Source organism: Shimazuella sp. NTD248, assembly GCF_059510395.1.
In genome coordinates, this window is record NZ_JCAJZT010000006.1 from 115,344 (window position 1) to 173,014 (window position 57,671).

The 57,671-nt window shown below is 37.9% G+C and carries 58 protein-coding genes (1 of these 58 only partly in view); 21 read left to right on the top strand and 37 right to left on the bottom strand.

The window, feature by feature from the left end; genetic code table 11:
• Together AC5WOE_RS14905 and AC5WOE_RS14910 are read right to left on the bottom strand one after the other, a co-directional pair.
• Positions 1 to 1,001 carry the 5' portion of a FecCD family ABC transporter permease gene (locus AC5WOE_RS14905; RefSeq protein ID WP_496050803.1) on the bottom strand. 4 nt of this gene lie to the left of the window's left edge, so only the first 1,001 of its 1,005 coding nucleotides appear in the window; its start codon is at positions 999 to 1,001; the stop codon falls past the left edge of the window.
• Complete coding sequence (locus AC5WOE_RS14910; protein WP_496052912.1) at positions 998 to 1,972, bottom strand: FecCD family ABC transporter permease; 975 nt, start codon at positions 1,970 to 1,972, stop codon at positions 998 to 1,000. The genes AC5WOE_RS14905 and AC5WOE_RS14910 overlap by 4 nt, the downstream gene beginning before the upstream one ends.
• A 209-nt stretch (positions 1,973 to 2,181) precedes the next feature.
• Here AC5WOE_RS14910 and AC5WOE_RS14915 point away from each other — a divergent pair, with 209 nt between their 5' ends.
• The 3 genes from AC5WOE_RS14915 to AC5WOE_RS14925 all read left to right on the top strand — a co-directional run bounded on the left by AC5WOE_RS14915 (position 2,182) and on the right by AC5WOE_RS14925 (position 5,324).
• Positions 2,182 to 3,156: an ABC transporter substrate-binding protein gene (locus AC5WOE_RS14915; RefSeq protein ID WP_496052938.1), complete on the top strand. Its 975-nt coding sequence runs from the start codon at positions 2,182 to 2,184 to the stop codon at positions 3,154 to 3,156.
• A 263-nt stretch (positions 3,157 to 3,419) separates the two neighbouring features.
• Complete coding sequence (locus AC5WOE_RS14920) at positions 3,420 to 4,211, top strand: YjgB family protein (protein WP_496050801.1); 792 nt, start codon at positions 3,420 to 3,422, stop codon at positions 4,209 to 4,211.
• Positions 4,212 to 4,373: 162 nt separating this feature from the next.
• On the top strand, positions 4,374 to 5,324 hold the full coding sequence (locus tag AC5WOE_RS14925; RefSeq protein ID WP_496050800.1) for a M23 family metallopeptidase: 951 nt from the start codon (positions 4,374 to 4,376) through the stop codon (positions 5,322 to 5,324).
• Between the two features lie 402 nt (positions 5,325 to 5,726).
• On the opposite strand, the gene bcaP is transcribed toward AC5WOE_RS14925, so the two are convergent.
• Both bcaP and AC5WOE_RS14935 read right to left on the bottom strand, forming a co-directional pair.
• Positions 5,727 to 7,136, bottom strand: coding sequence for a branched-chain amino acid transporter BcaP (gene bcaP, locus AC5WOE_RS14930; protein ID WP_496052913.1), 1,410 nt, complete (start codon positions 7,134 to 7,136; stop codon positions 5,727 to 5,729).
• A gap of 195 nt (positions 7,137 to 7,331) precedes the next feature.
• A complete protein-coding gene (locus tag AC5WOE_RS14935; protein ID WP_496050798.1) occupies positions 7,332 to 7,559 on the bottom strand; it encodes a glutaredoxin family protein in 228 nt (75 codons plus the stop codon).
• Positions 7,560 to 7,631: 72 nt separating this feature from the next.
• Between AC5WOE_RS14935 and AC5WOE_RS14940 the strand changes: the two genes are divergently transcribed.
• Complete coding sequence (locus AC5WOE_RS14940; protein ID WP_496052914.1) at positions 7,632 to 9,443, top strand: menaquinone biosynthesis decarboxylase; 1,812 nt, start codon at positions 7,632 to 7,634, stop codon at positions 9,441 to 9,443.
• A 106-nt stretch (positions 9,444 to 9,549) separates the two neighbouring features.
• Here the strand turns inward: AC5WOE_RS14940 and yunB are convergent, their stop codons facing one another.
• A complete protein-coding gene (gene yunB, locus AC5WOE_RS14945; protein WP_496052915.1) occupies positions 9,550 to 10,218 on the bottom strand; it encodes a sporulation protein YunB in 669 nt (222 codons plus the stop codon).
• A 147-nt stretch (positions 10,219 to 10,365) separates the two neighbouring features.
• Here yunB and AC5WOE_RS14950 point away from each other — a divergent pair, with 147 nt between their 5' ends.
• Together AC5WOE_RS14950 and AC5WOE_RS14955 are read left to right on the top strand one after the other, a co-directional pair.
• Positions 10,366 to 11,160 carry a thymidylate synthase gene (locus tag AC5WOE_RS14950; RefSeq protein WP_496050795.1) on the top strand — a complete coding sequence of 265 codons (795 nt, stop codon included), beginning with the start codon at positions 10,366 to 10,368 and terminating at the stop codon, positions 11,158 to 11,160.
• A complete protein-coding gene (locus tag AC5WOE_RS14955) occupies positions 11,157 to 11,636 on the top strand; it encodes a dihydrofolate reductase (RefSeq protein WP_496050794.1) in 480 nt (159 codons plus the stop codon). Before AC5WOE_RS14950 ends, AC5WOE_RS14955 begins: the two co-directional genes overlap by 4 nt.
• On the opposite strand, the gene AC5WOE_RS14960 is transcribed toward AC5WOE_RS14955, so the two are convergent.
• From AC5WOE_RS14960 to AC5WOE_RS15045, 18 genes are all read right to left on the bottom strand, one after another.
• A complete protein-coding gene (locus AC5WOE_RS14960) occupies positions 11,633 to 12,211 on the bottom strand; it encodes an isoprenylcysteine carboxyl methyltransferase family protein (RefSeq protein WP_496050793.1) in 579 nt (192 codons plus the stop codon). The genes AC5WOE_RS14955 and AC5WOE_RS14960 overlap by 4 nt on opposite strands.
• Positions 12,208 to 13,278: a type III polyketide synthase gene (locus AC5WOE_RS14965; protein WP_496050792.1), complete on the bottom strand. Its 1,071-nt coding sequence runs from the start codon at positions 13,276 to 13,278 to the stop codon at positions 12,208 to 12,210. Before AC5WOE_RS14965 ends, AC5WOE_RS14960 begins: the two co-directional genes overlap by 4 nt.
• A gap of 111 nt (positions 13,279 to 13,389) precedes the next feature.
• On the bottom strand, positions 13,390 to 13,689 hold the full coding sequence (locus tag AC5WOE_RS14970) for a hypothetical protein (protein WP_496050791.1): 300 nt from the start codon (positions 13,687 to 13,689) through the stop codon (positions 13,390 to 13,392).
• 43 nt (positions 13,690 to 13,732) lie between these two features.
• Positions 13,733 to 16,330: a putative type IV secretion/conjugal transfer ATPase gene (locus AC5WOE_RS14975; RefSeq protein ID WP_496052916.1), complete on the bottom strand. Its 2,598-nt coding sequence runs from the start codon at positions 16,328 to 16,330 to the stop codon at positions 13,733 to 13,735.
• A gap of 11 nt (positions 16,331 to 16,341) precedes the next feature.
• A complete protein-coding gene (locus AC5WOE_RS14980; protein WP_496052917.1) occupies positions 16,342 to 17,877 on the bottom strand; it encodes a CD3337/EF1877 family mobilome membrane protein in 1,536 nt (511 codons plus the stop codon).
• A gap of 118 nt (positions 17,878 to 17,995) precedes the next feature.
• Entirely contained in the window at positions 17,996 to 20,476 is a 2,481-nt protein-coding gene (locus AC5WOE_RS14985) for an ATP-binding protein (RefSeq protein ID WP_496052918.1), read from the bottom strand.
• Positions 20,473 to 20,874: a TcpE family conjugal transfer membrane protein gene (locus tag AC5WOE_RS14990; protein ID WP_496050787.1), complete on the bottom strand. Its 402-nt coding sequence runs from the start codon at positions 20,872 to 20,874 to the stop codon at positions 20,473 to 20,475. The genes AC5WOE_RS14985 and AC5WOE_RS14990 overlap by 4 nt, the downstream gene beginning before the upstream one ends.
• Entirely contained in the window at positions 20,871 to 21,140 is a 270-nt protein-coding gene (locus AC5WOE_RS14995; protein WP_496050786.1) for a hypothetical protein, read from the bottom strand. Before AC5WOE_RS14995 ends, AC5WOE_RS14990 begins: the two co-directional genes overlap by 4 nt.
• Position 21,141: 1 nt before the next feature.
• Positions 21,142 to 22,026, bottom strand: a complete 885-nt coding sequence (locus AC5WOE_RS15000) for a conjugal transfer protein (protein WP_496050785.1) — start codon at positions 22,024 to 22,026, stop codon at positions 21,142 to 21,144.
• A gap of 21 nt (positions 22,027 to 22,047) precedes the next feature.
• The gene (srtD, locus tag AC5WOE_RS15005) at positions 22,048 to 22,641 is read right to left on the bottom strand and encodes a class D sortase, LPxTATN-specific (RefSeq protein WP_496050784.1); all 594 of its coding nucleotides are present in this window, start codon (positions 22,639 to 22,641) and stop codon (positions 22,048 to 22,050) included.
• Positions 22,638 to 23,474 carry an LPXTG cell wall anchor domain-containing protein gene (locus AC5WOE_RS15010; RefSeq protein WP_496050783.1) on the bottom strand — a complete coding sequence of 279 codons (837 nt, stop codon included), beginning with the start codon at positions 23,472 to 23,474 and terminating at the stop codon, positions 22,638 to 22,640. Before AC5WOE_RS15010 ends, srtD begins: the two co-directional genes overlap by 4 nt.
• Before the next feature lie 298 nt (positions 23,475 to 23,772).
• Positions 23,773 to 24,243, bottom strand: a complete 471-nt coding sequence (locus AC5WOE_RS15015; RefSeq protein ID WP_496052919.1) for an SRPBCC family protein — start codon at positions 24,241 to 24,243, stop codon at positions 23,773 to 23,775.
• Between the two features lie 14 nt (positions 24,244 to 24,257).
• On the bottom strand, positions 24,258 to 24,743 hold the full coding sequence (locus AC5WOE_RS15020; RefSeq protein ID WP_496050781.1) for a TspO/MBR family protein: 486 nt from the start codon (positions 24,741 to 24,743) through the stop codon (positions 24,258 to 24,260).
• Between the two features lie 14 nt (positions 24,744 to 24,757).
• Positions 24,758 to 25,660 carry a TIGR01777 family oxidoreductase gene (locus tag AC5WOE_RS15025; protein WP_496050780.1) on the bottom strand — a complete coding sequence of 301 codons (903 nt, stop codon included), beginning with the start codon at positions 25,658 to 25,660 and terminating at the stop codon, positions 24,758 to 24,760.
• Positions 25,661 to 25,981: 321 nt separating this feature from the next.
• A complete protein-coding gene (locus AC5WOE_RS15030; protein WP_496050779.1) occupies positions 25,982 to 26,191 on the bottom strand; it encodes a hypothetical protein in 210 nt (69 codons plus the stop codon).
• A gap of 84 nt (positions 26,192 to 26,275) precedes the next feature.
• Complete coding sequence (gene yfkAB, locus AC5WOE_RS15035; RefSeq protein ID WP_496050778.1) at positions 26,276 to 27,382, bottom strand: radical SAM/CxCxxxxC motif protein YfkAB; 1,107 nt, start codon at positions 27,380 to 27,382, stop codon at positions 26,276 to 26,278.
• Between the two features lie 78 nt (positions 27,383 to 27,460).
• Positions 27,461 to 29,056, bottom strand: a complete 1,596-nt coding sequence (locus AC5WOE_RS15040) for an ABC-F family ATP-binding cassette domain-containing protein (RefSeq protein ID WP_496050777.1) — start codon at positions 29,054 to 29,056, stop codon at positions 27,461 to 27,463.
• Positions 29,057 to 29,435: 379 nt separating this feature from the next.
• The gene (locus AC5WOE_RS15045) at positions 29,436 to 30,086 is read right to left on the bottom strand and encodes a hypothetical protein (protein ID WP_496050776.1); all 651 of its coding nucleotides are present in this window, start codon (positions 30,084 to 30,086) and stop codon (positions 29,436 to 29,438) included.
• A gap of 253 nt (positions 30,087 to 30,339) precedes the next feature.
• Between AC5WOE_RS15045 and AC5WOE_RS15050 the strand changes: the two genes are divergently transcribed.
• Positions 30,340 to 30,765, top strand: coding sequence for a DUF2621 family protein (locus AC5WOE_RS15050; protein WP_496050926.1), 426 nt, complete (start codon positions 30,340 to 30,342; stop codon positions 30,763 to 30,765).
• 136 nt (positions 30,766 to 30,901) lie between these two features.
• Positions 30,902 to 31,105, top strand: a complete 204-nt coding sequence (locus AC5WOE_RS15055) for a cold shock domain-containing protein (protein ID WP_028776793.1) — start codon at positions 30,902 to 30,904, stop codon at positions 31,103 to 31,105.
• Between the two features lie 186 nt (positions 31,106 to 31,291).
• Here AC5WOE_RS15055 and AC5WOE_RS15060 read toward each other — a convergent pair whose 3' ends face one another.
• On the bottom strand, positions 31,292 to 31,600 hold the full coding sequence (locus tag AC5WOE_RS15060; protein WP_496050775.1) for a YunC family protein: 309 nt from the start codon (positions 31,598 to 31,600) through the stop codon (positions 31,292 to 31,294).
• A gap of 56 nt (positions 31,601 to 31,656) precedes the next feature.
• Positions 31,657 to 31,914, bottom strand: coding sequence for a DUF6154 family protein (locus tag AC5WOE_RS15065; RefSeq protein ID WP_496050774.1), 258 nt, complete (start codon positions 31,912 to 31,914; stop codon positions 31,657 to 31,659).
• A gap of 50 nt (positions 31,915 to 31,964) precedes the next feature.
• Between AC5WOE_RS15065 and AC5WOE_RS15070 the strand changes: the two genes are divergently transcribed.
• Positions 31,965 to 32,441 carry a QueT transporter family protein gene (locus AC5WOE_RS15070; protein WP_496050773.1) on the top strand — a complete coding sequence of 159 codons (477 nt, stop codon included), beginning with the start codon at positions 31,965 to 31,967 and terminating at the stop codon, positions 32,439 to 32,441.
• Here AC5WOE_RS15070 and AC5WOE_RS15075 read toward each other — a convergent pair.
• The 3 genes from AC5WOE_RS15075 to AC5WOE_RS15085 are packed head-to-tail and all read right to left on the bottom strand — an operon-like array spanning position 32,389 to position 35,541.
• Entirely contained in the window at positions 32,389 to 33,831 is a 1,443-nt protein-coding gene (locus tag AC5WOE_RS15075) for a bifunctional metallophosphatase/5'-nucleotidase (RefSeq protein ID WP_496050772.1), read from the bottom strand. The two genes, AC5WOE_RS15070 and AC5WOE_RS15075, sit on opposite strands and share 53 nt — an antisense overlap.
• Positions 33,832 to 33,844: 13 nt before the next feature.
• A complete protein-coding gene (locus tag AC5WOE_RS15080; protein ID WP_496052939.1) occupies positions 33,845 to 34,666 on the bottom strand; it encodes a sulfite exporter TauE/SafE family protein in 822 nt (273 codons plus the stop codon).
• A gap of 23 nt (positions 34,667 to 34,689) precedes the next feature.
• A complete protein-coding gene (locus tag AC5WOE_RS15085) occupies positions 34,690 to 35,541 on the bottom strand; it encodes a DUF72 domain-containing protein (protein ID WP_496052920.1) in 852 nt (283 codons plus the stop codon).
• A gap of 67 nt (positions 35,542 to 35,608) precedes the next feature.
• Here AC5WOE_RS15085 and AC5WOE_RS15090 point away from each other — a divergent pair, with 67 nt between their 5' ends.
• The 4 genes from AC5WOE_RS15090 (at position 35,609) to AC5WOE_RS15105 (ending at position 39,794) form a co-directional block, all read left to right on the top strand.
• The gene (locus AC5WOE_RS15090; RefSeq protein WP_496050770.1) at positions 35,609 to 36,022 is read left to right on the top strand and encodes a M67 family metallopeptidase; all 414 of its coding nucleotides are present in this window, start codon (positions 35,609 to 35,611) and stop codon (positions 36,020 to 36,022) included.
• Positions 36,023 to 36,032: 10 nt separating this feature from the next.
• The gene (locus AC5WOE_RS15095; RefSeq protein WP_496050769.1) at positions 36,033 to 37,487 is read left to right on the top strand and encodes a nicotinate phosphoribosyltransferase; all 1,455 of its coding nucleotides are present in this window, start codon (positions 36,033 to 36,035) and stop codon (positions 37,485 to 37,487) included.
• Between the two features lie 209 nt (positions 37,488 to 37,696).
• Positions 37,697 to 38,263: a hypothetical protein gene (locus AC5WOE_RS15100; RefSeq protein ID WP_496052921.1), complete on the top strand. Its 567-nt coding sequence runs from the start codon at positions 37,697 to 37,699 to the stop codon at positions 38,261 to 38,263.
• Entirely contained in the window at positions 38,244 to 39,794 is a 1,551-nt protein-coding gene (locus AC5WOE_RS15105; protein ID WP_496050767.1) for a bifunctional lytic transglycosylase/C40 family peptidase, read from the top strand. Before AC5WOE_RS15100 ends, AC5WOE_RS15105 begins: the two co-directional genes overlap by 20 nt.
• Before the next feature lie 162 nt (positions 39,795 to 39,956).
• Here AC5WOE_RS15105 and AC5WOE_RS15110 read toward each other — a convergent pair whose 3' ends face one another.
• Positions 39,957 to 41,048 (bottom strand): AI-2E family transporter, encoded by a 1,092-nt coding sequence (locus AC5WOE_RS15110; RefSeq protein WP_496052922.1) that lies wholly within the window; start codon positions 41,046 to 41,048, stop codon positions 39,957 to 39,959.
• Positions 41,049 to 41,204: 156 nt separating this feature from the next.
• Positions 41,205 to 42,014, bottom strand: coding sequence for a YihY/virulence factor BrkB family protein (locus AC5WOE_RS15115; RefSeq protein ID WP_496052923.1), 810 nt, complete (start codon positions 42,012 to 42,014; stop codon positions 41,205 to 41,207).
• A 155-nt stretch (positions 42,015 to 42,169) separates the two neighbouring features.
• Here AC5WOE_RS15115 and AC5WOE_RS15120 point away from each other — a divergent pair, with 155 nt between their 5' ends.
• From AC5WOE_RS15120 to AC5WOE_RS15150, 7 genes are all read left to right on the top strand, one after another.
• Positions 42,170 to 43,498 (top strand): helix-turn-helix domain-containing protein, encoded by a 1,329-nt coding sequence (locus tag AC5WOE_RS15120; protein ID WP_496052924.1) that lies wholly within the window; start codon positions 42,170 to 42,172, stop codon positions 43,496 to 43,498.
• A 386-nt stretch (positions 43,499 to 43,884) separates the two neighbouring features.
• Entirely contained in the window at positions 43,885 to 44,595 is a 711-nt protein-coding gene (gene dapD, locus AC5WOE_RS15125) for a 2,3,4,5-tetrahydropyridine-2,6-dicarboxylate N-acetyltransferase (RefSeq protein ID WP_496050763.1), read from the top strand.
• 15 nt (positions 44,596 to 44,610) lie between these two features.
• Positions 44,611 to 45,813: an aspartate aminotransferase family protein gene (locus AC5WOE_RS15130; RefSeq protein ID WP_496052925.1), complete on the top strand. Its 1,203-nt coding sequence runs from the start codon at positions 44,611 to 44,613 to the stop codon at positions 45,811 to 45,813.
• A 7-nt stretch (positions 45,814 to 45,820) separates the two neighbouring features.
• Entirely contained in the window at positions 45,821 to 46,945 is a 1,125-nt protein-coding gene (locus tag AC5WOE_RS15135) for an N-acetyldiaminopimelate deacetylase (RefSeq protein ID WP_496052926.1), read from the top strand.
• 21 nt (positions 46,946 to 46,966) lie between these two features.
• Positions 46,967 to 47,905 carry a primosomal protein DnaI gene (dnaI, locus tag AC5WOE_RS15140; RefSeq protein ID WP_496052927.1) on the top strand — a complete coding sequence of 313 codons (939 nt, stop codon included), beginning with the start codon at positions 46,967 to 46,969 and terminating at the stop codon, positions 47,903 to 47,905.
• A gap of 210 nt (positions 47,906 to 48,115) precedes the next feature.
• Positions 48,116 to 48,481 carry an SH3 domain-containing protein gene (locus tag AC5WOE_RS15145; RefSeq protein WP_496050759.1) on the top strand — a complete coding sequence of 122 codons (366 nt, stop codon included), beginning with the start codon at positions 48,116 to 48,118 and terminating at the stop codon, positions 48,479 to 48,481.
• Between the two features lie 284 nt (positions 48,482 to 48,765).
• Complete coding sequence (locus tag AC5WOE_RS15150) at positions 48,766 to 50,205, top strand: erythromycin esterase family protein (protein ID WP_496052928.1); 1,440 nt, start codon at positions 48,766 to 48,768, stop codon at positions 50,203 to 50,205.
• 115 nt (positions 50,206 to 50,320) lie between these two features.
• On the opposite strand, the gene AC5WOE_RS15155 is transcribed toward AC5WOE_RS15150, so the two are convergent.
• The 6 genes from AC5WOE_RS15155 to sufC form a co-directional block, all read right to left on the bottom strand.
• Complete coding sequence (locus AC5WOE_RS15155; protein ID WP_496052929.1) at positions 50,321 to 50,572, bottom strand: hypothetical protein; 252 nt, start codon at positions 50,570 to 50,572, stop codon at positions 50,321 to 50,323.
• Between the two features lie 139 nt (positions 50,573 to 50,711).
• On the bottom strand, positions 50,712 to 52,133 hold the full coding sequence (gene sufB / locus AC5WOE_RS15160) for a Fe-S cluster assembly protein SufB (protein ID WP_496050756.1): 1,422 nt from the start codon (positions 52,131 to 52,133) through the stop codon (positions 50,712 to 50,714).
• Between the two features lie 24 nt (positions 52,134 to 52,157).
• The gene (gene sufU, locus AC5WOE_RS15165; protein WP_496050755.1) at positions 52,158 to 52,583 is read right to left on the bottom strand and encodes a Fe-S cluster assembly sulfur transfer protein SufU; all 426 of its coding nucleotides are present in this window, start codon (positions 52,581 to 52,583) and stop codon (positions 52,158 to 52,160) included.
• Positions 52,567 to 53,790, bottom strand: a complete 1,224-nt coding sequence (locus tag AC5WOE_RS15170; protein ID WP_496052930.1) for a cysteine desulfurase — start codon at positions 53,788 to 53,790, stop codon at positions 52,567 to 52,569. Before AC5WOE_RS15170 ends, sufU begins: the two co-directional genes overlap by 17 nt.
• Positions 53,787 to 55,055, bottom strand: a complete 1,269-nt coding sequence (gene sufD, locus AC5WOE_RS15175; RefSeq protein ID WP_496052931.1) for a Fe-S cluster assembly protein SufD — start codon at positions 55,053 to 55,055, stop codon at positions 53,787 to 53,789. The genes AC5WOE_RS15170 and sufD overlap by 4 nt, the downstream gene beginning before the upstream one ends.
• A 14-nt stretch (positions 55,056 to 55,069) precedes the next feature.
• Positions 55,070 to 55,855, bottom strand: coding sequence for a Fe-S cluster assembly ATPase SufC (gene sufC / locus AC5WOE_RS15180; protein WP_496050752.1), 786 nt, complete (start codon positions 55,853 to 55,855; stop codon positions 55,070 to 55,072).
• A 420-nt stretch (positions 55,856 to 56,275) separates the two neighbouring features.
• On the opposite strand from sufC, the gene AC5WOE_RS15185 reads away from it, so the two are divergent.
• Positions 56,276 to 56,767, top strand: a complete 492-nt coding sequence (locus AC5WOE_RS15185) for a hypothetical protein (RefSeq protein ID WP_496052932.1) — start codon at positions 56,276 to 56,278, stop codon at positions 56,765 to 56,767.
• Positions 56,768 to 57,084: 317 nt separating this feature from the next.
• Here AC5WOE_RS15185 and AC5WOE_RS15190 read toward each other — a convergent pair whose 3' ends face one another.
• Complete coding sequence (locus AC5WOE_RS15190) at positions 57,085 to 57,555, bottom strand: CBS domain-containing protein (RefSeq protein WP_496050750.1); 471 nt, start codon at positions 57,553 to 57,555, stop codon at positions 57,085 to 57,087.
• Between the last annotated feature and the right edge of the window lie 116 nt (positions 57,556 to 57,671).

Below are 57,671 nucleotides of genomic sequence, written 5' to 3' on the forward strand. Positions count from 1 at the left end.
GAAGATACCTGTCCCTTACTGCGATAAATCAAATAGAGAAAATAAGGTACACCAATTAGAGCTGTGAAAACGCCAGCGGGTATCTCTTTTGGAGCTAATAACGTGTGTCCAATCAAGTCTGCCCCTACTACCATTATTGCCCCAATTAAAGCCGCCACGGGTAAAATGAACCGATAATTATTTCCTACCAATCTTCTGGCCAAATGTGGGCCGATCAATCCGATAAAAGTTATTCCTCCCACAAATGCAACCGCTGCACCAGTAAGACTCGTACAGAGGATCAAAAGAAAAAACCTTTCCATTTTCACCTTCATTCCAAGTCCAATCGCTGTATTTTCCCCTAATTCATGAATTGTTAAACTGCGGCTGAATAAATAAGCAATGGGAAGCAACACTGCAAGCCAAGGTAATAATACCATAACTTCTTTCCATGTTGTTCCATAAATGCTGCCAGTCAACCAAGTTTTCGCCTGCATAGCACGAAATAAAGGCCCCATTAAAACAATCAGATTAACAAGTGCATTCATTGAAATATAAAATCCTATCCCAACAAGCACAAGCCGAAGAGAAGAAACACCTTTCTTCCAAGCAACTAGATAGATAAGAAGTGCTACAAGCGTAGCACCTAAAAAAGCGAATAAAGGCAGAAAATTTAAACCGATCGATAACGCATCATCTGGTCTACTAAATATCATGATGACCGAAACTGCTGCTACGGAAGCTCCTCCGCTTATTCCCATCATTTCAGGAGTTGCCATTGGATTTCGAGTAATCGCTTGTAAGATACAACCTGCTACAGCAAAAGCCATTCCTGCTAGAATTGCTAACACAATACGAGGTAAACGAAGTTGGAAAATAATTAGCGAATCAAATGAATTACCAAATCCTAAAAATGATTTTATCACATTTATAGGAGAAACATATGCTTCCCCTACCCCAACACTAATGACAACGAGACAAAAAAGAATAAGGCATAATATCACCCAAACGTATTTCTTCATATGTTCTGACCCCACCTTCTAACCAAATACAAAAAGACGGGCGCCCCAAGAACAGCTGTCATAACTCCTACTGGAATGACTTGTCCCATCATGATAGCTCGTCCTAACATATCTGCACTTAACAACAAAATAGCTCCCAATAGACCAGCAAATGGAATAATTACCCGGTGATCTTGTCCAACCCAAATTTTTGCTAGATGAGGAACCAACAAACCGATAAATAAGATAGGTCCTGATATTGCCACAGAACTTCCTGCAAGCAGCACCACTGCAACACCAGCCAGAAATTTATAGATAGAGACCGACAACCCTAAGCTTTTTGAAACTTCTTCTCCTAAAGCCATCAGGTTAAGAGACCGTGATAGAAAAATTGCTAAAATAATTCCAACTAATAGATAGGGAAGGACAGGTGTTATATCTCCTAATTTTCGCCCTTCTACTGATCCAGTTAGCCAATACAACATCTGTTCCAAGCTTCTATCATTCATGACCAGAAATCCTTGGGTTAAAGAAGAAAAAAGAGCAGCAATACTCGTTCCTGCTAATGTAAGCTGTAAAGGAGAATGAGCTCGTCCTATCGCAAAAACAATAAAAAAAGTCAATCCTGATCCTATAAAACTGACCCAAATTAACTGACTCAGTGACCATCCTGTAAATAACGTAACACTGAGTACCATGAAAAAACTAGCACCGCCATTAATTCCAAGTGTTGTCTCTGATGCTAATGGATTGCGAAAAATTACTTGAGTTATACATCCTGCAATCGCTAAGCTGGCTCCCACTAATACTGCAATAATCGTTCGAGGTAAACGATCTGTAAGAATAATTAATTCATTTACTGTAGCATGATAGTTGGTAAATGTATCTAAAACTGTCTGAATGGGAATGTCCCTTGTACCAACCAGTAAACTAGATGCCATCAAGCCAACTAATAAAATAAAACCACCGACAAAACTTACAAATTTTACCATCTATCTCAACCTTTGTTGTTTTCTTTTCTTATCCAGTTTAAAAAAAGGAAAGTGTATCGTCAATGATTTTCATTCTCAATAGAGTTGCAAAAAATATTCATTTCATCCTAATATGTTTCTTTTTCGAATATTTTCGTTTTAAAATAATATAAATTTCTGTCACAAATATGTTGACGTCCAAATCAATATTGGATACATTTGTTATGAGAATGATTATCACTATTGAGAAGGGAATTACCAACCACATGCGTAAATGGTTATCTAGCTTCGTTGTTTTGGCTTTACTTCTTTTTGCACTGACAGGTTGTACGCCAGAAAAATCGGAAAATGCAAATAATACGATTTCAATCAAACATGCAATGGGAACGACAAAAGTTCCAGCAAATCCAAAACGCATTGTTGTTTTGACAAGTGAAGGAACAGAAGCCCTGCTGGCCTTGGGAATTAAACCTGTAGGTGCTGTTCAACCATACAATGGAAATCCTTGGTACGACTATACGAAGGACAAGCTTCAAGGTGTAAAGCTCTTAGGAATTGAAAGTGCGCCTAATTTAGAGGCAATCGCCAGCTTAAAACCTGATTTGATCATCGGAAATAAAATGCGCCAAGAAAAAGTTTATACCCAACTTTCTGCAATTGCCCCTACTGTCTTTTCAGAGGAATTGCGGGGGGATTGGAAAATAAACTTCCAACTATATGCGAAAGCTGTAAACAAAGAGGCAGAAGGGAAAAAAGTACTAGCTGCCTACGAACAACACATCCAACAAACGAAAAAAGAATTAGGGGATCTCGTCCATAAAAAAGTTTCAGTTGTACGTTTTATGGCGGGTCAGACTCGAATTTATCAACTTAACAGCTTTACAGGTGCGATCTTTAAAGAGCTCGGTTTTCAAAGACCTGCCAATCAAAACAAAAATGACTTAGCTATACAAGTTACTCGTGAACAAATTCCTGAAATGGATGCTGATATCTTATTCTACTTCACCTACGATAAAGGAAAAGATAACGGCGGTACTAAATTAGAACAAGAGTTTACCAATGATCCTCTTTGGAAAGCATTAAATGCTGTTCAGCAGAAACATGCATTTAAAGTTGATGATATTGTTTGGAATACTGCTGGAGGCATTTTGGCTGCAAATAAGATGTTGGATCAATTAGTAGAATACACTAAACAAATGAAGTAAATAACAAAACAAATAAAACCGTCGGTTTTCAAACCGACGGTTTTATTTGTTTTGAAGTTTATTAAAGAAATGACATGATCAAACTGCTTTTTTACTCTTTCATTCACTGATCACAAAAACTGTTTTCCTTCTGTTTCTTATCCATCATTTATTGTTAACATTTTTAAACTAACATTCTTTCATCCTTTGTGTTATCTTTTAGAATTAGAAACGTTATGAAAATTATATAAAATCATAATTTGAGTAGTAGGGAGATGTTATCCTTGGAAGAAAAAGAGACTCTTGTATATAAAAAGAGTAGTACCGATAAAAAAACAAGTGTAGACGAACAAAGCTCCTCTGATACAAAAACAAAGGTTAAATCAACCCCCTTTGATAAACAAACCACGCTAGAGAAAATAAGTCCTTCTGACAAAAAAGAGAATAGCAAAAAAAAATTACAAATGGGACTTAAATTTGCAGGTATTCTCCTTACCACCATTCTCATTCCCATTATCCTATCTGCTTACCAAGATACGACTGACAAATGGATACAAAATTTATTTGGTACAGAAGAAACAAAACAACAAGCCTCAGCCGATTCTAAACAAGTCAACGTAAAAACTCCTGTTAATTCCCAATTAAAATCTGATGAAGTGACCTTGATCAAACTAAACCAATTAGCTAATAATGGAAAAACGATAAATTGCCAAATCCCTATAGGAACTACCAAAGAAATCTTGCTCCAAAACTGGGGAGAACCAGATTCTCGATCCAAATTAGGATTAATCGAATACTGGGAATACAAAAAACACCATATCACAATTGGTGTTTACAAAAATCGAATGATTGATATACGTTCTTTTGATCCATCTCTACAAAAATTAACTTTGGAGCAACTAAAAGAAACTGGAAAACCGGATAAAGAGTATGATCATATAAATTTAAATCAACATATTCTCGTGTATCAAATGGGCAAATACAAACTGCGGATGGTTTTTCCTAAACCGACCGAAGATAAGCCTTCCCCAAAGCTGATTAACATCTCTTTAGTAGATATAAATTATTCCAATTAAAATATCTCCAACTCCTGAGATGATTTTTTCATTCTCCTTCTATTTGGACAGCTTACATAAGCTGTCCATCGTCACCTTACTCCCACTGCTCTACTTTCATGTGACATGTAATGTATACTTACTATTCTTCTTTTGCAAACTAACAGCGAAAGGAGTGGACATATGCGTTACTTGTTTTTACTTATTTTCTTTTTCATCCATTTTCCTCCACATTCTGTCTTTGCAGCAACTGAAAAAAGCGAAACACAACAACTTTTCGAGTCCATGGAAACTTTAACAGGTGTTCCGTGGGAATATTTAGCAGCAATAGACCAGTTCGAATCTAATATTCATAAAGAAAAATTAAAAAATCGACTTACACATATACACATACCAAATTATTTATGGGCTGGTGTCAGTAATCCATCTCCTGATGATGCTTCCCTGATGACCATCCATTACTTTGGAGGCATGGGATTAGATGGTGATGGTGATGGGCGTGCAAACGCCTCTAGCGATCGTGATGTGCTCTATACCCTTTCACGTTACCTTTCTTCATATGGACCAACTATCTCCCATATTCGTGAACAGATTTGGAATTACTACAAGCAGCCAATGGCAGTTGATGTCATTACCCATCTAGCAAAAATTTATGAAAAATATCAAACAACAAAACTGGAAGGAACTGCATTTCCCATTCCTCGAGGATATATCTACACATATCGCAATACATGGGGGGATCGTCGTGGTTGGGGAGGACTCCGCATTCATGAAGGAACAGACATTTTTGCTCACTACGGTACTCCTGTCCGCAGCACTTGTTATGGATACATTGAATTAAAAGGGTGGAATCAGTACGGAGGATGGCGTTTAGGTATTCGTGATGTTAATAATCGCTATCATTATTTTGGCCATCTCAACAAATTTGAAAAAAACATGAAAAAAGGAATGATTGTTCACCCTGGTCAAGTCATCGGCTATGTAGGGTCATCCGGTTATGGTCCCCCTGGAACATCAGGAAAGTTCCCTCCACACTTGCACTATGGCATTTATAAATTCAATGGAAAAAAGACGTACTCTTATGATCCTTACCCTCTTTTAAAATCATGGGAACAGAAAGAGCGAAAAAAATAGAACCTCCTAATGAACAGACAAAAGAACATTTTACAAAAATTAACCCAGTTGTATTTAAAACAACTGGGTTTCATTCTTTGAGTAATAGTTTAATTTTTTCCGTTCGTATATAATGAAATCACAGAGTGCTCATCCAGAGCCTCTCGTTCGAAGGGAAAAAATATATGGCCATCGAAAGGCATGATGACGGTTCCAAGACCGTCACAACAAGCACCGGTGCCAAGTACGAATATCCCGCAGGAGAGGGTCGTCCGACGTCCATCACTGGTGCGGACGGAACCCCGAGGGATGTACCTCCGCCTCCAGCGACGGACACAGAAGCGTAAGGACCACTAGGCATCCTTATATCTTCGGGCCAGTGTTACGAAATGTAACACTGGCCCACTGAATTTATTTGAAGTCTTACTTATTATTTTCTTTACTCAACAACGAATGTTTTCTTGAATAAGAAAAATAGACAATAACACCTAACAAAATCCATATCACAAAGAAAATCCAAGTCATAGCACCCAATAATAACATCAAGTATCCACAGCTTAAAATTGCTAAAATCGGAACTAGTGGTACAAAAGGTGTTTTAAATTTCCTAGGTAAATCTGGCTCTGTTTTCCGAAGCACTAAAACTGCGATGGAAACCGTTACAAAAGCAGCTAAAGTACCTATATTTACTAATGTTGCAATCTTTGATAAAGGAACTAGTCCTCCTATTAAACCCGCAATAATTCCGCAAACCCATATTACCCTTGTAGGAACTTGTCTTTTTTTATTCATTTTGGCTAATGATTTTGGAAACAAACCATCTCTTGAAATAGATAAAATAATCCGAGTTAAACCATAAAGCATTACTAAAATAACGGTCATCATGCCAAGTACCGTACCGATTGTGACCAAAATAATCAACCAATTTTGTCCTAATGCTTCTAATGCAAATGCTACTGGACGATCCTCATGTCCTACAAAACTCTCAGATGGAACCAGCCCAGTAATGATTAAAGTAACAAGAATATATAAAACCGTGCAAATTAATAGAGAATATATGATTCCTCTTGGTAGATCTCTAGCAGGATCTTTGGTTTCTTCTGCCGCTGTACTGACTGCATCAAATCCGAGAAATGCAAAAAATACAAGCGCAGCTGCACTGAATACTTTGGACCAACCATGTGGAATAAATGGTTTCCAGTTAGCTGGATCCATATGAAATATCCCTACCCCGATAATGAGTACAATAACAAGAATTTTAATTGTTACCATCACATTGTTTAAACGTTTCGATTCTTTTACACCCAAAGAAAGCATCAAAGTTATTACCATAACGATAAAGAATGCAGGAAAATTAAAAATAGTATTTTGTCCTGGTACTGAGCCAGGAGCACCGGTCAAAACAGCAGGAATATGGATGCCAATACTCTCTAAAAACGCCTGTGCATATCCTGACCATCCCGCAGATACAGCGCTTACAGCTAGCAAATACTCAGAAATCAAATCCCAACCAATAAGAAACGCAAAAAATTCACCGATGGTTGCATAAGCATAGGTGTAGGCAGATCCAGAGACTGGTACAGTAGATGCAAATTCAGCATACGTTAAGGCTGCAAATAGACAAGCCAACCCTGCAATAATAAATGAAATGATTACGCCAGGACCTGCCATGATGGCACCTGTTCCAGACAAAACGAAAATACCTGTTCCAACCACTGCCCCTACACCAAGTAAGGTTAAATCCCATGTTCCTAGATCTCTTTTCAATCCAGAATGGGATTGCTTTGCTATTAATGCATGTACATCTTTCTTTTGAAATAAACTCATCATCATCCTCCAGTTTTATTGACAGAATAGTATTACGATTCCTTTTTAAAGGTATTGTTATTATAACGAAATCAGACAGGCAATTGGAAGTGTTATACTAAATAAACTAAAATAATGAAGTTTAACTCAATTCAAAATAAAATTATATTACAAATAAAAAAGTTCCCCAAACTCACAAGGGAACTTTTTGCAACTAGTTGTTTATCGATTAAGAGCTTCTAAAATTTCATCTGGTTTTAACCCTTGTATTTTTTTATCTCCTATAATAGTTACAGGAACACCAAGAAAACCCATCGCTTTGACTTCTGCTATACGTTCTTCATTATGACCACAATCTCGTACTTCATACGTAATCTGGTGATCATCAAGAAATTGTTTCAATATATTGCATTCGATGCAATGTGGTTTGGTATAAACAATGACTTCCATAGCAACTCCCCCCATTCTTCCTATATAATAAACCATAGTTCACAAAAACTATCTATAGGAGAATAGATATACATGCATCTTAATTTGCGTTCTTTTTTGAAACAGCTCCGTCGTGAAGGCGAATTACATACTATTGAAACACAGGTTGATCCCTATTTGGAATTAGCAGAAATTCACCGCAGAGTGATTGAACAAGGTGGACCAGCACTTTTATTTACGAACGTTGCTGGAAGTCCTTTTCCTGTAGTTACAAATCTATTTGGTACAACAAGACGGGTAGAACTAGCTTTTGGCCCGAGACCTGAGCAGTTGACGAAGGAAGCTGTTCAACTCACACATCGTCTCATGCCGCCATCAATCAGTGCTCTATGGAAAGAAAAAAAATGGCTAAAAGAATTATTAAAGGTAGGATTCCGTTCTATACCAGCTGAGAAGGCCCCTGTATTAGAAGTATCTCCATCAATCGTGGATTTAAAAAAATTGCCTGTACTCACTTCCTGGCAAGAAGACGGAGGGCCTTTTGTCACTCTCCCTCTTGTATATACACAACATCCAACAACTCATCAGCATAACTTAGGGATGTACCGGATGCAGATTTTCGATGCTACCACAACAGGAATGCATTGGCAGATTCACAAAGGCGGCGGTTTTCACTATCATGAAGCCGAAAGAGCGAATCAATCCCTTCCTGTACATGTTTTTTTAGGTGGCCCACCCGCACTGATTGCGTCTGCTATTGCACCAGTACCTGAATTTTTACCAGAACTTCTCCTCACATCTTTGATTCTTGGTGAAAAATTACCAGTGGTAAAAGATGAACAAACTGGATATCATATCGTTTCTGAAGCCGAGTTTTTACTTAAAGGTTCTGTTGCACCTCATGAGCGTAAGCTGGAAGGGCCTTTTGGTGATCACTACGGTTACTATTCATTAGCCCATCCGTTCCCAGTTTTCCAAGTTAATAAAGCATATCATCGGAAAGATGCCATCTACCCTGCTACTATAGTAGGAAAACCAAGACAAGAAGACTATTTCCTTGGAGAATTTTTACAAAAGCTACTCTCCCCTGCCTTTCCTATGGTGATGTCAGGAGTGAAAGACCTGTGGACGTATGCAGAAACTGGTTTTCATCCATTAGCAGCTGCGCGTGTACGAGAAAGCTATAAACGAGAAGCACTAGCTCATGCTTTTCGTATACTCGGAGAAGGACAACTGACCCTTACTAAGTTTTTAATGCTTACAGATCAAGAAGTATCGTTAGCAGATTTTTCAGCTTTATTCACTCGTATACTTGAACGTTTTGATCCTGCTAGCGACTTGATCATCTTAGAAAATACATCCATGGATACATTGGACTACACCGGTCGACGGCTCAATCACGGAAGTAAAGCCATTCTCCTTGGAGTTGGTGAACAAAAACGAGATCTACCAAGAGGTTATGAAGGTTCTGCGCTTAGTGGCATCAAGCATATTGTCACTTATATACCAGGTGTTCTCGTATTAGAAGCAAAAGATAGTTTTGCTATTCACCCAAACTTAGCAGGAGAATTATTAGATAATTTCCATGATCAGCTCCAAGACTGGCCATTTGTTTTTATCGTTGATGACCGGAAAACAGTTGAAAATCAAACATCATTTCTATGGACGATCTTCACCCGTTTTGATCCAGCTTATGACATCTATGCACGTGCAACACTGGAACGGCATAAGCCTAGATATCAATTACCAATTATCGTTGATGCTAGGATGAAACCAAATTATCCTGCTGAATTAGAAGTGGACCCAAAAATAAAAAATGTCGTTGATTCCAAGTGGAGAGAATATCAAATTCCTAAAGAAAACTTGCCGATTGACAAGCCTTTCAAGGCGCAGACAGAGTCTTAGTTGCACTTATGCACCTCAGACAAGGGCACAAGTCTCGCTTTGTAGATAAGATAAAATTTATACTCTCTTATCTATTAAGAAATAGAAACGTTCTTTAAGAGCGTTTTTATTTTACTGGAGGAACTGGCATCTGTTTTACAGTTCCTTGGTCATTATAAAAATAATAATTGGGTACTTTTCCGACTACAAGCGCTTGAGCAATCGGATAGTTCACTTCCACTGGTAACAATTCTTCTTTAAAGGGAATAATCAAATCCATTTCCGTTTGTATTTTTAAATTCATCGTAACCATTACCATGTTGATCCCCTGTGATTCCAACTTGGGTACTAGACTCACTTTTACTGTCCCTTTTGGCCAAAGCTGTATGGAAAGAGGAGGGCCGTAATTTGCAAATATATTGCTGTCAAGGGCTTGACCGAGGCGAATATCGATAGGCTTATCTCTCAGATGTTTCAATACATCTTGAATTTTAGAGGTTGTATTTTGGTAAATTTTTGCTTGTACTTGTTGATTCATCTGTATATAAGATATGTTACCTTCCTGATCCTTTTGAACGTTCATCACTGCATTTAACTCATGACCCAGCTTAACTTGTTCTCCGATTCCCTCCACAATCGCTTCTTGTGCTAACCGTTTTGCTTCTGTTTTAGCAATTTGAACAAGTATTGGATGAACATTTCGGTCAACCAACCAAACTAATGCAAAAAGCACGAAAAAGGTAAAGATACTCCAGAGTATTATCTTTTGTTTTCGACGCATCCGTTTCCGAAACAAGCTGATACACCCCATTTTTCCCAGAGAAAGGAATTGACACAGATCCAATTAAAGCTGAAACTAGAAAAGGAGTTTGAAGACAAAATCTATTTTCTTTTCACAGCTTATTCAACTAAGGACAAAAGTATGGCAAGTAGGGAGATAATAATGAAACAATACTTGAATCTATTAGAAAACATTTTGGAAAATGGGGAGAAACGAAAAGATCGCACTGGTACTGGTACCATCAGTTTATTTGGACATCAGATGCGCTTTCCCTTGCAAGAAGGATTTCCACTCATTACTACTAAAAAAGTACATCTTCGCTCGATTATTTATGAATTATTGTGGTTTTTACGAGGAGACACGAACATCCAATATCTAGTGGATAATAAAGTGTCAATCTGGAATGAATGGGCAGATGAAAACGGCGAACTCGGTCCAGTTTATGGAAAACAATGGCGTTCTTTTCCTAGTCCTGATGGAAAAACAGTAGACCAAATTAGCTGGGTTATCGAAGAAATAAAAAAGAATCCTGATTCAAGAAGACTAATCGTTAGTGCATGGAATCCAGGAGAAATAGAGAAAATGGCACTCCCCCCTTGTCATTTGTTATTTCAATTTTATGTGTCAAATGGGAAACTTTCTTGTCAGTTATACCAACGCAGTGCTGATACTTTTTTAGGTGTTCCCTTTAATATTGCCAGCTACGCCCTCCTGACTCATATGGTGGCTCAAGTAACTGGACTTGGTGTAGGCGATTTTATTCATACTATTGGGGATGCACACATTTATCTCAATCATCTTGAGCAAGTGAAGGAACAGCTGACAAGAAAACCATTTCCTCTGCCACAATTGCAGTTGAATCCAGATGTAAAATCTATTTTTGATTTTTGTTATGAAGATATCGCTATTGATCATTATGTTGCTCATCCTCACATCAAAGGGGAAGTGTCAGTATGATATCCATTGTGGTGGCTTATGATGAAAATCGAGTGATTGGTCATCAAAATCAATTACCTTGGCATTTGCCTAATGATCTAAGACATTTTAAAGAACTAACTGTTGGAAAAACCATAGTGATGGGAAGATCAACGTATGAATCTATTGGAAAGGCCCTTCCTAGTCGGAGAAATATTGTCCTTACACGCTCAACCTCCTTTCAAGCAGATGGTATTGAAGTGGTTCACCAAATAGAAAATATTCTCACTTTGGGTGACATCATGATTATTGGTGGGGCATCTATCTACAAACAATTTCTTCCTTATATTCATCAACTTTACATCACAAAAATTCATCATTCCTTTCCAGGAGATACCTATTTCCCTAACTGGAATAAAGAAGACTTCCAGCTTGTTTCCAAAGAAAAAGGGATAGAAGATGAAAAAAATATCTATCCCCATACCTTTTATCATTTTTCAAAAAAAGATCAGACCTAGTCTGTACTTGATCGATTCCAATTTGGGAGAAAACGCCGTTTTTCTCCCATTTCTTCTTCATAGTTGGTGACATCTTTCAAGGCATATTCTTCCATTGGAATACGAATCAATACCATTGTGAGAGTGTTGATAAATGTTACTATCGCAGCAGTTAAATACGCTCCAAAGATGACCGGAAAAACGAGCAGCTCTATTGCTACCACCACATAATTAGGGTGACGCATATATTTATAAGGGCCAGCCACACTCGGTTTATGACCCGGAACTACCCAAATTCTCGTATTCCAGTACTTACCCAAAGATCGAATACACCAGTATCGCAAGACTTGAGTACATGCAAAAATTAACAAGGGTACATAGGCCCATGATGGAGGTTTCGCGCGAAAAAACAAGACCTCCCCCCATATTCCGATAAAAAACAATAGGTGAATAAAGACAATTAATTTATAATGCTCTCGACCAACCTCATAGCCACCTTGGCTAGCCATCCAAGTACTGTTTTTCTTTGAAATAGCTAACTCTCCAATTCGTTGGACTACTACAATCCACCACAGCAAAATCATCCAAGATGTCATATTGAAACACTCCTATTCCAATCTAACAATAGTAACTCAGAACTAAATCCTGGCCCCAAAGCAGTCATCAAACCGTAACCAGAAGTAGGATTTGTTTGTAAAACTTGTTGTAGAACAAATAACACGGTTACAGATGACATATTGCCAAAGCACTTTAGTACGTCATATGCATAATTAAATTTATCTTTGGACAACCTCAGAGCTGATTCGTATGCCTCCAATACTTTTTTCCCACCAGGGTGAGAAATCATATAGGCAATATCTTCTATCGTAATTTCAGATTTTGCTAAAAACGTATCTACAACTGGTTTTACTTGTTCGTGGACGATTGATGGAATATCTCTAGAAAAAATGACTTTCAAACCATCATCCACTACTTCCCACCCCATTACATCTAAAGAATCAGGCCAAATTGTACTCATGCTATCTACTACAGCAGGCCCACTACTATTTGCTAAAACATTTTCACCGACTACTAAAACAGCTGCTGCCCCATCCCCAAATAATGAAGTTGCAACAAAATTGCTTTTACTATTATCTTGTGGCCGATAAGTTAAACTGCATAGTTCTACTGCCACAAAAAGCACCCGAGAATCTGGGTAACTTTTAGTAAATTCATAGGCTCTTGATAAACCGGATACCCCACCAGCACAACCGAGTCCCCAAATAGGCGTACGTTTAATGTGTGTCGATAATCCCAACTGATTGATAAGATGAGCGTCTATACTAGGAGTAGCTATTCCTGTTGTAGATACAAAAAAAATGTGGTCAATTTGTTTTGGATGCGTACCAGATTGCTCTAAACATTGACGGATCGCATCTTCGGCTAATTGACATGTCATCTGATTATATTTTTCATTTCTTTCGGGAAAAGTATGTCGTCTGCTAAACCACTCAGGAGGACAACTGATATAACGTTTCTCGATTGCAGTATTTTCAAATATCGTCATCATTTTATCCATTTGTTCCAATGAACCACCAAACAACTCTTTAGCAAATGCTTTAGCGTCCGATTGGGATAATTCGTATGGTGGTACTGCCGTTCCCACGGCGACAATTTTCGACAATACGATAAACCCCTTTAGCATTTTTTCCTAGCTTAACCATTTATATATAAAAAAATAGCCTATCATTTGACAGGCTATTTTTAGATGATTTATTTGTATACAGAAGAAACTCTATAGTCTATGTCTTATCTTTAATATCAAATAACGTAATCCACCAACGACTACACCCATAATAACTTGAAAAATAATCGATTGATTAGGAATCAAATTTGCCAGAATTAATATAGTAGCAATTGCCCAACCAAACGATAATACTAAAGATGACCAAAAATAAACCGTCACAATCATAAACAAGAAAGCAACAATTGCCGTTGCCGAAGATCTAAGAGCAATCCCTAATACAAAACTGAGGAGAATTACTTCAAAAAAGGGTAAGACAGAACGACCAAATCCGTGAAGAGTTTTTAACATCTACTTTACCTCCCATCACAGCATCATCAGAAGTTAACATTATTTAAGTTAACTCTTGACGTTGTTGCTCCATATAATGAGAGATCTCTTTATCCAATTCCTCTACCTCTCTAGCTTCCCCTGATTCAATCATCCTTTTGATGCCCCAGTCCAATCCCCATTTAAATGCTTCTTTCCGTTCATTTGTCTTATAGTTGGCAATCTTTCCGTCTGGTTGAAAAACAGAGGGTGGTAAATTGGAAACTACACAAGTTGTTACTGTTTTCCGCTGGTTCTTTTTTGAATGAATATATACAGCTGCTGTACGTTCTGCTAACTTCTCTACAAATGATGCTTTTAGATGATTTCGGGTCAAATCTTCGATCTCATCTGCGCCTTCTAACTGTGCGCAGCTAATAATCATTCCAATATTCCCTTTCATTGCTTGCATAAGCTCTTCATTACTAAACTGATCAATTTCTCTTGTTACCAGCCCTATACCTAAATCACATTTATCATCACTCAACAAGATTTCTGTAAATAAAGGAATTTGAATCATATGAGCTTCATCGATCATCATTAGATGAAATTTTGCACCCACTGGACGTTTAATAGCTGCTTGATAATAGTGATTTACTAGTTGACCAACTGTTACCTTTAATTCGTGATCCTTCATTCCATCGAGATCAAAAAATACTAAATGGCCTTCATCGAGATACTTATTGATATCTAGCGTCATCTCTTTTTGCAGATACATTCTACGCATAGTAGGATCTTGTAACAATGGGTCTATATGATTGAGAATTCCTTCTACTTCCCTTTTTAGTTCTTGTTGATCCAATTTTGTCCAGAAACGTTTTACATATGGATCCTTTCCTTTTTGAATAATCTTTGCACGAAATGTTGGATCTCGGAAAAATTCATCTACACATAAGATCGTATGTCGTTCATCATGCTCCATCAAACTATGCACGGCCAAAGTTAATAATCTTTTCATCCTTGTGAGTGATTCACTTTTCCCGTGTTTGTGCAGCAAGACTTCTGCTATTTGTTCCGCAATCTGATCAATTGGTATTTCATTAGGATTTGCTAATAAATTTAAACCAACCACATGAGATGTGTCGCTCGATAAATTAAAGTGATGAATTTTTTCTTTGGGGATTTTCTCTCCATTTTCTTCTAAAAACCGAAGTCTATTTTCAATAATAGGAATCATTTCACGTGCTGGGTCCAAAATGGTGAATCCAGGATGATTATCGGGGTCTTTTAACCAATCGTCAATCATGGACTGAATAATTTGTGTAGATGCACTCGACCTACCCATTCCACTTGTTCCTGAGAGAAGGAAATGTTTGATGAGTTGGTTGTAGCTAACCCTTACCTCACGAGCATGTAACGGGTGTTTGGCCACCCCTACGAGAACTCCTTCATTTAATTCCTCATCTTCCAGCGTTCGTTGATCATTTACCAAGTGCAAGAGAAATCCACGGCTATTCTTATCCATTTTCTCCGGCTCTTTATAAATCCAATGTGTCGAAGGTGGCAAATGAAATAAATTTGCCAATTCATTTCCATCCCAAATCATAAAACTAGAGGGATATGGATACGGAACTGGGTTTCTGTCTTTAAGTGGATTCCAAATTTTTTGCGGCCAAAATCGAATTGCTCCATCATAATTCATTGCTGTTTCAATCGCATTTGCAGATGATCGAACAATAGAAACAGCATGTTCATGATTTGACCACAAACTCATTCTTACTTTAAAAGAGAGTTCTCTACCTGTTAGCCTTTTCATCAAACTGATTCTGCGGGCTTTTTCTTCTGGTTCCATCTCCGATATCTTTTTATCTTTGAAACTATCCATCACATCTTCAGAACGATCTTCTAACTTAGACCAACTTACTGGAGAAAATTGGATATCGAGAAATGTACCTGGCCGAAGCGAATTTAAAATATTTCCAATGGGACTCTCTTTTTTCTGTTCCAATGATGCTAATGGTAATCCTTTTCTTTTTCCTAATTGAAAAGTGAAAATACCACCTGAACCACCATTCTCTGGCTCCGGAAATTGCTCTTTCGTTATTTCGTGAATCTCTGCTGATGGATAAACACTTTGGATCGTATCAAATACACTATTTTTCTTATCTTTTGGATAAGCCATATAGATTCCAATTTCATTTGATCCAGTTGGGATTGCAAAACGAATCCGAAACCATGGGTTTCCAAATTGGATACGTCGAGTCAAATGACGAATCATCCCACCAAATGTACGAGTCATAGTAGTAATTTTATCGATTTCTAACTCGATATTATCTGCTGGTAAGATCCGAAGATATCTCACACCTTTAATGGCCTGTTGTCGGTAATACATGACCATTAACCATCTAATTAGGATATACAATAGAGGAATACAAACAAGTATTAAAATAACAGTCGGCAACCAAGATAAAATAAAGTTCCCAGAAGCTTCCATGGTTGAATTTACGGAACTAACTGCCTGCGAAGTATCAGGTGATTTCCCTTCTAATCTAGGTTGTAGAAAATCCCAAATTTTTGAAAGGAGAAACAGAAATGCTAATGGTAATACAGCATAAAACAATACATAGCGTGGTATTTTCGCCAAGTCATCAGGTCCGCCTTTCGGCATTTTTAACCAACTCATATTTCTCCCACCTATCTTGGAAATCTAATTTTTTCAATCCTTGTTGTCGCTGTCTGTAAATATTTTTTAAACTGTTTTCCTAAATCACTAGAATTATCGGTATACTGTGTAAATTTACCAAGCGATCCATTCACAATGCTGATAAGCTCATTTCGCTTCCAAATAATACCCACAGTCAATATAAGCTGCATAATAATTGTCCAAGCATAACCAAACTGTTGAGGAGGAGTTAAATTATATAGGATCTGTGACAAAGTTAAGATCATACTCAACAACACACCCAAAACAATTTTCAAAATTTGATAGCCAATGAATTTTTTACTCCAATCCATCGCTAGTCCTGACCAAGCAGGATAGAGTGCCATTAAAAAGGCGAAAGGAGCAAAGAGTGCAAAAATGACAAAGATAAATTGATATACCAAAATAGCTCCTGCAACAAATAGAAATACTGCTCCTAATATCAGATGAGATACAGCCAGTAGTCCAAGCAGTGTTAAGCGTTGGAATACACCTAAACTCGTTACCATTACATTTGGTTCATACCCCAGAGCAGGATTTCCTAAGCTCTCTTCTCTTACGGCTTGTATTCGAGCTTGACTCCCTGGCTTGTTATTTAAAATACGTCCAATACGTTCTGGTTTCAGCTGAGGATCACCAGAAGTTTTCCCATACTGCAGCATAAGATAAGGTTGGTAAATCAACATATCATATAGCTTATCTGCTACTACAAAGGAGGAGACTTGTGAGGAATATTTATTTGAATTAGCTGTTAATTGTTTTTGGTGTTTTCTAGCAGCTTCTTTATCTACAGTGGAGTCTTCATCAGTTTGATTTGTACTTACCATGTCTGCTTGTAGTCCAACACCCATAATCTCTTGACTAATTCCACTACTGATTCCATTCAAATATTTCATGATGCCACTTGAATTGTTAAAAAAGGCCAAGGAGACCATTAAAATAAAAATAGTTCCAATTATACCGGTCCAAGCACTTGATGTATCTCGCTTATATAGTCCTTTATATGCAATCCAAGCACCTGCTAATAAAATCATAAAGGTTAAAAAATTGCCCCATATACCGGTATTTCCAACAACATGACCATTAAAGCCAACAAACTTTTGGATAATAGCATCGATTTTATTAGCAAATATATCGACGATATCTAGTGAAAAACCGTTCTCAACTCCTGAAATAACTAAAAAATCCCAAATCAATATCATCTGCCAAACAGAATTTACAATGAACGAATGAGCTAAGGCATATCCCGAGTCGGAGAGATTGCCCCCTAAATCCCAGGCATCATCATTTGGAAATTGAATCTCTAAATAATACCTGCTCGGTTTGTACTTTGCATATTTGACATCATATCCTTTTAGTTTGGCCGCCTTTATCCTTTCCTCCGGAAAATGAACTAACGAATCAAACATAAAATTGTACCCTGTTTGATTAGATGAAACCTGTGGTTCAGCACTAGCCTCCCCTAGCATGGATGTCCACAGGTAACAAACCAATATTCCAACAGCCAACCATTTGCTATACTTTTTCATGAGATCTCTCCACCTCTAGGTTGGATATTTATTGACTTTGAATCATACCGTTCACATAGATATCGTTTCACTAGAGGGAAGAATTCTTCATGTATAACGATAATCAAAGTCGATAGTTCTAAACTTTCATAGTCTTTGTCTCAATATGTAATTTTTTTGATCCTGGTCTTGTATCAAAAGCTTCTAGGAGTCTGTCCTCCATAATACATATTTCTAATTCATTTACTCGTTTTTCAAGATCAGACATGAGACATGTACCCGTTGGCAGATTTCTTACTTTTTCAATATTAGTTTCATTCACTTCTATTCCTAATATATGGCAAGCTGCTTCCGCTTCTTTATTATCTCGACAGCGAAAGACAAAACGACATCCTAGATTGGATCTTATCTCTTCCCCTAACATATCTTTCGCATTTTGACTGATGAGATAAATTGCAGAGTTTTTACTCCGTCCAGTTCTTACTAGTTCTTCTAATATCGCACGACCTTCGCGAACTTTAGCTAAGCGCCATGACTCATCGAATACAACCATCTTAAATTGGTCAGAAGATTGATTCGAAAAACGGCGAGAAAAATCAGATATTGCCATTAATAACGCTATGCCCATCCGACCAAAATCAGTTTGACTCTCTTCCGGAAGCTGTAGATCTTCAATTTGCAATATAGTAAGTGGCTTCGATAAATCAATCGCCTCTTGTGTTCCATCACCGAAGAGGAGTTGTCCTTGTCCTGAAGTTGCCAAATAACTTAAGACATCGATTATTTCTTCTAAACTATCCTGTCTTTTTTCTGGTAACTTTTGAATACCTTCCATCAATACTTCTAAAACCATTGTCATAGAAGGTTTTTCTGCTTTTATTACTTGATCCACTACTTTCCCAAGTACAATAGCTTCGTAAGTGCCATCAGCAGCTCTGGCTAAAAACTGTAATATTCTCTTTGCTGTTTCAGCTGCCGCAAATTTCTCTTGTTGTGACTTAGCGCCCATGAGTGGATCTAATTTTCCACGATCTGTTATCCCTGAACGCAAAGTGATCGTATTCGTTATCGGAGCGAGTTCAGGCAGCATCTGTGGCCAGTGCCCTCTTTCATCTTTTGGATCGAAGATCAATACTTTCGAACCTTTTAATAAGGCTTGATATGCAAGTAGGTTTGCTCCTAATGATTTTCCAGCACCTAGTGATCCAATAAAAGCAGCAGATGCAGTAGTACTCAATTTTTTATCTTTCGGTCCACGATCATGTTCAAAAAACACTGGTGAATTTTTTGACATTCCAATAAAAAATCCTTGTCCATCACCCAATTGTCTAACTGCACCCAGCATTCCAGCAGCGGATGCCGTCGGGTCCATGTGGTGAACATAATCCGTGATATAACGTTTACTGCCAGGCAAAAATTCATTAAAACCTCGCCACTGGTCTCCATAAGGAATTTCTATTTGTACCATCATTTCACTATATAAATCTTTGATTAATTGTATTCTCAGTTGTAGTTCGTCTTTACTTTTAGCAGACACACAAAGGACGATAGATGTTTGTAGCAAAGGAAACTTGTCTACTCTTAAATTGTTCTCTAATTCCAGTGCTTCTTGTCTACTATTTAAAATATGAAAGGATGTATCTTCACCACTTTCAGTAGCATGTTCGTCCTCAGCTTTTAATTCTTTCTTTTTATTTTGCACCTGAGATAGTGCCTTCCTATATTCAATCGTTTCTGTCCGTACAGATGCTTCCACTGGAAATGGGAGCTTAAGTAAGGAATAAAGCCATTCTGTCCCTGGTACTGGGGCTTTATCTGGAATGTGGGAAACAGTTAAAAAAGCCATGTATCCAAGTCGTGGTTTTCCTGATACGAATTGTTCTACAACTAACTGACGCCCTCCAGATGCATCGAATCTCCCTTCTGTTAAAGTTAAAATGTCTCTAGTCGGTCGAATTGCCTTCTTTCCTTTAACTTCTACTGATACTGCTTTTGGTTTCCATTGATATCTTCCTGGGGGGTCACCAATACCCCGGTAAAAACCTCTACGAATAAGCCATTCTAACTCACTTGTTTTTAATCGTTTGACTGATAAAAATCCATTCAATCGAGAAAAAATAGTTTCTTCCTGAATCTGATAGGCAAGAAGTTCTTCTTCAAGAATCTCAGGGAAATCTGTTCCTGATCTATTTAACAAATATCTTTTGAAATCTCTCCACGCATAGGACATTTCTCGAAAGAATGATAGACCAGATACTTGAGTTTCTTTAAGCCTAATACCAATAAAATAACGATACTGGTTTAGTTCCTTTTCCTTTAAGTGTTTTAAACTTGCTTGGATATGATCTTCGCCAGGCTGTAACAATTCTGAAACCAAAGATTGTTTCATAATCAATTTTTTCTCTTCAAGATCTTCTGAAACAGGAATCATCAAGGTATGAATATCCGCGTTCATGTTCCAATAAAAAGCCTCCAATTTCCCATGGAGGCTAAGCTTGTCATCAACTGTGAGGTAATCATAGGTATAGCCTGCAAGTTCATAATAGGCTGTAACAGTTCCATCTTGGGCAAATACAATATTTTTTTCAAAATATTTAAGCGGGAAAGGAAAGGTGCTCAAATATTGTCACCTCCACTGTTGAAACGAAAAGCAACTTCACCTTCATATTGATACTTTTCGTCGGTTGTCTTTTTTAATTTTTGATAGCGGGCAAAATAACGACAAGAAAGGAGATGTTCAAAGTAACGAAATAAAAAACGATGAGGCGCTTTTCCGTCCAATGTTTTACGAGTGAAAAACCATGAAACCAAAATAGGTATTCCTAAAAATTTCACTAGATAATAGTTTCCAAACCAATTCATCATTGGCAACGTATTTAATAAAAGCATGATAAACAATGCACCTGTAAAAAATCCTAATTGTCTATAAGAGACGGGGATTGGTAAAGGAATCCCCTGAATCGAATAAACCGTTTTTTCGATTCGAAATACTTGGTTGTAAATCCTAATTTGTTTCATTTTAAATAAGCCTCAAATAACCATTGGAATCCATTCTGTCCCATTTGCTGTACAAATTCCGGTTTAAACACAAACACACTAACCAGCATTGCAAAGAGAACAAAACCTAAGAATGCTGTAAATGCACGTTTCCAAAATAAGGTCACACTTACAAATATAATGATGAGCATAAAAATTGCGCCAATTTCACTGCCCATTGATGCTTCTAATTTTTTACCTGGTCCCTCCGCAGCCAAAAACGTCAGAATGGTACTCATATCAAACATTCTATATCTCTCCTTGTTTCATTGATATCACATACCAACGGTCACTTTCTTTGACTAGGGTAAAAACATAGTGGTTTACAAGTTGTACCCCTGTCTGTTCATCTTTTAGGGTTACATTACAGTTCACCACATATTGATCATCTACTTGTGTGACACTCAAATTATCCATACTCACAAAACTTTCAATGGAGGTTAAACCAGCAGATGCTTGTTTATTTTTAAAATAATAAGCTATTTCTTGCGGTTCTCCATTTGTGTATACCTTCCAAAACGTTTGCATAAAAGTCTCCGCTTGATTTGCAATTTCTCCAGAAACAGGGCTTCCTTCTGATTCCGGATCATCTATTGCAATATCACTAGCAACAGGCGGGGGAATCAAGTATGGGAGATCTACTACTCGAAAAGAATCACCTGCTTTTTTTATCGGAACAACCAAATATCGATCGACCCTTTTTTGATCCGACGGATTGGATAAACTTGTTAAAATCGTTTCTGCATAAACGGTTACTTCTTTCACTCCATCTCCACGATCTTTTGCTTGCCATGCATTTATATTCTGGGTATATGAGTTGTATTTCGCACCAGTCATATCTAGCCCAGCTTGTACATCTATATTACTGATTAAAAACGGCTGTAGCCTTTGTTTTCTGCTGTCTTCTTTTCCCTGTGTCCAGAAAAAATACTCTTTTGTAAACTGCTCTGCAAAAGCTAATTCACGTGTGTCGGTGGTAGGAATTTTTTGCTCATCTGTCGCTTGTACTTTTCTTGGTTCTACAGGTATCAATCCAAACTGAATGGACCATGCAATTGTAGAACTTAAAGCAGTATAGATTAGCAACCCCCAGAATAAAAACCTAGTCATCCTTTGTTTGCTTAAACGATTCATGGATGAAAATCTCCTCTAAATTTACTTCACTAGTGCAGCTTCAATTATGTAACGTTTGGGAGCAGGTCCAATATAAGAAAATGGATAACACGTTGATAATGTCAATATCGGTTCATCACGAGAGACAATAACAGTGCGATCATCAGGATTAGTAATCCACATTTTCCGTATCCGATAGGTGAATACACCTTGATTAGAAGATACTTGCAGAAGATCTCCAGTTTTTAATTGTCCCATCCGACGAAAAACGGTATCTCGATGACCTGCGATTACACAATTGTCCCCTTCACCTGGTAGAACACTACCTGCGTAATGTCCTGCACCCACGCTTAGCTCATCTTCGTCCGTTCCCTCAATCACAGGAATTTTCACTTTTAAACGAGGGATAATCAAATCTGCAAAATGTTGTCCAGTTTTAGGTCTTTGATCTTTCGGCACAATAATTGGTAATTTTCCACTTGACAATTTGGCATTTTCTTCTTGTTTTACAACCTCTGCAGTCGAAATAACCGTTTCATTATTTTGTAATTTTTGGAAGTATAGGATGAGCGAGTAGCTTCCATATGCTACTCCTGCTGTAACAATAAATAGAGCGATAATACGGTCCCATTTCATTCCGTTTTTTCACGTTTACGTCTAAGTAAAAAAGCCCCTGCTAATGCAACACCTGCACCTAATGCCGCTTGATTTAAATCATTTCCTGCAGTTTGAGGTAACTCCCCACCTTCTTCCGTTTGGGGAAGCAGAACATCTGACTGTTCTGTTTTGTTTACTTCCGTACTACCATCTTCCTCAACTTCATTAGAATCATGAGTCGAACCAACTTGCGGTGTAACTGATTTTCCTTTGGCTTTTGGTTGCTTCTCTGTGGAGGAATGGGATGGTGTAGGTTTCTCTTTTTCGGCAGGTTTTGTTGACTGTTCATTCTTTGATGTTTTCTCTTGTGCTTTTTGTTGTTTCGTTTCGTCTTCTTTTGGTTTGGTTTGCTCTTTGTTTTGTTTGGATTCAGTTGTTTCTTTCTTCTGCTGCTCTGAAGTCTGGCTATTACCCTTTTCTATATGTTTATGTTTGTTCTCACTGATATCGGGTTGTTGCTCTGTAACTTTGGACGCAGGCTCATCTAATGGCGGATTATTTGGTATAATCTCACTAGATTTCGTCTGTGGAACCTTCATCTGGGGTAGTTCAACATTTTCATTTTGTTCGACTTTGGAAGGAGGTTCGTCCAAAGGTGCTTTATTTTGAGGATTCCCATCCAACGAATTTGCAAATGCACTACCTACACCAGAAGACAATCCTGTTACCAAGCAAAGAGAAAGAACTGCTGTATTGGATACTTGACTCAACTCATTTTTTCGCTTGCGAAACTTCCTAGGGCGGTGATGTAAGAGTGGATCTTCTTCTTCAATACGTAAAGATTCCAATACTCGTTTTGGATCCTTTTGCAACGGAATGCCTCCTTCAAATCCTGAGCGAAAAAAGATTTGGCCAAATTCACCAAATCTTGTCGAACATCATTCAGCAAATTTTGTCTTTCCTGCTTCTTATTTTAAAAATAAATAGAACTAAATGTGCGTCTTTTCTCTATATTATTACAGAACAAGCCTCAATTTCAACACTTTTTCATATTTTTCGGACATTAGGTCTTGACAAATCATGTTTCATTTCGACAATAATCATTTGTCGAACTTCCGATGAGCAAAAAAATAGCCCTCTTTTCTAACTTGGAGGACAGTTGCAAAAAACTTAATTTTCGCCAATCGGCAAAAATATTTTTTTTATTTTCTTTCTTCTATATTGAAATATATCTTTTACTTTATCTTTCACGACTAAGGGATGAAACAATCGACCTATAATCCCAAATGGCAAGGCATAATGCACAATATCTGTCATCTCTACACTACTATGTAGCTGTCGGAAATGATGTTGATGGTGCCAAAACGAATATGGTCCAAATCTCTGTTCATCGACAAAGTACTCTTTTTCTTTCACATGTGTTATTTCAGTTGCCCAAGTAATCGGGATTCTGGCGATTGGGGTTATCTGATAAGTGAGAATTAGTCCAGGATAAATCTTTTTCGGTAATGAACTATCTACCCGAAAACGTAACCAACTTGGGGTAATATCAGAAAGGTTAACAGGATTTGAGAAATAATCCCATGCTTCTTCCAAGGGAATATCTAAATATTGGGTATGCTCCATTCGATATATTTTCATTTTTGCTTCTCCTATTAAACTGGATTTAGTATCCATAATGATAAATTAAGCAGAGCAGCAAACGTAACCCAAATTGCATAAGGAACAAATAACAAAGCTGCCCATTTCGATAGATTTCTAGAAATGACAATATAATAGAATATAGTAAATACTAATATGAAAATACTTACTAATGATAGTAACAAAGATTGCCAACCAAAGAACAAAAACGTCCACAATAGATTTAAAATCAACTGCGCAACATAGACTTGCAGCACAAATTTACGAATTGGAGTCCTCTCCTGTATATAAACAAGCCACCCTGAAATTGCAATCAAAATATATAATCCAGTCCATACAGGTCCAAATATCCAATTTGGTGGCTGAAAAGTTGGTTTTTGCAGCCCAGTAAACCAACTATTTCCCCCTGTTTCTGTCATCAAGGCTCCAATTAACGCCACCAAGAAACAAATAGATAGAAAGACAGAAAACGAAAGTATAGCATGCCTACGTTCTTTCACCATCACTCCCCCTTCTAGTTGTTAAACATATGCTCCAAGGTTCGTTTTAAGTCCGAATACTCAAAAGTATATCCACTATTTATCAATTTTTTAGAGGATACTCGAATCCCGTCTATTAGCAATTGATCTGCCATTTCACCATATATCGCTTTTAACAAAAAAGCTGGTATTGGTAAAACAGTTGGTCGGTTTAATACACTTCCCAATGTTTTCGTTAAACGATAGTTGGTGACTGGTTCTGGACTAACGATATTCACTGCACCTTTCAAATCTTTCTTTTCTATTAAAAACTGAATAATTTCAGGTATTTCATTTAGAGCAATCCAACTAAATGCTTGCCTTCCTGTCCCGATTTTTCCCCCTAATCCCATTTGAAATGGAAGTAACATCTTTTTTAACGCTCCTTCGTTTTTATCTAAAATTACACCAAATCTCATATGTACAACTCGGATACCTTTTTCTTCAGCTGGTTTTGTAGCAGCTTCCCACTGATGAACTACTTCCGATAAAAAACCTGCACCTCGATCACTGTTCTCATCCAATAGCTTAGAATGAGGTTGATTTCCATAATAGTGTATAGCAGATGCTGAAAGCAGACATTTTGGCGGATTTTTTAATTGAGCCAAAGAAGAGGATAAGAATTTCGTTCCTTGTACCCTGCTCTGCATAATCTTTTCTTTCTGTGTTCTTGTCCACCGTTTACTTATGTTTTCACCAGCTAGGTGAATAACCACATCCATACCATCCAATTGCTGCAAATCCAAGAACTGTTTCTCTGGATCCCATGAAATAGTTGACTCTTTTACATGCGCATTGCGTGAACGTACGACTCGAAAGATTTCATGTCCCTGATCACTTAGTGTTTGAACCAAACGTTGACCAACCATTCCGGTTGAACCTGTGATTGCAATTTTCAAGAAATCCCCTCCATAACACTGATAGCAACATGCTGTTATTTTCCTATTTATGACAAATTATTCCTATATTATATTTTCTCTCATGGTTCCATTTCCCCTTCTATTAAGTAGAAGAAAGGATGAACATCGACATTTTTTTTATTTTCTAATTCCATCTTTGAGTTTTGGATTTTGACTATTAAGAAAGGCAACCCTTTCAGGTTGCCTAGAAATTCTTGATTTTTAACTGACATTTTCATAAATGATGTCCCTGACGCAACCCATATAAAGGTAGCGCCAGGGTAAGTCCGGTAACTGTTAGTTTGACGGATCTTCGCAGGCCTACTCCAAAAAGTCAGTCAAATAACCTGCTGATTGCGCCTGATCAACAATTGTTGCCAAGACGAAAGCAATCTCAGCTGCTCTTCTTTTATCTGCAGCCAATTCCAAGGCGATTAGAGCCAACGCTGGATCACTTGGAGCCATCAACTTGGCGATCTCCTCGCATCCTCCTGCATCTTCCCGCAACTGCTGAATGAGCGGATGAGTCACGACACTCCTATGTATCATTGATTCCAACGTGCTCGTTTATTATATCAGATACTTATGAATAGTATATCTCCTTCTCATTCGAATCTAACTAACTTGAATATGCGATTTTCTATTTTCAAAATCCCACTCCGGATAATAACTGTCCGCCACGAGCAGATTTGGTCCTGTACATTTTGCTGCGGGGCACATACAATGCAATCGATTAGCTTGTGGATGTTGTAACCAATTATGAAAAATATCCACTAATTTTTGATTCGAGATGTTGCCAAACGATTGTAACTCTGCAAAATCAGTAACAGTCACATTCCCAGTAAATAGATTTATATTTAACCGATTTCTACCATCCGGGTCTTGTCTTACCGTAATGTCTGGATGTTGGTGCAACTCTAACCATAAACTTTGATCCCGTTTATCATCGCTACATGGAAAAAAAGGAAGCGTGCCAAATAAGATCCAAGTTTTTGGTTCCTTGATCAAACCTTCTACTGCATGGCGATATTCTTCTAATGAAAGCAAAGACATCCCTTTAGCGAAATCACTAGGATATAAAGGATGAACCTCATGTCGTTGACAACCCATTGCAACAATTTCTTCATGCATGTCTAAAATATGAGGAGCTGTAAATGGGCTCAAAAATGTTTCTGCTGAGACAAATACACCACTATCTGCTAACTTCTTCGCATTGTCTTTCATCAGCGTAAATGTTCTTTCAGCTACCTTTGCAGAAACCATTCGATCCATTTTGGCATAGACCATTCGGTGGAAATCTTCATCATTTCGGTAGTTATAAGATATATGGACGACATCCACATCTTCGACCCAATCTTCGTATCGATTGTATGGCAGCGTTAAGTTTGTATTCAACTGTGTATAAATCCCGCGCTTTTTCGCATATTGCAGAATCGGTTTTATGGCTTTTTCTACGGTATCAGGATGAAAAACAGGCTCCCCACCCGTTAAACTGATTGTTTGTAGTGTTTCTACTTCATCTAGCCGTCTAAATACTTTTTCCAAAGAAATAAAAGGCATTTCTTTTTCAAGCAGCGTCTCTCCCACTGCACAGTGCTCACAGCGAAGGTTACAAAGATTGGTAACCGTAAACTCAATACTTGTCAATTCATATCGTTGTTTTATTTGTACTGTATTCCAAGCGTCCCATGGGTCCCATTGTGGGGAAATCAGCTTCTTCATAACTTATCCTCTTCATCAGCAGATGAAAAATCATCTACATTTATAAAAAATTCCGTTCATCCATCGACAACATATTTCCTAGGAAATAGACAAACGCCAATCCAAATATTCATCATAGGTCATTTGCTTGTCAATTACCCCATCTGGAGTAAATTCAATGATTCGATTAGCAATGGTTTGTATAAACTGGTGATCATGTGATGCAAACAAAATAGTACCAGAGAAATTGGTCAATCCTTTGTTTAAAGCAGTAATGGATTCAAGATCAAGGTGATTGGTAGGTTCATCTAAGATCAATAGATTTCCTCCGCTGAGCATCATTCTAGCGAGCATAGAACGAACTTTTTCACCACCAGACAGTACACTTGGCTTTTTCATTACTTCATCCCCTGAAAAGAGCATTCTCCCCAAAAAGCCACGTAAATAGCTCTCAGTCTGATCCGTAGAATATGGTCGTAACCAGTCGACGAGATTCGACTCATTTTTCAGGAAGTAGTCAGCATGATCCTTTGGAAAATAAGCTTTCTTAATGGTAATTCCCCAATGAATTTCACCTGCATCAGGCTTTACTTCTTCCATCAATATTTGAAAGAGAGTCGTTTTAGCTAACTCCATATCGCCTACAAAGGCTACCTTATCACCTTTATTGAGGGTAAAACTCACCTGATCCAATACTTTTTCGCCTTCGATCTCTGTTGATAATCGATCCACACGTAAAATATCATTTCCTGCTTCTCGCTCTGGTTCAAATTGGATAAAGGGATAGCGACGTGTAGATGGTTTTATATCTTCTAATGTAATTTTTTCTAATTGTTTTTTTCGAGAAGTAGCTTGTTTGGATTTTGAGGCATTTGCACTAAATCGAGCAATAAAGTTTTCCAGTTCTTTTCGTTTCTCTTCTAGTTTTTTGTTCTTTTCTCTTGTTAATGTTAGAGCGAGTTGACTAGATTCATACCAAAAATCATAGTTACCAACATACAAACGAATTTCACCAAAATCAATATCCACCATATGGGTACATACTTGATTTAAAAAATGGCGATCGTGAGATACGACAATAACTGTATTTTCAAATTGAGCTAAAAACTCTTCTAACCAACGAATCGCTGCGATATCTAAATGGTTAGTAGGTTCGTCTAGTAATAAAATATCCGGCTTACCAAACAACGCTTGGGCTAACAATACTTTTACTTTTTCCGGTCCCGATAAATCTGCCATTTTCTTTTGATGAAGATCCTCGGTAATTCCAAGACCAGATAATAATATGGCGGCTTCAGATTCAGCTTCCCAACCACCCAGTTCGGCAAATTCTCCTTCTAACTCAGCAGCACGCATTCCATCCTCTTCAGAAAAATCAGCTTTCGCATATAATGCGTCTTTTTCCTTCATGATGTTATATAAACGCTCATGGCCAATGATTACAGTTTCGATAACAGGATACTCATCGTATTGGAAATGATCTTGCTTTAATACAGCTAATCTTTCTCCCGAACCAATCGAAATTTCCCCTGTATTTGCTTCTATTTCGCCTGATAGGATTTTTAAAAACGTTGATTTCCCTGCTCCATTAGCTCCAATAACTCCATAACAATTACCAAGAGTAAATTTCAAATTTACATCCTCAAACAACTTTCGTCCGCCGATGCGGTAGCTTACATTACTAACATGAATCATTATTTAGACATTCCTCTCCCTATCTCTGGATACCTTATTGTAACAAATAACAACGTAATGTTGTTTGATTACAACTATTTCTCCCTAACTTTACATGTAGATTACATTGTAGCAATTTTCAAGACAAATCGCATGGCTGTCTGTATACTAAATCTATCAAGTTAAACAAGACTTTAACAAACTTACATAGATGATCGTAAAACAATTCTTTGGGGGAATGAAAGATGAACGCAACAGTAGGAATTTTAAATGCAAGTTTAATGAGCATTCCATTATGGGCTTCCATTTACGCAATTATTCAACTTTGCTTCTAGGCCAATTGGCCTTTTTTTATTACCAAAAAGGACTGGAGCCAATTAGCTCCAGTCCTTTTTGACGCTTAACTCTTCTTATTGTCTAAAAATAATTTTGCCACTTGTGGACCATAATTACTCCGTACCAGTTGCAGCTGTTCATCACTTGGTTGTTGGACTTCCACTGACAATTTTTGGTGTTTGAGATAGGTTAATAATTTACTAAATTCTTGTTTCCCTATGGTTGAAATATTGATGTCATATGTTTTTCCATTTCGGAACACCAAACGATTTATAATCGAAACTGTATCACTATTTGCATCCCCAAATACGGTTAGCACAGATTTCTTTAAGTCTTTCCAATCAACTTTTTCTTTATCTCCAACATTCCAAAATTTAGATTCAACTACTTCTCGATCAGAGATATAGAAATAAGAATCCATACTAAAAACTTGGAGCGGAAGCAATACAACAAACAGTATGGTATTAATAGTAAGGCACCACTTTTTCATTACCTTTCCAGAATCGCCTCTTTTAGTAAACAAATAAAAATAGACAGCAATGGTACATGCGAAAAGGGCGAAAAATAAAGTACCAGGTTTTCCTTGAAAGTAAAAAATCTTCATTTTATCGGTATAAATTAGCTTTTGTCCTGCTAACAGTATTCCACCAAGGATGAGTGTTAAGAGGAGGGAAGTCGCTAGGCGAAATCGATAATGGGTTTTTGTTTGGCTCATAAAAAAACTCCTTCCCTGTCAATATATATTATACATCTTACTATACTGTTTACTATCCCCCTATTGTGGCACCTATTCATTACAAAAAGAAAAAAATTCTTTTACAGATTTACTACATCCTCTGTTTTTTTCGAAATAGAGCTTAATCTTCTTAAAGTTGTCACTTTTTCACCACGATTAAAATTTCATCAGCAACAGTTCATTTTTATATGTAAACTCCTTATAATAAACACGAGGTGAATGATTGGTGAATATTTCTTTTATACTATCCGTTTTCTACCAGTTTTTTTGGGTTGCATTGATTGGTTTAATGGCAATTGGTGGATATTTCATGTTCCGGAAATTTCTAAAGAGCTTACCGAAAGCAGATGGAAAATCGGAATTAGATTGGCAGAATCACTATATTGAAAAAACGATACATTTATGGAATAACGAACAAAAATCTCTCTTAAATGATCTAGTGCTGCCAGTTCCAGAACTGTTTCGTGATGTAGCAAAACAAAAAATAGCTGGGAAAATTGGGGAGATTGCACTGGGGCATAATGCCTCCCAAATGACAGAGGCTTATATTGTAGAAGGCTATATTTTAGCCACACCGAAAAGAGATCACAAATGGCTTATCAAGACATTGCAAAAGAAAAACATTGATCTGAAACCTTACGAACACTTGCTAGATTGATTCCCTTTGTGGCATAATAGAAATCAGAATTAAAAAGTGGAATACCCAAGTATGGTCTTGTGGCCTCTTGTAAGTAGGTTCATCGATCCAGCTTCTTAGGATCCGCTTTTTAATATACAAAAGGAGGCCCAAGAGAATGAAGGGTAAAGTTAAATGGTTTAACGCAGAAAAAGGTTATGGTTTCATTGAGCGCGAAGACGGTGGCGATGTATTCGTACACTTCTCCGCTATCCAAGGTGATGGATTCAAAACCTTAGAAGAAGGCGAAGCTGTAGAATTTGAAATCGTTGATGGCGATCGTGGCCCTCAGTCCGCAAATGTTGTTCGTGTAAACGGATAATGATTATAAAAAGAAAAGGAAGCACAAATTTGTGCTTCCTTTTCTTTTTGCATTATACTGAAAGGAATAACATGCATATGAGGTGGTTGTGATGAATAAGAAACGGTTGATATCTCAGATTATTCGATTTGCTGCCAAGTTTGTTCTACCTATTATCTTAAGAAAATTGCGGAAAAGCAGAAGGCACTAACGAAGCATCTTCAGAAGCGCATCCGATCCAGTCATTCCTTCCGTGATACCTAAATCTCTTGCTGTAGAGGTAACAGATTCTAAGGGAGCCGCAAGCAGTTCCTCTAACGTCTTCACACCAACCGCTCTACCTGCAATAATCTTCCGATCAGACAGACGATCATTGAGCAGACCTACATCTAAAGCTCCACACATGATATAACCGATTTCAGTAGTAATCGCAAGCAATGTTGTTTTGGGTAATTTCACTTCAACACCCAAAACGGTTGTTTTTTCATCAATGTTTATTGGTTTTAAATCGATCAAGAAAAACACCCCTTTCCCTGCTAACCTATGAGCAAAAGCGGAAAAGAGTGTTTTTTTTAATGCAAGCGTGTACTGTCTGTAAACGACTTTAAAGGATTTAATTTACCATCTTGAATCATTCTAATTTTAAGCATCTCAACTAAATATATCCCAATCATTTGGGAAAGTTCATCGATACTTAATCTTTCAAGCAAACGAAGTAAATCCTCATGTGATTGTTCTTCGAGTAAGTTAAGTACAATAGAAATAGCATCTTCTTCATCATCTTGGAGCTGATCACGGTACATGGAATATACTTCGTCAGCAAAACTCATGGAAAATCCTCCTCAAATTAGTCATACTAAGTTAATGGGGGGAATCAATTATGACTACAAAAAACATTACCACTGTCGCAATGATTGCAGCAATTTATGTTATACTCACTTACCTATTTGCACCACTATCATTCAACTACATTCAATTTCGGATTTCAGAAGTGCTCACTGTGCTCCCATTCTTCACCCGACTCGCTATCCCTGGACTTTTCATTGGAACAATTATATCCAATTTGCTCAGTCCAGTAGGGCTTTATGATGTGATTTTCGGCAGCTTGGCAACTTTACTTGCCGCTTACCTCACATCGCTGACAAAAAACCGTTACCTTGCACCATTACCACCTGTAATTGTCAACGCTGTTATCATCGGTGTCTTACTTGGTTTTATAGGGGGTTTACCAGTCGGTATTCCTTGGCTGATATTATACGTTGGAATAGGAGAATTCGGTGTATGTTACTTACTAGGACTGCCTTTTATTTTCCTTCTAGAACGTTATCAACATTTTCTTCCTTGGGCGAAGAAATAATCCATCTTTTCTGTTTGCTCGCTTTACGCAAATGGTAAGACTGAATACCATTTGCCAGCACTTGTCTTAGCGGTTCGGGCACATAATAATGTAGGACTTTTCCTTTACTTAATAATTTGTACCCCTTCCCATAAACAAACATACTAATAGTTGCTATATGGTATATGTTATCATCCACAAGTAAGTCTTTACCCATGAATATTTGTTGTATTTTTTGATAAGGGGGGTTCATTGGATTATATCTGACAGTCATCCCAGATATAGCCAAACTCCCTAATCTTTCACCTCTGAACCCAAAACCTTGTAATTTCATCATTATGAATTCTTCCAATAATGATTCCTCAAGCGTATACCGCAAATCTTTTCCATTTATTTCAATTACAACTGGATTGATAGGATGTGGACAAGTAGTATGCAAACCGCCCTTTGTCACTATACCTTTTGGGAGTGAATAAAGCATCTGCCCATTATTTACTAATCCATATTCCAACCCAGTCCATTTGACTAAGCTATCTGCTAAGAGATTTGGTAGCGGAGTCTCTTTATCCCATTGTACGATAAGTTCTTCTTCTAGTTCTGCTACAGGTTGGTTTAAATATTCAGACGCTTGACCTTGATACTCCTTTATAATATCTAAAATCCTAGGGCTTGGTTCTTCCTCCAATGGAAAGGCTCCCCCTTCCACTTTTACCAAATTACCTTCATCATCAGATAATAGTTGCAGATGACCGATATAATTTCCGTATTTTCCGGCAGCAGCAAGGTAAGTACTCTTAATTTTCTCTGGTTTTTCCAACAAATGATGGGTATGCCCTCCCATAATCACATCAATACCAGGAATTTCTTCAGCCATCTTCACATCATTAGGATAACCGAGATGAGATAAAACCAATATCAGATAACCTTCTGCCCGCAATTGTTCTATAAGGGAACGAACTGCTAAAAACGGGTCTGTTACTTTCCATCCGAGTGAACGATAAAGTTGATCAAACCAAACAGTAACCCCAATGAAAGCTAATTTTACTCCATCACACTCATATAATTGATAAGGCAGAAAAAGAGGATCATTTACGTTGCAGCAGACTGTAAAGAAAGTTGACTTGGTATACATCGCAGATAAATCAGCATGAGAGAAAGTAAGTAATTCGTTATTGCCAAGTGTAACAACATCATATCCTGACGCTTCTAAGATGGCTCTATTTACTAAACCATTCGTCCCTTCCGTCTCCCATCTCGCTCTATCCAAATGATCCCCGATATCTACTAAAAATCCAAATTCCCCCTTTTCTTCCCACTGTTTTCTTTGCTGTGACACATATGTATCAATCTGTGCTGCAGCTTCTAAATGGCTATGTATGTCATTGGTATGGATAAGATGTATTCGCTTCATTTTATCCCTCTCTCTAAAAAAGATGTAACCCATCCAAAATCATCTTTATGGCTACTAAAATTAATGTGATGCGGAATATAATCAACAGTACTCGATTACTCATTTTTTGTGATAAGTAAGCCCCTAATCGCCCGCCTATCCACGATCCTGGCGCAATGAACAGAAGAATGATCCAAGAAATATGCCCTTGTAAAATATGAGTAATACTACCTGTAATCGATGATAAAAAAATAACAAACATCGATGTTGCAGTTGCTACAAGAGGAGGAAAGCGAAAAATAATCAGCATCATGGGTACTAACATCGCCCCACCGCCAATGCCAAACAAACTAGAAATAATCCCAATGAAAAATGAAACAATGATTGCTGTTGGGGTATGAAAACCATAATGGTGAATTTCCCCAGTAGAATCTGTATAAGTTCTCTTCACTTCAGTTGAAAAAGTTATCGGTTTTAACCTATCCTTCAGCATCATAAGCAAAGATAAAAATAACAAAAATACCCCAAAACCTAACATAAACGAATCAGTAGAAAAAAACTTAGAAAAATATGCACCTACTAATGCCCCAGGCCCTGCACCAATAAAAAACAGCATTCCACTACGGTAGTCAATTCTCTTTTGTTTATGAAAGGTGATAATCGAAGATACAGCTGTGAGCATAACGATTAACAGAGAAGTCCCCGCAGCTACCTGAGCCGAGAGAGAAGTCAAACCAGCAAAGACTGTTGCTACATATAAAAGGCTGGGTACAATAATGATTCCCCCGCCTATACCTACCAAACTACCCAATGTTCCTGCAAATAATCCAATTAAGAACAAAATAACCCATTCTATCCAAATCATTACAATACGCTCTCCTAAAATAATTCTGTTTGTCTTGGTGCTAAATTTGTATAGGTAACCCTACATTTCTGAATAAATTGCTTGGCATTATCTACTGCGTCTCCCTGAGAATTGTTATTAAATAAAAGAATGATTTGGTTTGTTTCCTTCATCATTCTCTTAACACGCCCAACCCATTCATCTAATTCAGTAGAGGAATATCGATAAGCGTAGCGAATATCTCGCCAGTTAGGATTTTTCGTGTCACTCCAACCTTTTACATTTCGCCCATGAAACCGAATAAGTACCTGCTCCTTATTCGTCACCTCTGTTATAATGGGAACGGAACCATCTGGTACTTGAGGTTCATCACAAACTACATGTACCAATCCTTCATCCGCCAAAAAAGATAATGATTTCTGGCGATAAGCAGGTGCAAACCAACTTTGATGGCGAAATTCGATAGCAACAGGATAATCAGCAAATGCATGCCGTACTTTTTGAATATATCGCACATGCGATTCTTTACAATCATACCAAGGTGGAAATTGAAACAACAGGAGTGATAGTTTACCTGCTTCTTGCAGCGGAAGCAAACTAGCTTTTGTTTCTAGGACAAGTTCCGACCATGATCTCTCTGGTGCTTTTCCAACACGTCCATGCCCTGTTAATTCTCGATATGCTTTCACTACGAAACGAAAAGCATCAGGGGTAGACTTTGCCCACTTTTCCATACGATCTGCTGTTGCAATAGCATAAAAAGTGCTATCAACTTCCACTACGGGGAAATGACCAGCATATAAGGATAATTTGTCTGTAGGTTTTGTGCCAGTTGGATAGATGTCATGATCACCCCAGCCACAAACACCAACAAGAATACTACTCATGATGTACGCCTCACTCAAAAAAAGTTATTTTCATTTTATCATAGGGAAAGAGAAAGGAGGAACGATATTGGGGGTATCCCATCACTTATCTATTCATAGCAAAGTTATCGATGAATTAACATCATATTGCTATGAACAACTTCCAGCAGAAGGGTATGGTTTCCTCGCAGGAGTAGCGAGAGAGATAACACATTTTTTTCCATTGAAAATTTTGGATCCTTCTCCTTGCTCATTTGGTTATGTTCCTGAGGTATACTGGGAAACGATCAAAAAAATTCGATCGAGTCAGCTTAGTTGTCTTGGAATAATACATACCCATCCACATTTACCTGCATATCCATCAAAATCCGATGCAAAATATTGGGAAAGACCAGAGCTCAGTTGCTGGATTCTTTCCTTTCGAGAACAACAAAAAAAATTGAGTGCCTTTCAAATTCAAAGCGGGCAGATCAACCCACTCATTTATGAAATCATTTACTAGGAGTACACCCATGTCGATATCACTACATACAGATAAATACCAACTTACCATGATGTACGCACATTGGAAAAATAAAACCCATAATCATCGTCGCTCTTTTGAACTTTTCTTTCGCTCTCTTCCTTTTGGAAATGGCTATGCTGTTTTCGCAGGGCTCCAGCGAGCTGTAGAGTATTTGGAACAGCTTCACTTTACAGAGGAAGACATTGCCTACCTTCAAAACAATTGCCCTGATTTTGAAACAGCGTTTTTTGACTATCTACGGCAATTCCGATTTCAAGCTGATATCGATGCACTTGCTGAAGGAACTATTGTTTTTGCAGAAGAACCATTACTTCGGTTGGATGGTACGATATTTGAACTCCATCTGGTGGAAACAGCATTACTCAACTTTATTGGTTATCAGACATTAGTGGCGACCAAAGCTGCACGCATTCGCCATATCGCCCCAAAGGATACCTTATTGGAGTTCGGAAGCAGACGAGCACAGGAACAAGATGCTGCACTCTGGGGAGCTCGTGCTACGTATCTAGCAGGATTTGATGCCACCTCCAATTTACTCGCTGGGCAAACATTTGGCATTCCGACGAGCGGAACACATGCCCATGCATGGGTACAAGATTTCCCTAGTGAATTGGAAGCATTCCGTGCGTATGCATTTGCCTTTCCTAACTCCTCTGTATTACTTGTCGACACATATGATACATTGCGAAGCGGCGTTCCAAACGCCGTTCAAGTAGGGTTAGAACTACGAAAAAAAGGATATGAACTAAATGGTATCCGACTTGATAGTGGTGACCTCGCTTACTTATCAAAACAGGCACGTAGGATGTTAGACAAAGCAGGATTAAATCAAACCAAAATTATTGCTAGCAGCGATTTGGATGAAGAAACAATTTTAAATCTCAAACAACAAGGAGCCAAGATCGATGGCTGGGGTGTTGGAACCAAATTGATCACCGCCTATGATCAACCAGCACTTGGTGCAGTTTATAAAATGGTTGCAAAAGAAAATGATGGTACATGGGAACCTACAATCAAAATCTCTTCCAATCCAAACAAGATTTCTACTCCTGGAAGGAAGACCATCTTTCGGATCATCGATCGAGAAACAGAGAAAGCAATAGGCGACTGGATTGCGTCTTATGAACAATTGCTAAAAGAAGAAGAACCGCTTACCTTATTTCATCCCGATCATCCATACAAACAAAAGGTTGTCACCAATTATTTAGCTATCCCGCTTCTGCAACCATTACTCCGAAACGGTAAATTGGTAAAAACTATGCCGACACTAGATGAGATTCGCTCCTACCATCAGGAACAAATTCATCTATTTTGGGATGAGCAGCTGCGTATCTTAAATCCAGAAGAATACCATGTCGATTTGTCCAAACAACTTTGGGAACAAAAACAGACCATGATCGAGCGTATTTATAAAAAAGTTCATAGTAACAAAAAGGGTTGATGCAAATGCTGCATGAACCCTTTTTTAATTTTATCCCCTCTACCAGTAGAGAAGTTTAATATTTAAGATTATTTATGTAGTGTTGAATTTACACTTCTTTCTAGTATGATCTAACGAAAATATATAGCCGACTTCCTAATTATTCTATATACTTGAGCTTAACAGAATAACCTATTTCGTTATCGTTAGAAAAGAAAGAGGAGTGGAAAATGAAAAAAGGTGATATTGCTGCCATTATAATCGGTATCATCGTACTGGTCTTTCTATTTTGGTATCTATTTTTAAGAGACGATACTTCCAAATCAGAAAAAACTCCAGTCCAAACACCTAGTGCAAATACAAATACACAAACAGATAGTTCAACTTCATCTCAAAAAGATGACAGTCTATCACAATTTGGTTTAAGTGATAAAGACATGAATGATTTAAATAACTTTGTAACTGATTTTGCCACCAAATTTATCAGTTATGATAAAAGCAAACCAAAGGAACATTTAGATAGTGTCAAAGACAAGATGACCCCAGAATTATACTCTCTACAAAATCAATTTAATACGAATTCACCCGATATTAAAAATATTTCAGTCAAACAAGTTGACATTGTAAATATTATCCCTAGTAACGAAATGACGAGTGTAAATCTCAATGTAAATGTGACGATCACCACCGTTCAAAATCAAACGGTCACAACAACATACGTAGAGAAGTACCTTCTATCTCACAATTCTGCTAAGTGGAAGGTGGTGTCAGTAGGAGATGCCGAAACAAACGAGTAGCGGTTGGATTGGTATTGCTATTGCAATTATTATGGTTGGCGCTATGTGTTTGGGAGTTATTTCCATTTTGCTTTTAGCCATTTTTAATGATAATAGCGGCTTACAACAACAGTCAGACTCACAGGATGAGGTAGTTATCCCTTTTAAAGATTTATATTTAGAAATAGCAGATAAGTATCCATCTGTACCATGGAATGTGTTAGCAGCAGTTCATCAATTATCACCTGAGTACTCCAAACATATGGAAGCTTGGAACAGCTATAGCGGTTCTTGTTCTTTTTCTCCCGCGCTTGCAAATAAACTAAGTTTTAAAGATCCAACCAAAGCTGTGACCGACACCCTTCGGAAAAGAACATTGGATGCTATCTGTAAATACTCCAAACAAAATGGCATCGATCCACAACTTACTGCTGCTATCATCCAAGTAGAAAGCAGCTGGATTATAGATAACGGTTCAAGTGCTGGAGCTTCTGGTCTTATGCAAGTAATGCCCTTTCACTTTAAAAGTGGGGAAGATCATTTTGATGTAGATACCAATATCATGCATGGTACGCAAGTTTACAAAGATTGTAAAAGTGAATTTTCAACGCAAAGACTAGCACTTGCTTGCTACAATTGGGGTGCTGGTGCACTCCATAACGCTGGTAACACGATACCTCCATCCAATAAAGAAACATATGCATATCCGGGGAAAGTAGAGGCTGCCTATCTTGAAATAAGCTCATCAAGCCCAGCAACTCCTGTAGATACTTCTGGAAATGAAACTGATAAGGACAAAAATAAAAATAAAGTTACAACCGCAGATGTAAAAAAATGGTTAGATAATAAAGCAAAACAACTTGCTGAATTAACCCGTATTCAATCAGATGAAACAAAAGGAAATAAAACTTGTCGAGACAAAGTCAAGAAGATGAATTTAACAATGACTACAGGTTTGGCATGTGCGGTATATATGCAAGCTCCTGCTGATTATCAAAAGACAGATGAAGCCCAATTTGACTACGTAAGTGCCGTAGATAGCAAGGCAAACGAGTTGGTAATGGGCTCTGGTTCATTAATTTTCAGTGGTGCGTCTGGCTTTGGAGCAAAAGTGATTTTAGCAGCCAGTCGATGGAAAGGAACACCATATTCTTGGGGAGGCGGTACCGTAAATGGACCGAGCAAAGGTGTTGACCAAGGTGCAAATACGGTTGGATTTGACTGTTCTCACCTTGTCCAGTATGCAGTCTATCAAGCATCTAATGGAAAAGTAGATGTATCTCCCCCTGCTAAGTCTCAAGCGTTTTCTAAATTGGGTCAAACGGTAGCTCAGTCTAGTGTCGGTGCCATGATCAATATGAACTTACTTAAACCAGGTGACATAATCGCCTTTGATATTGATGGTCCTCCTGGAACTTGGGGTCATATTGGAATCTATATGGGAAATAATCAGATGATCCATGCCCCAAAAACAGGAGATGTAGTAAAAGTTGCTTCTCTAAAAGACTCCTATTGGCAAACCAAACCATGGAAAGTCATGAGATTTGGTTAATCCTGCCAATCAAATAGAAATAAACCTTAATCATAGTAAAAGCGCCATCTTATGAGAATGGCGCTTTATTTTATTTAACAAAGTAGTAGTTGATAATCGTTCGCTTTAAAATTTTTAAAACTATATCTTTTTATAATAAATTTAATTATAATGAGATTAGTCTTATTCTTCGGCTGATTGTACTTTTTTCTCTTGGCTTCTCAACCTAATAAGCTGATAGACATGACTAACAACTACTTTTAGCACTGCGTAGGTAGGGATGGCGAGCAGCATTCCTAAAAATCCTGCTAAACTCCCTGCAACGAGCAATAGCAATATGATGGTAAGCGGATGAACGTTTAAGTTTTTCCCCATCACTCTAGGTGTAACAAAATTACCTTCTACTTGTTGAGCGATAACTGCCACGACCAATACCTTGATAATCATGGAAGGAGAGTGGATAGAAGCGACGATAGCAGCTGGTGCTAGTCCAATCAGCGGTCCAATATAGGGAATTACATTGGTAAACATTGCGAAAATTGCAAGTAATAATGCATACGGCATTCCAATTATGAGATACCCAATAAACACGATCAATCCAATTGTAATAGCAACTAGTACTTGACCTTTGATATAGGAACTCAGGGCGAGATCGAGATCATGTAAGATCGATACTCCATGTTCACGTTCCCTCTCTGGCAAGAGTCGAAGCACATATGGCGCCGCTTTTTCTCCCTCTTTTAACATGTAATACAGAATAAAAGGAACCGTCACAAATACGAGGATGATGTTTGTTACGATACCAAAAAAGCCTGCCAAATTACTGCCGATAGTAGTGTAACTGGTCTTTATATAGTTGACTACACTGTCAGCAATCACATTCCAATCCACATATTTATTCACCCAAGGATTATGGTTTAACTCATTAAATTGAACTTTAGCAGCGTCTAGCATAGAAGGAAAATTATTAATTAATGCTTCAAACTGACTGACAAGTAATGGTCCAATCGAAAAACCCAAGAGGACAAATAATCCTAAGATTACCAAATAAATAATCAAAATGGAGATTCCTTTTGGAATTTTAAACCGAAGCATAAACTTGACGATGGGACGAAACAGATAAAATAATACACCTGAGATGAGAAATGGAAAAAACAAAGTTTGTACAAAAACGACAATGGGTCGAAAGACAAAACTCACCTTACTTCCTAATAAAACGATGAGAAGTAAGAAAATGATGGCATATAAGGTTCGAAAAAACTTAGTTTGCGGCAACTTGTTCCATCCCTTTCAATCTAGCAATTGATTCTACGATTCATCTTAACACAAAGTAAGAAAAACATGATGTTCACATGATTTTCACAAAAATGGCTTTTAGACACAATATAATCTTCTTAAAAAAGAGGATTTCTCTTATTTGAGAAGAACTAATCACTCTGATTTGTTTTCTTCTGCATAGGCGGCATTGATATGACCACCTACGATAAGAACAAGAGAAGAGATGTAAAACCAGCCTGTTAAGATGATGATTCCTCCTAAATTTCCATATACCAATGAGTAATTGTTAAAGGAAGCATAGTAGGAAAAAACAAGAGAACTGAGTTGCCACCCAATTGTCGCAAAAATAGCACCAGGTAATGCCTGTACAAATGTTACTTTTGTATGAGGTGCCATGATATACAAACTGAGGAGAACAAGAAACACCATTGCGCTACTGATGAACCAACGAACATATACCCATAAGTGGACAAACCAAGCATCCAGTGCAATTTTACCAAGAAAATAGCTCGCTAAAAGTTGACCAAATACCGATAAGCCAAGGCTGACCAGTAATCCCGCAAGCAACCCAAACATGAGGAAAAAACCCAGCAGAGCTCCTTTCCAAAAACTTCGATTATTGTTCACTTGATATGCAAGGTCCAAACTGCGGATAATCGATTGAAAGGCAAGCGAAGCTGTATAGATGGTTGAAATAATACTAAAAGACAATAATCCACTATTTTGTTCATCTAAAATACTAACCAAATTATTTTCAATTAAATGATAGGTGCTTGATGGAATTACAGGTTTTAATACAGATATTACATTTTCACTACTATATGGTAGGTAACCAATCAGTGTAACTGCAAGTAAGAGAAAAGGGAAAAACGAAAGTAAAATATAATAGGATAGCTGGGCTGCTATATCAAAAACTTGATTATGCTTTAATCGGTAAATTATGGTTTTTAATAAATGTACCAATGAAGTAACCTCCAGTTCCACTTACCTACAATATTGACTGAAATACGGTAGGTTAATCTTTTGAAATCTGTGTAATATTTCTAAAACTCGGTTTTCTTTTGTTTTATAAAAGTTTAATATATTTATGTCCAAACTTTTCCGTTGAGGTGATAAAAATGAAAACATTAGCTCTTCATGAAATGGGGGAAGTAATTCGCAAAGTTCGTAAAGAACGCGGTCTTCGCCTTGAAGACTTAGCGGATGAAAATATTTCTCCTGCTACTGTCAGTAATATCGAACGGGGCGTCGCACATGTCAGCCCTGAAAAAGTAACTTATTTGCTTGAAAAATTAGAATTACCTATGAGCAAACTACCCGAAATGCTTGTCCAAGAACAAGTCGAACTCAAGCGAGTAAAATTTGCTCTTTTAACCATATCCACCTTGCGCCAAATCGGATATGTCGACGATGCGTTAGCAAAATTAGAAGAATTAAAGCTAGACGATAGTCATCCATATATCGCACATGCTTACTTCTATAAAGGCAAATGCTACATGGCAAAAAAGAAATGGAAACAAGCAGAACGATCTTTCTACAATGCGCTGCGCAGTGCTCAACAAAATTCATATCAAGAAAATAATATGGAATCTGCGAGTTATCTTTTACTAGGGGTATGCAGCAACCATCAAGGGCATTTGGAGCAAGCATTAGAGTACATTAACGATGGTCTACTCGCCTTTTATGAAGACGGTGAAATGCAGCATGTCAAACACCTCTTGCATAAACATAAAGGAATCATGCTTCAAAAATTAGGCCGGATAACAGAAGCAATGCAATTGGTTCAAGATTCATGGCACTTATTAACAGAAGTAGATGATATTGAAACTACGCTTGGATTTTACTGGCTTCGCTCTGAATTATCCCGTCGTACTGGCTTGATTGAAGAAGCGATCGAATATGCCGTGGAAGGTATCGATATAGCCCGTAGAAATAAACAATACAGTGCAATGTTCGATTTATGGATCGTTCTTGGAACTATTTACACTGCACAAAAAGATTGGGAAATGGCAGAAACCTCCTTCCTCATGGCTCGCAAACTGGAAGAAAAAATTCCAATTGATCAGCGGTGGGTGACGGTCTACAGCCGTACAGGAGTCCTGTACTTGAAACAAAATAAACTATCTGAGGCATTTGAATACTTCCAACATGCGATTCGATATGCTACTAAGTTTCAAGATGCACCTCAGTTGGTATCCAATTTAGTACTTACTGGTGAACTTTGTCAAATGATGAATGACACAAATAAAGCAATTCATTTCTTTGAACAAGGGATTGAAACCGCTCAAAAATACCAGTATAAAGATATGGAATGGAAAATTTGGTATAACCTAGCTGGCTGCTTTAATGGACAAGACGAAGAGAAGTTCCAACACTGCATGCGCAAAACCTATGAAATTAAAGAAAACATACTAGATGGTCCGAATGAGCTAGGATTGGCAAACTAAAATATATTTTGCTATGGAAGGAACTCCTCTTGGGGTTCTTATTTTTGTATTAGATTACATTCAAATGCATAAAAACAATGTAGGATATTCATAAGAATTTCATTTCCTACTATACTTGAGCAAAAATAAATACAAATAATCCCAGCGAAGATATGCTTGGCTGTAGCGTCCTTTGTTGCTCTTTACAACAGACGCGAAAGACATGTATATCAAGCGAATTTGGAATAAAATGTTAGTGGATTTACTCAACTGGAGTTCCCAATAAACGAATAGTTCTCCAAAAAGTGTAAATGGTTGGAAATGCAATTTATTCATAGAAGACGGTCATTAACCCTCGTATTATGTTATACTTTTGACTTAGATTGATTGGAAAGGATGACGAAAACATGCAGCATTTAAACTCTGAGGAAATAGTTCAATATATAGCAAAATCGACAAAAAAAACTCCTGTTAAAGTCTACATAAAAGGAGACCTTGAGAAACTTTCATTCTCAGATGAAGTACAAACTTTCTTTTCTGGAAATTCAGGTGTCTTATTTGGAAACTGGGCAGATATCGAACCTGTCTTAAGCGAAAATAAAACAGCAATACAAGATTATGTCGTGGAAAATGATCGCCGTAACTCGGGTGTACCATTACTTGATTTAAAAGACATAGAAGCTCGTATTGAACCAGGTTCAATTATTCGTGAACACGTACAGATTGGAAAACAAGCGATCATCATGATGGGCGCTGTGATCAATATCGGTGCAGTAATCGGAGAAGGAACCATGATTGATATGAATGCTGTTGTCGGTGGACGAGGCCATATCGGAAAAAACTGTCATATCGGTGCAGGAGCCGTGATCGCAGGAGTAATTGAACCTCCTTCAGCAGCACCTGTAACGATTGAAGACGATGTACTCGTAGGAGCCAATGCCGTTATTTTAGAAGGCGTGACAGTAGGTCATGGCTCTGTAGTGGCAGCAGGTGCTGTAGTTACAAAAGATGTACCACCAAATGTAGTCGTTGCAGGTACTCCTGCTCGTGTTATCAAAGAAATTGACGAAAAGACAAAATCCAAAACAGAAATCTTAGAAGATCTTCGCAGTCTATAGGAGGTTTCATCAAATATGGCGGATTGGGTCTCTTTGGACCATGAATATATCATGTCCACTTATAGCCGTTTACCACTTGTAATCGATCATGCCAAAGGCAATTATCTTTTTGATATCAACGAAAAGCGGTATTTAGATTTATTCACAGGACTAGCAGTAAATATTTTAGGGCACTCCCATCCGTATTTGATGAATGCGCTGGCTAAACAAGCCGAGCGCTTCCTGCATATATCGAATTTTTTCTATAGTCCTCCAGCTATTCGATTAGCAAAGCGATTGGTAGACAATACGCTCGAGGATGGAAAAGTATATTTCTGTAGTACTGGTGCAGAAGCAACCGAAGCAGCCATCAAAAGCATTCATAAATGGACTAGCAGACAAGAAGAAACCAAAGAAGGAATTATTGTTCTCAAAAATAGTTTTCATGGTAGAACGCTTGGTGCTCTTCGCTTAACACGTCAACCTGGTATTTATCAAGATTTCCCAACACTTCCAATCCGAATTCATGAAGTAGAAATAAATGATATTGCTGGATTAAAAGAAGTATGTGAAAATCATCGTCCTGCTGCTATTTTAGTTGAGCCTATTCTCGGTGCTGGAGGTATCATACCTCTGACACAACAATTTTTACAAACAGCACAATCTCTTTGTCAGGAAAAAAATATGTTGTTCTGCTTGGATGAAATCCAGACAGGTGTTGGAAGAACAGGAACATTATTTGCTTACCAAGCTTATGATTTGCAACCTGACTTGATCCTTTTTGCTAAAGGCATAGGAGGAGGATTACCTCTAGGCGGAATCATTGCAGGGCCGAAACTAAAAAACACATTCCAACCAGGTGACCATGGAACTACCTTCTCTCCATCTCCCCTGTCTGCAGCTTTAGGTAATGCGGTTTTAGATGTATTGCTTGAACAAAAACAACTGGAAAAGGGAAAAGAAGTCGCAGATTTCTTATGGAGTGAATTACAAAAACTGCAAAGGAAATTCCCAGCTCTTATCGAACAGATTAATGGACGTGGAATGATGATTGGAATCATCACCACACTCAGCAAAACAACAATCGAACAACTACGACAGGAATTTTTAGAGAACGGAATCTTAATCAATATTACAGCGGGTACCGTTATTCGATTGTTACCACCTTTGACTTTGACAAAAGAGGAAGTAATACACTTTATCGCTATTTTTCATCAATTATTATCAAAAATGGAGTAAAAGGCATATGACTGTTTCTTTGGACAAATGGATACAAATTAGACGACAATTGCACCAAATACCGGAGCCTGGATACTTAGAAGAAAAAACACAAGCATTTCTTCTATCCCAGTTAAAAGATTTACCTAATATAGAACTAAAAACTTGGAAAACAGGCATTATCGTCAAAGTTGCTGGAACAGCACCACGCAAACGAATTGGTTTTCGTACAGATATGGATGGATTGCCGATTCAAGAAGAAACCGGCTATGAGTTTCAATCCACTCATCCTGGATACATGCATGCTTGTGGACATGATCTTCACATGACGATTGCCCTAGGATTGGTTTACCATTTTTCCTATCATCCTGTGAAAGATGACCTTATTTTTATTTTCCAGCCAGCTGAAGAAGGACCTGGCGGAGCAGAACCAATGATGAAAAGTATCGAGTTTCAATCTTGGAAACCAGATATGATATTTGCCCTGCATATCGCTCCTGAATATCCAGTAGGTACCATTGCTACCCGCTCAGGTATTTTATTTGCTAATACGGCAGAAATTCATATCCAGCTCATCGGAAAATCAGGTCATGCCGCTTACCCACATCAAACGAATGATATGGTAGTGGCAGCAACGCAACTTTTCACCCAACTTCAAACAATCGTTTCACGTAATGTGAACCCACTAGATTCTGCCGTTCTTACTGTTGGAAAATTAACGGCAGGCACGAAAGAAAATATTATTGCTGGAACTGCTGAATTGAACGGAACTATTCGCACCCTTTCTTTAGAAACGATGAAAACAATGCAACAACGCGTTAAAAATATTGTCCAAGGTATTGGTACGAGCTTCCAATGTGAAGCTATTCTCAATTGGGGTATGCAATATGTTGATGTCACAAATCACGAAACAGTCACCAAACAATTTATGAACTGGGTACAAGAAAAAACCGAATATCAATTGATAGAATGTAGGGAAGCGATGACTGGTGAAGATTTTGGTTACTTTCTAAAAGAAATTCCTGGCTTCCTATTTTGGCTTGGTGTGGACACTCCATACGGATTACATCATTCGAAGATTACCCCTGATGAAAAAGCAATTGGTGTTGGAATCGATACGATGATTCAATATTTAGAGGAGATTGGAAATTAGGATGTAGGAGGAATGGACTGGATGAAAGCCTTGAAACAAGTCTCCCCTTTCTCTAGTAATGGTGCAGAGAAAGCGAAGCATGCTGTCTTTCAAAGATTGCAGCAGAATAAACAACTCCAATCATTTATGCAAACACATCCAGATATTCCGCTCTCCACCTATTGGCGCTCTATTCCTAACGTAAAACAATATGTTACGGAAAAAACAGCTTGCGAATGTTGTCGTGGTCTTGAAGGATGTACAAATATAATCACTGGCCATTTTCCAAAATTAATCGAGTACAATGGTTTTTTTGACCTGCAAATGCAACCTTGTCGTTTTCAGCGTGCTGAAGAAGAAGCAAAACGTCGACGTTCTCTTATACGCTGTGAACAAATCCCTTCAGATATCCAAAAGGCAACATTTGAAACATTTGTCTTAGAAGCTAAGCGCGCGAAAGCTTTTCAGGCTGCACTTCATTTTTGTGTCGCATTTCGGGACGATAAAGCGACTAGGGGACTTTACTTGTACGGGGATTTTGGTGTTGGCAAAAGCTATCTGGCAGGGGCTATCATGAATGAACTAGCAGTGTATGGCGTTTCTACATTGATGATTCATACATCTGCTTTGTTTTCCGAGATGAAAAATGCTATCTCACAAAATGGGGAAGGTATCGCGGAAAAATTAGAAGTTGTCAAAACAGCACCTTTGCTGATATTGGATGATATAGGCGCAGAATCTTTAACACCTTGGATTCGGGATGATATTTTAGGTGTCATCTTACAATACCGTATGACAGAACGTTTACCAATTATTTTCACTTCCAACCTAACCTTAGAAGAATTAGAAGAATACTTCTCCAATACTCCAAAAGGCGGCGAGGAACTCATCAAAGGCAAAAGAATCATGGAACGGATCAAACACTTTGTACAACCGATCTTCGTCGACGGAGTCAACCGAAGAACTGAAAACCATATATAAAAAGAAGCTAACTTTTATTATTATGGTTAGCTTCTTTTTTTACTTAAAAGAAACGTGCCCCTACAAATACAAAAAAGAAAATAATAAGCACAAATAGTAAAACAAAATAAAAATTTTTACCCAACCATCTTATCATTTTTGCATTAACCTCTTTCTATCATTTAGAATTTAAATTATATTAATAACATATACAATGAAAGGGGTATCATCATGAAAAAGAAATTACCGATCACAGCAATGTTTACCCTTGTTCTAACTTTATTTGCATTTACTTCCCAAGCTTTTGCCTATCAATTGTATGAGGTAGTAACAAGTACTTCTGGCAACTATATCTATGTGCGTGATTATCCATCAACTTCTACAGGAACAATCATAGGCAAAGTATACGATGGCAAAACTGTAGATTATCGTTGTTATACAAAAGGAACAACGGTAAGTGGATACTTTGGCACCAGTAACATTTGGGATAAAATCTACCTTGGAAAAGACCATGCTGGTGTTTCTATTTATGGATATGTTTCCGATACTTATATTTATACCGGTTCGGATGGTGGGTCTGGTCTTCCTTGTCGATAATATCATATATCAAACGAAAAGAGGCAACTTTCCTGTTACCTCTTTTCTCACCTAATTTGCTAATCTTAACACATACATCCTCATATGAATCCCCTCTTCTTACCTAATCGAAGAAGAGGGGATTTTTGTATCTTTACTATCATTAGGGAACCATCAGGAAGTAAAATTCATTCTTTTTACAATTTATTTCAAGCCAATTCATAATATAATTAAACTTTATACAAAACATATAAGAAATCTATAGCTTTTTTCACTATAGTTCATTTAGGAAAGGGAAGAAAACAATGATTTATATAAAAAACAAATTTCATCATACACACAAATTTCTTTGGATGATGGTAATTTGTTTAAGCTTGACTCCCTTTCTGGCGATTTTCCGAGCCCAAGCAGAAAATCCTGAAAATCCGAAATGGCAGCAATGGCTAAAATTGAATAGCCACCCAATTGAAAAAACTCGCCCCGAAGTAGGAGATTATTATAGAGACCTACGCTTTTTGGATCAAGTCCTAAAAAACAAACGGATTGTATTTTTAGGAGAGAGTTCACATGGAGCAGCAGAATTCAATTCTACGAAGGTACGTCTTGTACAGTATCTCCATGAAAACCAAGGATATCAAGTACTCGCATTTGAATCAGGATTAGGGGAATTATTCGCTGTAGATGCTCAAATAGACAAGCAATCAGCCGTACAATCTATGAAAAATGGATTATTTGATATTTGGCAGACAAAAGAAGGCCTGCCGCTTTTTGAATATATAAAGAAAAAGAGCACTACCAAAGATCGTATACAACTAGCTGGAATGGATATGCAGCCAGTCGGTTCCTATGGGACATTTTTAAACAACTGGTTTCAAAAGATTGATCCTCAGATGGGAAAGTTAGCAAAGCGAACGGAAGAGCGATTTTCCGAGTCTCTCCAGCAATCGGATGCAGAATCTTTTCATGATGACCAGCAGAAAATGATCGAAGCATATCAGATTTTATATCAATTTACGAAACAACATGAAAAAGAATTATCTCAAATCTACCCAAATGAACCTAACTTGTTAAAAGTAACCCAATATGTCTTACAAGATCGCATTCAGTCTGTAACAAAAGTGATGCCCTATTATGTATCCTATAACAACTATCTTGAATCAGGAAATAAGCAGTTAGCTGATCAAGCTTTTGATAACTATTACGTAGCACGTGATCAGGCAATGGCAAAAAATTTGGTTTGGTTAACGGAAAAACTGTATCCTAATCAAAAAATCATCATCTGGGCACATAATCTACATATTCGGAAAAACAATCCGCAAACGCAAAATCCTAACCGAAGGTCTATTAACAGCTTAGGTCATTTATTACCAGCTAATATCAGGCGTCAATCTTATGTTATTGGGCTTTATATGAATCGAGGAGTTTCCGCTTTAAACGATCGTAAACCTCTTAAGGTGCAGTATCCCCATCCAAAAGGAACCGTAGAGTCTATTCTAAGTAAAACAGGCTATCCGAATCTATTTGTCGATCTATCAAAGGCAAAAAAACGAGAGGAAACTTCATGGATGTATACAAAGCGCGGTATTTTAGATTGGGGAGGTTGGGATGAGCAACTCATACCAAAAGATCAATATGATGGGATTTTATTTATCGACCAAGTGAATATGCCCCATTATTTGAGTGATAAATCTACAGATAAAATCATCCCCTATTTTTCTAATATCTCTGATCCGAAAGATAAGTAAGCCCGCCTTCTGATCCTACAGGGCGGGCTTCCCTATTCATCTATTTAAACAATCGATAATCGTCGTGCCCCGTGAAGTGTGCGAATTCGATGATCCACTCACCCACGGGGATGCGTCACACCGCTGAAGTCAGCCCATCCCGATCCAACTCCTCCTCCAATCGCACACCGTTCTTCTTGAGAGCTTCCCACTCTTGGGGGAACAGCTCCTGAAGAGCCTTGAACAGGCGAGTGTTGACCTGACCCTTGTGGTACAACTTGACCATCAGAACCTTCAGCATTTCCTTAAGGGCGTTCAGATCAGCCTCCACTGCGTCCAGCCGATCGACGAAGTCGGTGATGGAAGTGGTCTGGGGCATCCCGGTCATAATGTTCCTTGTCGACGTGACACTTCAAGTTGCTACTTTGATTATATTTTAGATAACTCAGAAAATAAATATCTCTTCCCCATCATTCCAAGCACAAAAATAATCCCTTTGCTTTTCAGCAAAGGGATTACACAAATCATTAACCAATGGAACCTTCCATCTCAAACTTAATCAACCGGTTCATTTCAACCGCATATTCCATTGGCAATTCTTTTGTAAATGGCTCGATGAAGCCCATGATGATCATCTGGGTTGCCTCGTTTTCACTCAATCCACGGCTCATCAAGTAGAAGAGTTGATCTTCACTCACTTTGGAAACTGTTGCTTCGTGCTCCAAGATGATGTTATCGTTTTTGATCTCATTGTAAGGAATCGTATCCGAAGTGGACTCATTATCTAAGATCAAGGTATCACATTTTACATTTGCTTTGGAGCCTTCAGAGTTACGGCCAAAGCTCGTCAATCCACGGTAGGTTACTTTTCCACCTTGTTTACTGATCGACTTGGATATAATCGTTGCCGTACAGTTTGGTGCTAGTGCAGTAACTTTAGCCCCTGCATCTTGGTGTTGGTTTTTACCAGCTACTGCGATGGAAAGAACGTCTGCTTTTGCCCCTTCACCCTTCATGACAACTGCTGGGTATTTCATCGTCAATTTACTTCCGATGTTACCATCAACCCACTCCATATGTGCACCGCGTTCTGCGACAGCACGTTTGGTCACTAAGTTGTAGATGTTTGGAGCCCAGTTTTGGATGGTCGTGTAACGACAACGAGCGTTATCTTTTACAATGATCTCCACTACTGCACTGTGCAAAGAGTTAGTACTGTATACAGGAGCGGTACAGCCTTCTACATAATGTACAAAGCTTCCTTCATCTGCAATGATTAAGGTACGCTCGAATTGCCCCATATTTTCGGAGTTAATGCGGAAGTATGCTTGCAGTGGTACTTCGCATTTCACACCTTTTGGTACATAGATGAAACTGCCGCCGCTCCATACTGCACTGTTCAATGCAGCAAACTTGTTGTCTGCTGGAGGAATAACGGTACCAAAGTATTCTTTTAGTAACTCCGGATACTCACGAACAGCAGTATCAGTATCGCAGAAAATTACCCCTTGTTCTTCCAGTTCCTTTTGCATGTTGTGATAAACGACTTCTGATTCATATTGAGCAGATACTCCTGCAAGGAACTTTTGCTCTGCTTCTGGAATCCCAAGTTTATCAAAGGTTTGTTTGATTTCATCAGGTACTTCTTCCCATGTTTTCCCTTGGCGTTCAGAAGGTTTTACATAGTAGGTGATGTCATCAAAGTTCAGTTCGTCCAATTTACCAGGCAACAAGGAAAACCATTTGCTATTTAAATTACTTGGCATTGGCATTTTATAAAACTGTTCGAGAGATTTTAGGCGAAATTCCAGCATCCAATCTGGTTCGCCTTTCATTTTGGAAATCTCTTCTACGATTTCACGAGTAAGTCCACGTTTGGCACGGAATACAGACACGTCTTTATCGCGAAAACCATATTTATACTCGGATAGCTCTGGTATCGTAGTCATGAAACGCTGCCTCCTTCTTTGTTTTTATTGCTTTACACCTTTTTCAAGTGCTTTCCAAGCTAATGTCGCACACTTTATTCGTGCTGGGAACTTTGCCACCCCAGTTAACGCTTCAATATCTTCAATCGGAAATTGTTCCGTATCTATTTCTTCTCCTTGCATCATTCGTGAAAAAAGATCAACCAAATGGAGTGACTGATCGACAGTCAAACCTTTTACCGATTCTGTCATCATCGATGCAGAAGCCAGGCTGATCGAGCATCCTTCGCCTTGGAACTTTGCATCCTTTATCATACCATTTTCTACGTTCATTTGCAGAGATATTCGATCTCCGCATGTTGGATTGTTTAGTTCGATGGAGATAGCACTATCATCGAGCTCCCCTTTATTGCGAGGGCGTTGATAGTGATCCATAATAACTCGGCGATATAAATCATCCAAGGAAGACATGTCCGAAATACTCCTTCGTTTTTTGTAACCCTATCACTAGTTGGTCGATATCTGATTCATCATTATATAAATAAAAACTAGCCCGAGCAGTTGCTGTTTCTCCTAGTAATCTCATCAATGGCTGGCAGCAGTGATGTCCAGCACGAACGGCAATACCTTCCGCGTCCAGCACTGTTGCAACGTCATGTGGATGAATGCTATCTAAGTTAAAAGTAACAGCTCCAATGCGATTTTCCAATGGGCCAAAGAATCGAATTCCATCAATTTGGGATAATTTCTCTAAAGCATAGGCTGTTAATTTGCGGTCATGAGCTTCTACTTGATCCATGCCCACTTCTTGCAAATAATTGACAGCTGCTCCTAAACCAATTGCACCCGCGATAATCGGAGTACCACCTTCAAATTTCCAAGGCAGCTCTTTCCACGTAGCATTTTCTAGGTCAACATGGTCAATCATCTCTCCACCAAATTCAACTGGCTCCATCTCTTCTAACAGATGCTCTTTTCCATATAGCACTCCAATACCAGTAGGACCCATCATTTTGTGACCAGAAAAAGAGAGAAAATCAACATCCAGGTCTTGTACATCTACTTTCATATGAGGAACACTCTGTGCTCCATCAACTGTTATAATGCCCCCAACTTCATGCACCAACTTGGCAAGTTCTGCAACTGGGTTGATGGTTCCAAGTACATTAGAAACATGTTGGATCGCAACAATTTTTGTTTTATTGGTTATGAGCGGACGTACTTTTTCCAAAAGAATCGTACTATCTGCTTCTAACGGCATGTATACCAATTTTGCGCCTGTTTGTTTTGCAACTTGCTGCCAAGGAATGAGATTGGCATGATGCTCAGCGGGACTGAGCAAAATCTCATCTCCAGCTTTGCAATTCACCAAAGCATAACTCCGTGCAACAATATTCATACTTGTTGTAGCTCCGCGGGTAAAAATGATCTCCTCACGCTTTTTCGCATTGATAAACTTTTGTACTATATCCCGTGCACCTTCATAAGCATCTGTCGCTCTTGTACCAAGCGTATGCACACCACGGTGGACATTGGAATTATACCCTTGGTAGTAAGCTGCTACTTTCTCGATCACACTGTTTGGTTTTTGAGAAGTTGCTGCACTATCCAAATATACAAGGGGATGATCGTTTACTTGCTGAAATAGAATGGGAAAATCCTTTTTCCATGGGTTCATGATGTAAATTTCCCTTCAATAGTCTCATGAATACTTTCACGCAATGCTGCTGATGGGATATCAGCGATAACGGTATCCAAGAAACCTCGAATGATCAATTTAGAAGCTTCCTCTTTCGAAACACCTCGAGACATCAAATAAAACAATGTCAAAGGATCAATACGACCTACACTAGCAGCATGACCTGCCGTAACATCATTTTCATCAATCAATAAGATTGGATTAGCATCTCCACGTGCTTCAGGGTCCAACATTAACACTTTACCTGTCTGCTGCCCATCTGATTTACTAGCACCTTTCTCAATCTTAGTGATACTGTTGATGATACTGGTCGCTTTATCTTTCATCACAGAGCGTGCTTGAATATCACTTGTGGTATGGGTGCCAAAATGAAGAATCTCAGAAGTGATATTGGACCGCATTTCACCAGCACCAAAGGAAACGGATTTTACGTCTACATGTCCGCCAGTTTCTTGGAGATTTGTAGTACTCTTAGAGATAATTCGGCCATCGCTGAGATCTGCGACAATCCATTCCATATCTCCATCTCGTCCTACTGTTGCAAAACGATTCATCACATCTACAACTGAGTCCCCGAATTGACTGACGGTAGCAACTTGAACTTTGGCACCTTGTCCGACAAATGCCTCGATCACACTATTACTAACAGCCGCATCACTGCTAGTACTCAAGAAGTTTGTTATGATCTCTACTCGGCTATTTTCTTCTGCTACGATTAAAACATGCGGGAACATCCCAGCCTTCTTTCCATCTAACCAAAAAACAGCTTGCAATGGCAGTTTGATGGAAACATTGCGCGGAACATATATAAATGCTCCTCCTTGGCTGAATGCTTGGTGAATCGCAGCCACCCGATCCGTAGTATCTTGTCTAAAAAGATACTTTTTCAATAATGTTTCGTGTTGCTTGTATGCAGTTTGAAGACTGGTGAAAATAACACCTTGATCCAAGTCTTTTTCTGTGTGATATACCACTGCATCGTTTTTTTGCACCAACACATTACTATCTTCCAAGATTAATCGACTGACCACATCGGGTAATTCATCTGCTTGTTCAAGCTTTTCACTTGTCTGGTATAACTGAAACTCAGAAAAATTCCATCGATCAATATTCGTTTTTTCTAATTTAGGCAAAGGAAGGGAATCGATCGCACTAAAAGCTTCAAGTCGTTTTTCCAATGCCCACTTTGGTTCATTTTGAGCTTGGGATAATTGGCTAATTTCTTCGCGACTGAATACACTCATTGTTGGCACCATCCTTATACCCTATGTCCAACAGTTTCATCTACAATGCCTAGCTCTTCTTTTACCCAGTCATATCCCTCTTGCTCAAGACGTTCAGCTAATTCTGGACCACCAGATTTCACAATTTTCCCTTGCATAAATACGTGTACATAATCTGGTTTAATATAGTTCAACAGGCGTTGATAGTGGGTAATAATAATCACACCTCTATCAGGACTTCTCATTTCATTTACACCAGCTGCAACAATTTTTAATGCATCTATATCAAGACCAGAGTCGATCTCATCCAAAATGGAGAAAGTAGGTTTTAACATCATCATTTGTAGAATCTCATTTCGTTTCTTTTCTCCACCTGAAAATCCTTCGTTTAAATAGCGGGTTGCAAATGATTCATCCATATCTAATACTTCCATTTGTTTATCCATTTCACGAATAAACTTCATCAATGAAATCTCGTTACCTTCTCCACGCTTTGCATTGATCGCACTACGCAAAAAGTCAGAGTTTGTAACTCCACTGACTTCACTTGGATATTGCATCGCAAGAAACAGTCCAGCACGAGCTCGCTCATCTACTTCCATCTCTAATAGGTCTTCGCCATTGATGGAAACATTTCCACTCGTTACCACATACTTTGGATGTCCCATCAAAGCAGAAGCAAGAGTACTTTTCCCTGTGCCGTTTGGACCCATAATCGCATGGATTTCTCCACCATTTACGGATAGATTCACACCTTTCAAAATTTGTTTATCTTCAATCGAAACTTGCAGATCCCGAATACTGAGGTTCGGTGTTGACATAGTCGCATTCCTCCACGCACTTTCCACCTATATATGAAAATAAGGTAGTTTTCTCATTTTTGTGTAGCCTAAATTAGATTGATTATCATGTGATTCTCATTTTATTCTAACGTAGACACTCCCATAGATCAAGGTGATCTTGATTTACCAATAAATCAGGAAGAAACAAAAAATTAATAGTAAAAAAATTCCTTTTTCAATGGGATGATTATTTTTTAATTAACAAAAGATGATACATATATTTTATATAATTACTTTGTTATTTATAATAAATTTCCACTTTATATTCACGCATTGCTCACATTATTTTATGCCCACTTTTTATGAGAATAGTGTACAATAGAAAGTATCTTTTGAAAGATTCTCTCTTCATTATTCTCTATTTTGGGGGAAATTTTGTAACAACTGGGGGCAGAAAGGATGAAGAAGTATAATTTAAATACAGCTGATGTTAGTGTTAACCATTATATTCAATCTAAAAATGTTATTTATTTACGTTCTAAAGACAAAAAAAAATTCCAAATTCATGAAAATAATGGTAACTATGAGACATATACCGAGCAAGACTACCTCAACAGTTTAAATAATCGCAGATTGCTCCGCACATGGGAAAAATGTCGATCTCAAGTAAAAGTTGCTCCTCATCTACCTGAGATTATTAAGGTAATTATTTATGAAAACACTTTTGATGATTTAGAGAAACTAGTTATCAAATCACACGAAGAAAGCAGCACATCTTCCATTAATTTCCAATCTATTCGACAACTATTTTCCAAAATGAAAGAGATTGCTCTCCTCATAAATAGAGATATAGATGCAGATTACTGGACTGAATTGACAGATTTCTTCCAAACCTGCATGACTCTTCAAATACTTAATGAGTCGTTTGAACGTACTTCCAAAGGGCATTAGTTCTTTGCATTCTTCATCCTCTCCATTTTTTACAACTTCCAAACAAATAGGATTTCCTATTTAATTGAACTCATATGGTGAATTATATTTTCCAATTGCTACACTTTAATAACACTTCTATACTGCATAAATATTCCAATACATTTATAAAAGGTATTTTTCTTTTATCTAAAAAAACCAGTCAAATCCCTATACAACAGGGAAAATTGACTGGTTTTTTTCTCTCCGCAGATAAAATAGTTTATCTTATCTGCAAAAGGCAGGCTATGCATCTGTCTGCACTTTTAGCCTTGCTAATTGGCTAGTTTTCTTTACATCTACAATTCTGTTGTTACTGTCTGCAAATATTCCTCATGAAAATACTCAATTACCTTTTCCATCATTACTTTTCTCGTTAAGATCCCGACAAACTGATGACGTATATCAATTATTGGTATATACGAGCGATTTACCAATACTTCAAAAGCAAATGAAAAAATGGAGTTGGCCATAATTCCCATGTGATTCCGATCCATTGCATCCAATACACGATACTCTTTTAATTTCGAAAAATCGAGCTCTTGTGTCTTATTAGGGTTAATGAGAAAATCCAATATATTCGTCTTACTGATAATCCCTTCAACCTTACCATCTGGATGAATGACTGGTACGGAAGTTGTACCTTTGCGAGTTAATACAATTAGAGCTCGCTCCAGTGACCAATCTGGTTCTAATACAACCACTTTCTCTTTCGGAATAATTAACGGAGTAATCTCTTTTGTAAACAAAAGGTCGGCATTTTTATTCATAAATCATAGTACTCCCACTTCCCTTTAACCGGGTTAATCTTCTGTACTTCCGTCCGTTGTTTGAGGGAATAAACAGTCCTACAATATTTATGGTACCGCTTTCTTCTGTAGATTGT

Excerpts from the sequence above, each read along its gene's own strand:
- AC5WOE_RS14910 (WP_496052912.1), bottom strand. The coding sequence starts at position 1,972 with ATGGTAAAATTTGTAAGTTTTGTCGGTGGTTTTATTTTATTAGTTGGC.
- AC5WOE_RS14915 (WP_496052938.1), top strand. The coding sequence starts at position 2,182 with ATGATTATCACTATTGAGAAGGGAATTACCAACCACATGCGTAAATGG.
- AC5WOE_RS14925 (WP_496050800.1), top strand. The coding sequence starts at position 4,374 with ATGCGTTACTTGTTTTTACTTATTTTCTTTTTCATCCATTTTCCTCCA.
- bcaP (WP_496052913.1), bottom strand. The coding sequence starts at position 7,136 with ATGATGATGAGTTTATTTCAAAAGAAAGATGTACATGCATTAATAGCA.
- AC5WOE_RS14935 (WP_496050798.1), bottom strand. The coding sequence starts at position 7,559 with ATGGAAGTCATTGTTTATACCAAACCACATTGCATCGAATGCAATATA.
- AC5WOE_RS14940 (WP_496052914.1), top strand. The coding sequence starts at position 7,632 with ATGCATCTTAATTTGCGTTCTTTTTTGAAACAGCTCCGTCGTGAAGGC.
- AC5WOE_RS14950 (WP_496050795.1), top strand. The coding sequence starts at position 10,366 with ATGAAACAATACTTGAATCTATTAGAAAACATTTTGGAAAATGGGGAG.
- AC5WOE_RS14955 (WP_496050794.1), top strand. The coding sequence starts at position 11,157 with ATGATATCCATTGTGGTGGCTTATGATGAAAATCGAGTGATTGGTCAT.
- AC5WOE_RS14960 (WP_496050793.1), bottom strand. The coding sequence starts at position 12,211 with ATGACATCTTGGATGATTTTGCTGTGGTGGATTGTAGTAGTCCAACGA.
- AC5WOE_RS14970 (WP_496050791.1), bottom strand. The coding sequence starts at position 13,689 with ATGTTAAAAACTCTTCACGGATTTGGTCGTTCTGTCTTACCCTTTTTT.
- AC5WOE_RS14975 (WP_496052916.1), bottom strand. The coding sequence starts at position 16,330 with ATGAGTTGGTTAAAAATGCCGAAAGGCGGACCTGATGACTTGGCGAAA.
- AC5WOE_RS14980 (WP_496052917.1), bottom strand. The coding sequence starts at position 17,877 with ATGAAAAAGTATAGCAAATGGTTGGCTGTTGGAATATTGGTTTGTTAC.
- AC5WOE_RS14990 (WP_496050787.1), bottom strand. The coding sequence starts at position 20,874 with ATGAAACAAATTAGGATTTACAACCAAGTATTTCGAATCGAAAAAACG.
- AC5WOE_RS14995 (WP_496050786.1), bottom strand. The coding sequence starts at position 21,140 with ATGTTTGATATGAGTACCATTCTGACGTTTTTGGCTGCGGAGGGACCA.
- AC5WOE_RS15000 (WP_496050785.1), bottom strand. The coding sequence starts at position 22,026 with ATGAATCGTTTAAGCAAACAAAGGATGACTAGGTTTTTATTCTGGGGG.
- srtD (WP_496050784.1), bottom strand. The coding sequence starts at position 22,641 with ATGAAATGGGACCGTATTATCGCTCTATTTATTGTTACAGCAGGAGTA.
- AC5WOE_RS15015 (WP_496052919.1), bottom strand. The coding sequence starts at position 24,243 with ATGAAAATATATCGAATGGAGCATACCCAATATTTAGATATTCCCTTG.
- yfkAB (WP_496050778.1), bottom strand. The coding sequence starts at position 27,382 with ATGAAGAAGCTGATTTCCCCACAATGGGACCCATGGGACGCTTGGAAT.
- AC5WOE_RS15040 (WP_496050777.1), bottom strand. The coding sequence starts at position 29,056 with ATGATTCATGTTAGTAATGTAAGCTACCGCATCGGCGGACGAAAGTTG.
- AC5WOE_RS15045 (WP_496050776.1), bottom strand. The coding sequence starts at position 30,086 with ATGAGCCAAACAAAAACCCATTATCGATTTCGCCTAGCGACTTCCCTC.
- AC5WOE_RS15055 (WP_028776793.1), top strand. The coding sequence starts at position 30,902 with ATGAAGGGTAAAGTTAAATGGTTTAACGCAGAAAAAGGTTATGGTTTC.
- AC5WOE_RS15065 (WP_496050774.1), bottom strand. The coding sequence starts at position 31,914 with ATGAGTTTTGCTGACGAAGTATATTCCATGTACCGTGATCAGCTCCAA.
- AC5WOE_RS15070 (WP_496050773.1), top strand. The coding sequence starts at position 31,965 with ATGACTACAAAAAACATTACCACTGTCGCAATGATTGCAGCAATTTAT.
- AC5WOE_RS15075 (WP_496050772.1), bottom strand. The coding sequence starts at position 33,831 with ATGAAGCGAATACATCTTATCCATACCAATGACATACATAGCCATTTA.
- AC5WOE_RS15085 (WP_496052920.1), bottom strand. The coding sequence starts at position 35,541 with ATGAGTAGTATTCTTGTTGGTGTTTGTGGCTGGGGTGATCATGACATC.
- AC5WOE_RS15095 (WP_496050769.1), top strand. The coding sequence starts at position 36,033 with ATGTCGATATCACTACATACAGATAAATACCAACTTACCATGATGTAC.
- AC5WOE_RS15100 (WP_496052921.1), top strand. The coding sequence starts at position 37,697 with ATGAAAAAAGGTGATATTGCTGCCATTATAATCGGTATCATCGTACTG.
- AC5WOE_RS15105 (WP_496050767.1), top strand. The coding sequence starts at position 38,244 with ATGCCGAAACAAACGAGTAGCGGTTGGATTGGTATTGCTATTGCAATT.
- AC5WOE_RS15120 (WP_496052924.1), top strand. The coding sequence starts at position 42,170 with ATGAAAACATTAGCTCTTCATGAAATGGGGGAAGTAATTCGCAAAGTT.
- dapD (WP_496050763.1), top strand. The coding sequence starts at position 43,885 with ATGCAGCATTTAAACTCTGAGGAAATAGTTCAATATATAGCAAAATCG.
- AC5WOE_RS15130 (WP_496052925.1), top strand. The coding sequence starts at position 44,611 with ATGGCGGATTGGGTCTCTTTGGACCATGAATATATCATGTCCACTTAT.
- AC5WOE_RS15135 (WP_496052926.1), top strand. The coding sequence starts at position 45,821 with ATGACTGTTTCTTTGGACAAATGGATACAAATTAGACGACAATTGCAC.
- dnaI (WP_496052927.1), top strand. The coding sequence starts at position 46,967 with ATGAAAGCCTTGAAACAAGTCTCCCCTTTCTCTAGTAATGGTGCAGAG.
- AC5WOE_RS15145 (WP_496050759.1), top strand. The coding sequence starts at position 48,116 with ATGAAAAAGAAATTACCGATCACAGCAATGTTTACCCTTGTTCTAACT.
- AC5WOE_RS15150 (WP_496052928.1), top strand. The coding sequence starts at position 48,766 with ATGATTTATATAAAAAACAAATTTCATCATACACACAAATTTCTTTGG.
- AC5WOE_RS15155 (WP_496052929.1), bottom strand. The coding sequence starts at position 50,572 with ATGACCGGGATGCCCCAGACCACTTCCATCACCGACTTCGTCGATCGG.
- sufB (WP_496050756.1), bottom strand. The coding sequence starts at position 52,133 with ATGACTACGATACCAGAGCTATCCGAGTATAAATATGGTTTTCGCGAT.
- sufU (WP_496050755.1), bottom strand. The coding sequence starts at position 52,583 with ATGTCTTCCTTGGATGATTTATATCGCCGAGTTATTATGGATCACTAT.
- AC5WOE_RS15170 (WP_496052930.1), bottom strand. The coding sequence starts at position 53,790 with ATGAACCCATGGAAAAAGGATTTTCCCATTCTATTTCAGCAAGTAAAC.
- sufD (WP_496052931.1), bottom strand. The coding sequence starts at position 55,055 with ATGAGTGTATTCAGTCGCGAAGAAATTAGCCAATTATCCCAAGCTCAA.
- sufC (WP_496050752.1), bottom strand. The coding sequence starts at position 55,855 with ATGTCAACACCGAACCTCAGTATTCGGGATCTGCAAGTTTCGATTGAA.
- AC5WOE_RS15185 (WP_496052932.1), top strand. The coding sequence starts at position 56,276 with ATGAAGAAGTATAATTTAAATACAGCTGATGTTAGTGTTAACCATTAT.
- AC5WOE_RS15190 (WP_496050750.1), bottom strand. The coding sequence starts at position 57,555 with ATGAATAAAAATGCCGACCTTTTGTTTACAAAAGAGATTACTCCGTTA.